Origin of the sequence: Sulfuricurvum sp. (assembly GCF_036279695.1) — a bacterium.
Taxonomy (GTDB): Bacteria; Campylobacterota; Campylobacteria; order Campylobacterales; family Sulfurimonadaceae; genus Sulfuricurvum.
Genome location: NZ_DASUIQ010000010.1, coordinates 1 through 57,671 on the forward strand (window position 1 = coordinate 1; position 57,671 = coordinate 57,671).

Consider the following 57,671-nt stretch of genomic DNA (forward strand, 5'->3'; position numbering starts at 1 on the left):
AGTACCGCACGAAGAAGTATCTCTTTGAGAGCATTCGGGAAAGCATCGGCATCTACGAGGATTTTCATTCTGACCTCTGAAATAAATATGCGATTATACTATGTAGAGCCGTTGTTATCACATATTTATTATATATTTTTATGAATTTTCCCCATGAGACCGAGACGTGACCGATATTATATTAGTATTCTGAATTACTATTCACTCTCATAGATACACAAGGATACGCATGACAGACACAATCACAATCAAAACCAAACTGACGGCACTGAGTATTTTTGTCATTGCCCTTTTGAGTATACTGAGTACGATTTCTCTTTTTGATCTCAAAAACGAGCTCATGAATTCCAAAAAAATCATGCTAAAAACGCAAATCGATACGGCATCGACACTCATGGGACATTATGAAAAAGAGGCCATCGAGGGGAGAATGACCCAAGAAACGGCACAAGATGCCGCCAAAAATGCGATCAAAAATCTCCGGTATAACGGTGAAGAGTATTTCTTTATTCTCGATACCGATATTCGCGGTGTTATGCACCCGATCAAACCGAAACTGGACAATACCGATTTGTCCGACATCAAAGATCCAAACGGTAAAAAACTTTTCGTTGAGTTCGCACGTGTTGCTAAAGAATCGGGTGAAGGGTATGTGGATTATATGTGGGCAAAGCCGAACAGCGATACTCCGTTGCCTAAACTCTCCTACGTCCGTCATTTCAAACAATGGGGCTGGATCATCGGAACCGGCGTGTATATCGATGATGTCGAAGAAGAGTTTACCTCTATAGCGATGCGTACGGCAGGAACGGCATTGGCCTTTTTAATACTACTTACTTTCTTTATCATGGCTCTTCGCAATTCCATCGTTTCAAAACTTTCAACCATGCAAACAATGGCGCACGAACTCTCAAGCGGAGATGGGGATTTGACCAAAAGGCTTCTCATTGCAGGAGAGGACGAAACCGCACAAACGGCAACCTCTATCAATGCATTTATCGCAGCAACACAGACTATGGTTCAAAGTGCCAAACGTTCATCCGATGAAAATGCGTCGGTAGCTACCGAACTTTCCCATACATCGCTCAGTATCGGTCATCGAATGGAAGATGAATCCAAACTTATCCATGAGATACATACCAGTGCCCAACAACTCATAACCCATTTGAATGCTACAAAAACATACAACGAAGAGACCCGTGGCGATATTATCTCAGCGAACGAAACCCTTGGAGCATCTCAACGCGAGCTTGATAGTATGATCTCTATGATACGAAGCAGTGTCGAAGTCGAAACCGTTTTTGCACGTGAGCTCCATGAACTAACCAATAATGCCCGACAAATTCGAGAGGTACTCTCTGTTATCGGAGAAATTGCCGATCAGACCAACCTTCTGGCTCTCAACGCGGCGATTGAAGCGGCGCGCGCCGGAGAACATGGTAGAGGTTTTGCCGTTGTAGCCGATGAAGTCCGTAAATTGGCAGAGCGGACGCAGGGGAGTTTGTCTCAAACCGATGCGACCATCACGACCATTGTCAACGCTATCGAAGATGCGACAACGCAGATGGAAAAAAATGCACAGCAAATTCAACAGCTTGAGAAAAAATCGCAAGCGGTCGGTGATCAAATCACGCAAACCGTCCATGTTGTCGAACGAACAACCGAAGCGATTAAGAAAATGGTCATTGAAGTGGATAAAAATACCCACGAAGTTGAAGAAATTTCTGCGCACTTAGCAGACATTAATAACCTCTCGCATACCAATGCCAGAAGTGTTGAAGAGATTGCCAAAACCGCAGAACATCTTCATAATGTAGCGGATGAGCTTAACGGGTATTTGGGAAAATTCCGCGCTTAATATCCAGCGGCGGGGTATATACTCATTTTTTGAGTATGTATCCCATCCCGTAAATATTTTCAATCGATAATACGTCTGCTTTGTTTCGGATACGATTGATCAACTCCCGTATCGTCGAATCACCGATAGTTTTGTCTCCCCAGATCGCTTGGCGAAGTTCTTCCAATGTGATAGGGGTATCGGGATGATTCAAAAAAAGGTTTACGGCAGAGGTCTCGTTTTTACTGAGTTCAATCACTTGATTACGCCAATAAAGACAGTGTTTTTCCGTATCCAGCCGAAAATCAGAGTTCTCTTTTTTCCCTTCGTCGCATTTTTCGCTCTCCTGATGCTCTCTTCGGACTCTCTCGACCGCCATCAGCAAGACGGCGATAAGATCATTTTCTCTAAAAGGTTTTACTAAAAAGCCATAGGGCATCGTCCCTGCCGCTTCCTGTAGTGTCTGTGAATCGCTGTATGCGCTGATATAGATGACAGCTACATTATCCTCCAAGACACTGCGTGCAAGTTGAATACCGTCTTCCGCACCTTGAATATTAATATCCATAATGACAATATCAATCGTCTGCTGTGCCAAAATTTTTCGAGCGTCTACCGCACTTTTAGCACTCCCTGCGACAAGGTACCCTTGATCTTCAATAATCTCCTGAATAAAACGGGAGGTTATCGGTTCATCTTCAACGATTAGGAATGTTGGATTCATTCAAAAACTCCAATTTAAAATAGGTGCCGTACCATTTTTTATACACGATTTGCACCTCCGGCAACTTTTCCGCCAAAGCTTGTATCAACATAATCCCGATATTCTTTTTATTCTGGGAGAATCCTTCAAAGCCTATCCCGTTGTCTTTAAACCGAAGGGTAATTTTATTGCCGTTTTGAGCACACTTTACCATCAAGCGATTACCGGTATCGGTTGGTTTAAATGCGTGCTTAAAGACATTGCTCAAAACTTCATTGCAAATCATTCCAACGGTCACAGCCGTATCCATAGTGATTTGAATAGGTTGAAATTCAGAGACAATTTTAACCTCTGTCCCCGACATATTCCGCTGATAAAGATTAATCAGAGAACGTAAATATTCCTGCAAGCTTACCATCGCAATATCATCGCTTTGGTAGAGCATTTCATGTATCATTGCCATACTTTGCAATCTCGCGGTACTGTCATCGATAAGTATCCGAACCTCTTCGTTGGGCGTACGCCGCCGCTGAAGCCACATCATCGAAATAATCACCTGCAAATTGTTTTTTACTCTATGATGCACCTCTTTGATGAGGGCTTCTTTCGTGGAAATAGTTTTATGAAGTTGCTGATTGGTTTCATAAAGTTCCACCGTCCTCTCTTTTACCTCTAATTCAAGTTCATCTTTTGATCTTCGCAATATCTCGGTCAACGCTTTGGCTTTTTGTGCCGCTTCATATTGAAATCGCTCTTTTTGGAGGCGAATAACATTAATACGATCCGCCAAACCGAATGAGAGTAACAACAATTCAAAAAATACTCCGATTTGTGTCCCCCAAATCGTCAAAAAGTTGATCGGTAATAACCCGATATTTTTTAGCCCCGTCAACGTAGCACCGATAAGCAAAAGAACCCAAGCAAGCATATAAAATTTGGAGGCTCGAACGTTATATCTAAAATAGGCGATCAACCCCACCGATCCTAAACTAAAGGTCGTTATAAAAAGAACCCCCGTTGCTAACATGACCCCCCAATGATAGTCAAGAACAAGGGTTAAGAAGAGTGTAGGGATTGAGAAGAGCAAAACTCCATATAACCCCTTATCGAGTTTCGGCAACACCGTTTTTGTATCCAAATAGGTACGACTGAAGATAACAGCAAGAACATGAAGCAATACAATCAAAAAAGGGATAATGTAATTATTGAGTTCAGGAACCGATGGCCATAAATATCGGAAAGCGATACCGCTGAGGGCAAGAAGAGTTATCACATTAGAAATCTGAAAAATGACATAATAGAGATAACTCCGTTCACGGATAGAGAGAAAGAGGAAAAAATTATAGAGAATCATAATAATCGCTCCCCCGTAAAAAATCCCCAAAATTGCCATTTTCGTGATTTCCGAAACATAGTATTCTTCATCATTCAATAAAGAGACCCGCAGATCCATCGAACTCTTTGATCGGATATGCACATAGAAGGTCTCTTTGGAGTCAGGCTGCATCACGATAGGGAAAATGATATTCTCATCTTTTTTTTCATGCAGTTCGAGAGGGATAGAATCACCGCTGACTTTTGAGCTATAGGTTCCGTCTGCTTTGATTTGGTAAAAAGTAACGTGATCTAAAAGGGGGTATTCAAACTTCAATAACCGCTTCAAAGGATATTTTTGAGGGTTTTTGAGGGATATTTTTATCCAGAAATCGGAGCGTGTCAGCCCAAATCCGGCAGAGCGACCATTGAGCGGATGAAACTTTTTTTGTACCTTCTCATCAAGAAGAGCATCCAGCGTTAAAGTCGCATTTTGATCTTCCAGATAGAGATATTGTTGCTCAATAGCACTATTTTTTAGTACGGAGACATCGATAAAATTTTCGGCGCGAAGAAGTACACTCAATAAGATCAAAACACTGATAATACGCATTTTTGCTCTTCGTCCTATAATCACATTTTAAAAAGTATCTATTATAAGAACAAATACTCTAACAATTGTATATCTTATTCTAACGAAAGCACATTATACAGCATAAAAATTTTTATAATACTCTTCAAAATGGGTATTTTTCATCGGCTTGGCAAAATGGTACCCTTGCACCTCATCACATCCGTACGCATCGATTACCGAAAGTACATGTAGATCTTCGACCCCTTCGGCTATCGTTTTGAGATTGAGATTTTTCGCCATTTGGATGATCGTTTTAACAATCGTTGCATCTTCTTTGTCTTGAAGAATATCACGGACAAACGACTGATCGATTTTGAGTTTATCTACGGAAAAACGTTTGAGATACGCAAGACTCGAATACCCTGTTCCGAAATCATCAATCGAGAGTTGCACTCCCAACGCCTTTAGATTACGAACCGATGCGAGGGTATTGTCCGCGTCGTGCATAATGATCGATTCGGTGAGCTCAAGTTCGAGGTATTTCGGGTTTATTTTAGAGGTTGAGAGAGCGTTGCTTACAACCTCTTCAAGATTTCCCCGTTTAAACTGTACTGCGGAAATATTCACCGCAACAGTAAGCTCTATCCCCATTTCCTGCCAAAGGGCAGCTTGGCGACACGCCTCATCGATGACCCACTGACCGATTTTGGCAATCAACCCGTTACTCTCGGCGATCGGGATAAAGCTCATCGGTGGGATCATCCCCAGTTGCGGGTGGTTCCAGCGTATCAGTGCTTCGACCCCGATAATACGATTACTCGATAAATCGATCTGCGGTTGGTAGTGGAGAAGAAACTGATCTTGTAACAATGCACTTTTAAGATCATTTTGGATTTTGAACTGACCGATAAGATTATGATTCATCTGCTGACTGTAGAAACAATACGCATTTCGCCCTGATTCTTTGGCTTTGTACATAGCGGTATCGGCACTTTGGAGCAGTGTTTCAAACGTTTCTCCGTGGTCAGGATAGAGAGCGATGCCGATAGAACCCGATGCGGATAGAGTATGGGTAGCAACTTCAAACGATTTTTCCAGTTCTTTGAGGATCTTTTCTGCGGTTAGCGCCGTAGCATTCGGATCTTTGACATCAGAGAGAATCAGTAAAAACTCATCACCCCCCTGACGACTGATCGTATCACTCTCTCTGACACACTCTTTTAGACGTAATGCGATGGTTTTTAGCATTGCGTCCCCTGCGGAGTGTCCCAGCGTATCATTGATCCCTTTGAACCCGTCCAAATCTATAAATAAAAATGCCGCTTTTGTCCCTGAACGTTTCGCGTGAGCCATTATCTGTTCGGCTCTCTCTTTGACCAAAATACGGTTCGGCAATCCGGTGAGAGCATCGTGGTGCGCCAAATACTCGATTTTAGTATCAATCGCTTTTCGTTCGGAAATATCCCGTCCGATCCCTAGTACTCCCATAAATTCATCATTATTGAGGACAGGGATTTTTCGGGTCTCTATCGTTAAACATTGACCACTACTTGCAAAAATCACCTCCTCTTCGTTAATGGATATAGTCCCTGTCTCTATCGCTTTAATATCATTTTGACGACAAACATCCGCCTGCTCTTGCGACATGAAATCAAAATCGGTTTTACCGATAATCTCCTCGGCAGGTACACCGAAAAAATGTTCCAATGCAGGATTGCACATCAGATACACCCCGTTTGCATCTTTTACCCATATCATATCGGGAATGGTTGAGATGACGGCGGCCAGTTTGGCCTGTGTCTTGCGTAAATGATCTTCTTGCTCTTTTTGCTCGGTAATATCTCTGGCGATACCGGCAATACGGTATATCCGTCCATGCTCATCCCGAATCGGAGTGAGACTAGAGTAATAAATCCTTTTTCCGCCGGGAAGATTATATTCACCGATGAAATTGATTTTTTCTCCTATAGTGAGACATGAGGTATATTTTTGAATCAGGGTACGGCGAAGTTCTGCATCGCTAAACGTATCAACGTAATGAGAGAGGATACTCTCTTTGGAAAGACCGGTAATCTCTGTGAATGTGGAATTAAGATCGATATGGATAAACCGCCTCTCTGGGGTTACTTCGACAAGATAGATAATATCGGTGCAGTTATCAAAAATAGCATGATAGTAGTGGCTCAGTTTTGCATCGTTCGAATGAGATTCTCGTCTTGACATCACCCTACCCCTACATTAACATTTCTGTTATGAAATAATACCTATTAAAGGTCATGTAACGGTCATGTGAAGGGGCAGTAAAAATGACTTAAATCATTAAATTGTCTTTGTCTCTACCACCTCTTTTGCGATTCCGAGTATCCCTAACAAACTTCCGTCTGCTCCATAAACTGCCGATTTACGAGTTTCGAGTAAAACAGACTTTCCGGTCGAATGATAAATAACCTCTTCATAATTAATGCTAACCATCCCATTTTCAATGGCTTCAGTATCTTTTTGACGGAAAAAATCGGCTAATTCTTTCTCAACATAATCGTAATCGGTTTTACCGACAATATCAGCTTCCCTTGCTCCGAAAAACTGCTCGAACGCATGATTGCACATCAGATATACACCATCAGGATTTTTCATCCAAATGAGATCGGGAATCGTATCAAAAAGAGCTCTAAGCTGAGTGGCCGTTTTCTGGAGTCTTTGTTCGACCGTTTTATACGGGGTAATGTCGCGACCGATCACCATAATGCCGCTGACATTACCCTCATAATCAAACTCGGGGATAATACGCTGATGCCCCCAGCGCGTCTCTCCCCACGGTGTAGTATAGGTTGATTCTTGCTCAATCTCGGTTCGTTTCCGAACCGCTTTTTCAAACAATTGCTCAAATCTATCTATATCAGGCAAAGGGGAGAACTCACGCGGAGTTTTGCCGATAATCTCCTCCATCGGTTTTCCCAATAACCACCGCATCATCGGGTTGACATAGATACGACGTCCCTGCAAATCGTAACGGCTGATAACGTCCGGCGAATGCTCAACCATGGCACGAAATGCGGCTTCACTGCTTGCCAATGCATTTTCTGCGATTTTCCGTTCACTCAAATCCCAGATATTCGCAATGATGTAAATATCATTATCGGCACTGTCTTTAACCCAAAACACTTCGATATTGACAGGGAACATACTCCCATCCCTGCGGCGATGCAAAGCCTCTGTAAAAAGATAGCCTTGCGTGTCGTATTGTTGTTTTAAACGAACAAAATTTTCCCGTTCCGAAGGGGCGAACAAATCAATAATACCTAAATTCTTGAGTTCTCGATCCGTATAGCCGTAAAGCTGTTTAAAAGACATATTGCTTTTGATGAAAGCGGTGCTTTCGGCTTTATAGATAACAATCCCCCAATGGGCATGTTCAAAAATTTCAGCCCAACGACGCAACTCATGTTCGTTCTGTTCGAGTTCAAGCACTTTGTTCGTCAATCGGCGCATCTCCTCCATCGTCTTTTTCTCTTCGTGGGATGAGGCCATTGGACGAGTGGCGTATGCACTATAGGGAAGCGTAATCGTTACACAAGCCCCTTCATTTCGATTTTCAACAGAAATCTCTCCTCCGAAACGGTTAACGATCTCCCGAACCATGTAAAGCCCTAGCCCTGAACCGTTAGGTTTGGAGGTGATATAGCGTTCGAAAACCGATTCGATCGGATCGATTTTGATCCCTCCCGCATTATCTGAAACACTAATACGACACGTTTCATCCCCTCCAACCACATGGATGTCGATGACAGGGGATGAGGGGTTGGTACGTTCTAGCGCATCTTTGGCATTCAGGACAAGATTGAGCAAAACATGGATGAACTCATTCGCATCACCTTGAATCGTCGGGTCAGATTCGAGAGAGACCCGCAGTGTTATGTTGCTGTTTTGAAATGTGTATTCGGTCAGCTTTTGGATTTTTTCCACCTCTTCGGAGAGGATGAAACTCTTTTGAGAGCGATGGTGTTGCGCCAAAAACCCGTAAAATGTATCAATAGTCTCCGCCAAATGACGCAATAGACCGAAGCTCGTATTGAGCGAATCGAGGAGGTTCTCTTTGGATATTCCCCCCTCGTACAACAGCGATGCTTTAATGCCGTTTTGGATGTTTCCGATGGCGTTAAGCGGCTGTTTCCATTGATGAGCGATGTCGGCGATCATCTCCCCCATCGAAGCATTGCGTGATTGTAAAAACAGGGTATGGGCATCGATGGTGTTTTGAAGGATCGCTTTCTCTTTCTCCTCTTGAAGCGACCTGATTTTACGCGAGATGAGAAGCGCCAAAGATGCCATGTTCCATATTGCGCCTATAAAAACAATTTGCGACATATCATCGACCGATGGGAGTGGAGTATTGACATCCGCTGCGTACAAAAATGCGGCAAGAAACAGAGGAAAGAGCGCCAAAAAGTAACCGTACGACGAAAGAGAACGGTGCCATAGAGTAAATAACGTAATCCCCAACGAGAGAAAAAAAGCAACCATCGCGAACAATGAAGTAGCTGAAACTCCCGATTCGCCTCTGAGTAAAAAGGCAATCCCTAAGAATACAACCAAAGCCACCCCTAGCGAAAAACGATAAAGTGCCGGAAAGCGTACTTTTGTTTCATTGATATGAAGGGTAAAAAGGATCAGAGCCACATGAAAAAATTGCAAAAACAGCGTTTCTACGGGAAAAGAGAGAAAATTGTTATGCCCCATCGATTTCGTATCATCGATAATACTGAGGACTCCCACATAAAGCGATGCGGCATAAAGCGAAAAATAGAGATAACTCTTCTCACGGGTATAATAAAACAGACTCATATGGTGGGAAAATATCCCGAGAAAATATCCGCTAAATACGAAAATAACGACCATAATTATTCGGTATCATCCGATCGGAAAGCTCTTTGAGTATCAAGCCGATACCCGATCCCACGAACCGCAACGATGAGATCCTCATCCAGCTTTTTACGCAGACGGAGAATCGTGTTCTTCAGTGCCGATTCACAGATCGGATCGAGGGGCCAAAGAGCATGTGCGATTTCCTCTTTGCTCACGGTACGATGCGTATTGTCGAGTAAAAGTTCCAAAAGCTCTTGTTCTTTAATCCCCAAGACAACATTTTGTCCCTTACTGTAAAGTTCTTTGGTCGCGGTATTGTAGTAACTATCCGGACTTAACCTTAAAAGCCCAACATTTTTATATATCCGTTTCATTGCACGGTTCAATGCCGATGTGAGCTGATCCAATTCGACCGGTTTGACCAAATAGCCGTCAATCGACAAATTAGCCGCATTGATCACCAAATCCCGCTCATCATAGCTCGTCATAAGGATAATAGGAAGGGTATAGTTATTTTGACGGATTCGACGAATCAACGTTAGACCGTCACACTTTGGCATTTTAATATCGGTAATGAGAATATCGGGAGATTCATCTTCGTAGAGGCTATACGCCTCTTCACCGTCAGAAGCGACATACACCTGATCGAACAACATATTTAAAATCCTGCTCATCTGAGTACGGGAAATGGTATCGTCTTCGGCATAAAGCGCTTTTTTCGTTTTCAAAAACAGAAGATTCTGCATGGACTCATCTTTAATATGAAAATTTTATAAAATTTTCTGCATGATTTAAAACATTTAAGCAGTATACAATTTTTTAAATCATATTTTTCTCATTTTATTCAATAAACCATATTAATGTACTCCAAATCTTATTCTGAAACACACCGAACATAGGCACTTTCCGTTTTGTTCACCGTTGCAACGGAACCGAGCTTAAACCCGACACCGTATGCTTCATGAGCGTTTAAACTATCACTGCTCCAGTAGTAGCGATGCATCATCGCCCCGAAATAGTGCATATCGACACTCGGTCGATAATAGCTATAATCAACGATGCCGTAGAGTTCATCGGTTGTCGGCAGACGCCATGAACGCCCCCCTAACGTCAGATTTTCACATGCCTCTTTCGCTTTTTCATAGGTGAATTTAGCCCGTTTATCCGTCGCTTCGAGTGAATGCCACAGCAATAGTGAATCTTTATCTTCTACCCCCTCCGGTGTTATTCGGTAGTGGTGTTCTGATCTCGCTTCAGGGGTATTGATACACGCTGCGGCAATTTTTTTGGTCGGAGGAGAGAGGGAAATATTGCGCTCTTTAGGATAAAAACTGTATCCGACCATCGCGATAATCCCGCCATCTCCCTCACTTCCCGTCCCTATTTCGGTATTATCAGAAGGTCCTTTGTTGGATGACCAATAGCTGAATCCCTCGTTAAAAGGGGTCGTTTTGGGGAGAGCAAACAGCTCTTTGATCGACATCATCCGCCATGAATCGCCAAGATAGCGACAATACTCTTTGGCTTGCTCTTGGGTATAGTGTTCGCTTGGAGACAAGTGGATCTCCCCCCACGCTAGCGAGGAGATGAGCGGAAGAATAAGACTAAATCGTCGCACAATAGTCGGCTAATAACCCGCCGCAAAGTCTTTCATAGGTTTCATTTCCCGATAGTTTTTTCACAATCGCCAACGCAAAGCAAATTGCCGTCCCCGGTCCGCGTGATGTCATCACATTGCCGCTTTCGACAACAGCGTGTTTATCGCCGACAAATCCGCCGATAGTGAGTTCATCTTCGATACCGGGATAGCAGGTATACCCCTCTTTGAGCACCCCTGCGGCTTCGAGAGCATACGGCGCGGCACAGATGGCACCGATCGCTTTTCCTGCACTATCCATCGTTTTAAGGAGGTTTTGAACGTTACTATCAGCGGCAAGGGCTTTCGTACCACGCCATCCTCCGGGGAGAACGATCATATCGAGTTCATCAACGCGCAATCCCTTGATCGGACGATCGGCATGCACAGTGATCCCGTGCGCCCCTGTGACCATTAGATGTTCGTTCAAACTTCCCATGATCACTTCGATGTCGGCACGGCGCAAAACATCGATGATACTGATTGCTTCGATCTCTTCAAAACCCTCTGCAATAGGGACTAAAACACACGGCATGGGTTTTCCTTTTATAAATATTTTTTGCCCATTTTTTCAAGGGTAATTTCAAACTGGATAAAATCATCTTCCAACGTATCCCAAAGAACTCTATCATCCAAACCAAAATAATGGTGAGTCAATACATCCCTCATTTTCGCAATTTCGCTCCATGGAACCGTATTGAATTCATCTTGAATCTCTTTCGGAATTTGTTTGACCGCTTCACCTATATTTTCAAACGCTTTTGCCGTTGCATAGACCTTTTCGGTATTCTCTGTAAACTCTTCAAAAGTGACGTTAGCTGTAAATTTTCGTATATTTTGACATTCGGTGATAATATCGCGAAGATACAGCTTCCATTCTCTAGACATAAATTAAATCTTTATAAATATAGGGTTTTATATCAGCTTTTATCGTTTCGGCTCTGACTAAATCGACTTTGTGATTCAGTGATTTTTCGAGATCACCGAGATATTTGAGATATTTAAACATAGAGAATTTTTGATCTTTTTCGATTTCATAAATGATGTCAATATCGCTGTCGCTTTGTTCTTCACCGCGTGAGAAACTGCCAAATAATCCGATGAGAATAAGTCCGTCTTTTTGGTATTGCGGTTTAAGTGCTTTGAGCGTTTGGAGTATTTCGGTTTTTGTCATCTCGTTATTCGGTTTTTGTTGATTTTTATAGTGTTATTGTACACTGAATTAAGAAAATATGAGGGAATGTGGATTGTATGGGTGGTTTTAATTAAGATTTTTGAACTATACATATTGAAGATAGATTCCGTGTCGGTGCACGGAATGACGGAGATGCTACCCTTCGACAAGCTCAGGGCGAACGGGGAAAAGGAAAAGTGAATTACTTCACTTTCTCCATGTATTCACCCTCAACGGTGTTAACGCGGATAATATCACCCTCTAACACGTGGTAAGGAACTTGAACGACTGCACCCGTCTCAAGAGTTGCCGGCTTTTTACCCGCACTTGAGGTATCCCCTTTGAAGTTCGGCGGAGTATCAACGATTTTAAGTTCCATAATCTCAGGAGCATCAACGCTGATCGCTTCGTTGTTGTGGAAAATCATTTGAACGCTGGTACCGTCTTTGATCCACTTCATCGCCTCTTCGCATTGATCGTAGGTAAGACCGAGTTGCTCATAGCTCTCGTTGTCCATGAACTGAAGCATGTCACCGTCATCATACAAAAACTGCATCGTTTTATGCGCCATGTTCGGCACTTCGAATTTATCACCCGCATGGATCGTTTTTTCGATCACTTTTCCGTTTTTGAAGTTTTTAACTTTACAACGGACGAACGCCGCCCCTTTGCCGGGTTTAACGTGTTGAAACTCGACGACTCTGAACGGGTTACCGTCGATCTCAAGACGTACACCCTTTTTAATATCACCCATACCGATTGTTGCCATTAGGAAACCTTTTGTACTTTTGTTTGGGCGAATTTTACCCGAAAGTGAAACGAATTTCAAACTAAGTGTAACTTATAGTATTAGCTTAGCCGTTTAGACGATTTGATTTTTAGGGTTTTTAGCTCTATTAAATCCGTTAAAGGGTATAATAAACCTTATACGATTGATTATAATCTCAAATACATCCTAAGGAAATCTGTTTATGACAACCCTTTCACGTATTTTTAGTGCATCACTCCTCATCGGATCATGCCAGCTCATGGGAGCGGGTTTATCGCTCCCTGCCGCACTCGAAATTTTAGAAACCAACAACCTCGAAATCAAAACGGCTACGCTAGATCTCCAAAGTGCCCAAAGCGATACCTCTATCGCCAAAGGGTACAACTACGGTTCCCTCGATTTGACCCAAAGCGCCATGCGGTCCAATGAAGCCGGAAACGTATTCGGATTTAAACTCAGCTCACGCCAAGCCGATTTCGGTGATTTTGGATTCAGTGATTTTTTAGCGTGTCAAAGCGGTACCCCACCCGCATACTGTTCTAACGTATTAGGAAAACAACCGACAGACCTAAACTATCCGGGTTACCAAAACTATTTTCAAACCAAACTGACCTATACGGTTCCCCTCTTTGTGGGTGGAAAGTTAAGCGCGTACAGCGATATTGCGCAAAAGATGGAGCAGATCAAAAAACTCGATGCCGATCAGATGAAAACCGAAAAACGGTACGAATTGCGTAAAAGCTATTACGATATGGCTCTCTTGCAAAGCTCGATCGATCACATGAAAACCATCCACACCAATATCACAACTTTAGAGCGTACTACTCAGATGATGGTGCAAGAAGGGTATGCCAAGAAAGTCGATTTTCTCGAAGTGGAAGCTCGAAAGGCAAACGTCGAACGAAGTCTCACCGAAATGGAAGCCAATAAAAAACTTCTCTACCACTATTTGAGTTTTTTGCTCAACACCCCCGTAACCGAGATCGAACTCCCCTCCCATGATTATCCCTCATCCGCCATCAGCGAAAATGATGTGTTAGCAAACAATACCGATCTTAAAAAAGCCGCCCAAGGGTTAGAAATTCGTGATCGCATGGTGGATGTTGCGTATGCACCGTTTCTCCCGCAAGTGGGAGCATTTGCCGAAGCCTCCAGCGCCGATGATACCTTTTTGGGTAATTTCAACGAGCATAAAGCCTACACCGTCGGTGCAAAACTCTCATGGAACCTCTTCAACGGAGGAATCGACAAAAATACACTCGAAAAAGCCCGTATCGAGAAACTGAAAACGACGACCCAAGTGGAGTTGGCGAAAAAAGGGATCACCCTCCAATACGATAAAATTCGTACCGAAATCGAAAGTTTAAATGCCCAAGTCAACAGTCTCGAAAAAGAGCTTGCCCTCTCAGATGAGATCTATAAAAATTACGAAGGGCGTTATCATGAGCACCTTGCATCGATGAGCGACGTCATCATCAAACAATCGCAACAGATCGAAAAAGTCCTCAACCTTCAAATGGTTAAAAATCAACGAAACGAGCGCATTTTTGCCCTCGAAAAACTTAGCAACGGAGTTAAATAATGAAATTTTGGATCACGACACTCGCACTATCGGCTTCTCTCAGTGCCGCAGGAATTAGCCTCTCAGGAAGCGTTATCAGCGATAACCAAAAAATGATCACGAGCCGTAACATGGGCTTTGTCACCAGTGTCAACGTTTCCGAGGGATCGCGCGTCTCTAAAGGACAGCTTTTATATACCATCGATTCAAAAGAGATCGATTCGGCTAAAAACCAAGTCGAACTCGGAATCGCTCAGGCTGAGCTTTCGCTTCAAATGTATCAAAACCAATACGCGAACTTGGAGTTGAACCTAGAACGTAACAAACGTCTTTTAGCCCAAGATATGGTCTCAAAATTTGAAGTGGAAAACCTCGAACTCTCCAAAAAGAATCTCCAAAATATGATCGCGATCGGAGAGCGTCAGGTCAACCAAGCCAAAGCACGCCTCCAAGAGGTCAACAACCAATATAACTATCTCCGTATCACCGCACCTAACAGCGGTGTCGTTATCGCTAAAAATATCAAAGTGGGTGAGATGGCGATGCCGGGGATGCCAGCCATCGTCCTTTCCGATCTTAATGCACTTAAAATCGAAGTTGAAGTGGCGGAGAACAATCTCAAACTTGTCCCTGTAGGGAAAAAAGTAAAAATTTCTGTCCCTTCCGTCGGTTATATCGGAATCGGCAAAGTAAGTGCGATTGTCCCGAGTTCCAATCCGATGACTCACACCTTTAAAATCAAAGTCTCATTCAGCGCCAAACAAACCGTTTATCCCGGAATGTACGCAACCATTGAAATCGAATAGGAGCATAAATGCACGCACCCCATTCCTACCAGCCTAAAGACTCCGCAGGAAAGCTTGCAAAGGGTTTTTTACGTAATCCTCTTACTCCGATTTTAGGAGTTTTCCTCCTTGTAATCGGCTATATGGCTCTTATGCTCATGCCGCGTGAAGAGAACCCTCAAATGGTGGTCAGCGGTTCTACCGTCATCATCGCCCTCCCCGGAGCTACTGCCAGCGAAGTCGAAAATGTCATCGTTAAACCGCTGGAACGTAAGCTCAAAGAGGTCAAAGGGATCGAACATATCCACGGCATGGCGATGGATAATGTTGCTGTCATTAATGCCGCTTTTTTCATCGGTGAAGCCAAAGAGGACTCGAACCTCAAAATCTACGACAAAATCATGCAAAACATGAGTATCCTCCCTAAGGGAGCTATGCAGCCGATCATCAAACCGCTCGACATCGATGTCGATATTCCGATCGTCTCCGTTGCATTTTATTCCAATAACCCCGCAATGAACCCAACCGTTCTTTATGATCACGTCAAAGAGATACAGCACCACATCAACGGGCTTCCGAACGTCGCCGTTACCGACATTAAAGGGGCTAAAAAGCATCAATACAACGTCCTCGTTGATATGAACCGCCTCAGCGGCTACAACCTCTCTTTGGGACAAATCGTTCAAGCGACCCAGTCACTCGCCTATAACGTCCCTGAGATTAAAGGGAAAACCGAGGATAATAAAATCGTTATGATCGGGGTACGCAATGCCATCGAGAGTATCGAAGATGTGGGCAATATCATCGTTGCCCAATACGGCGGATCGGCGATCTATCTGCGTGATGTTGCTACTATCAGTGCAGGAAGCGATATTCAGAACTTCAAATCAGCGCTTGTAAGTGTGAAGAAAGAAGATGGAAAATTCTCACCGCTCAAAGATCAAGTCACCCTGACCGTTTCCAAACTTCAAGGGACAAATGCCGTCAATATCGCCGATGCCGTGAAAGAAGAGCTCGAAAAATACAAAGAGCAGATGGCTGCCGAGGGGATCAATTATGTTATAACCCGCAACGACGGAGAACGGGCGAACGAAGCGGTTAACGAACTCGTGTTTCACCTCCTCCTCTCGATCGTTATTATCGCTATTTTGCTCATCTTCGTATTAGGTTGGCGCGAGTCTCTGATCGTGACGTTCACCGTTCCTGCGATCTTGGCGATTACCCTCTTTATCGCCTACATTACGGGACAAACGGTCAATCGTATCACCCTCTTTGCCTTCCTCCTGAGTCTAGGGTTGCTCGTCGATGCGGCGATCATCGTTATCGAAAACATTCACCGTCACTTCCATGCTCCCGGAGCGCACGAGAGAGATGCCGATGAACTCATGATCGAAGCAACCGATGAGATCGGGGCACCGACCAATATCGCGACCTTAGCGATCATTCTCACGATGGTACCGATGGCGTTTGTCGGTCAAATGATGGGACAGTTCATGAAACCGATCCCTGCTAACGTTCCCGTCGCCCTCGTCGCTTCGCTGTTTGTTGCCTATATCTTTACTCCTTATTTGGCAATACGGCTTCTTAAAAAACCCGCCCCCCACGGAGAATCGCACTGATGTATAAAAAATTCGAAAACTATTTACTCGATCTTTTGGATTCACCTTCCAAAAAAAAGAAAGTATTATGGGGAACATTAATCGCATTTGTTTTTGCCGTTGCCCTCATCCCGACCAAACTGGTACTCGCCAAAATGTTACCGGGGAAAAATAACGATACCTACAGTGTCTATATCGATTTAGCCAACGGCAGTTCAATCGAGCAAACGCGTCAAGTCAGCGACTGTGTTATCGGGGTATTACAGCATGAGCCCGAAATGCTCGATGCCGAAGTTTTTTTAGGAACCGGTTCACCTCTTGATTTTGCCGGATTGATCAAAGGATCTCACTTTAAAAACAACGAAAATGTTGCCGAAGTGGTCGTGAATCTGACTAAAAAACATCATCGCGACGAACCTTCCTATATGATGGTGCAACGCCTTCGCCCCGTTATCATCAAACAGTGTGGAAATATCTACCCTCAAACCAATATAAAATTTGTCGAACCTCCTGCGGGTCCTCCGACCATGGCAGCCGTTGTCGCTGAAATATACGGCAACAAAGCAGACGGAATTCGGCACCTCAGTACCCGTGTCGAAGGGGTATTTAAACAGACAAGCGGTCTCGTCGATATTGACATCATGCAAGATGAAATCTATGACAAATTTGAAGTACGCGTGAATACCGACAAAATTACAAAATCGGGATTGGACGTGAAACACGTCAATGATATTTTATATCTCGCTTTTGAGGGGATGGGAGTTGCGGTTAAAAATTCTCAAAATGCCACCGATCAAATCCCTATATTTTTGACCTTGACGCCGGAGGGGAAAAAGTTTGCCTCACGAGATAAAAATGCCATCGAGATGAAGCTCTCATCTTTGACCCTGTTAAATCAAATGGGGATGATGGTTCCGGTGACCGAAGTGGTCGATATTGTTCCGGTTAAATCCAATCCGATGATTATGTCGAAAGATCTTCACCAAATGACCAACGTCCTTGCCGAAACCGATATGGTTTCCCAAGTGTACCCGCTGATGGCGGCGCGCAATGTGATCCTCGATACCTTCGGTGACGAATACGAGATTACCAAAACAGGATTGTTCAATCTTCAGCTCGTGGATAAAAAAACCAAAGATATATATGAGCTTAAATGGGACGGAGAGATGAAAGTGACCCTAGACACCTTCGTTGATCTTGGAGGCGCATTTATCGCCGCTCTTATCTTGATCTTCTTATTGATGGTCATTTACTACAAAAGCTTTGTCCTTAGCGGTATCGTATTATTGGGAAGTTTTCTCTCTATCATCGGAGTGATCGTCGGACACGGTATCGTCGATCTCTTCACCGCCGATACGTTCTTTTTGACGGCTACCTCTTTGATCGGGTTTATCGCCCTCATCGGAATCAGTTCGCGCAACTCATTGCTGTTGATCGACTTTACTAAATCGCTGATGCTTGACAAAGGGATGCACAAAAATGAAGCTATATCGTATGCAGCCGCTACCCGTGCAAAACCGATTTTCCTCACTGCAGCCGCAATTATCCTCGCTTCAACCCTACTAGCCAGTGATGCCGTTTTCGGAGGGCTTGGCGTTTCACTTATTTTTGGTACAATAGCGGCTGTCATCGCGTCGCTCGTGGTTGTCCCCGTTCTTCTTCATAATTCTGATTTGGAACATCATTTCAATTTCCATGAGCGAAAAGCCGTCTCAATTATGGAGCCATAACAATAGATGTCCACGTTCATCCCGACTACTATCCTCTCTACCAATGTGATGCAAGATTTAAAAAATGCATCACTAGCCCAAAGGGTGCCTATAGACAGCCTTGATTTCGATCTTCTCTCGTATGAGACATCGTTTAAAGGGAGTGTAGACGAGGAGTGGGAAATCCTCCAAGGGGATGATCTTCTAACCCAAACAACGGAAAATGAGATTCGCTCACCCCATTTTTTACTTCAACAAGAATACCAAATTCATATCCGTCTCGCAAAACCTCACCCCTATCTGGATTTACAGTTCACGATTGCAACCGATAAAACAAAAAGCAAAGTGATCGCCGTTATCGAACCTACTTCTACCATCCCTCTCAAAAAAGGGGTACAAGAGTGGATCAAAGAGGCTATTATCCGAAAACAGCTTCGTCATGGTCTGATGATCGGGCTTTACGATCAAGGAGTTGATCGCGAGATCAATCGGCTCATCGGAAGAATTCAAAAAGAGGGACCGCTTAGTGCTCCGTATCGGCTCTCTATCGGGGAATTTTTTCTGCCGACAATGCCGATCAATGATAAAATTATTCTCCACTACAAAGAGGCTAATGATAGTAAAAGTCTGATTGAGGGGGTCAATCCCGGAGATCTGATCCTCGAATACATCCTCCCAAAACCGGGACGTGACGGACGAGCCTGCACGGGAGCGCATATTGCCGTTCCCGAACCAATCATCAAATTTGCCCCCTACGCTACAGTAGATCCCGAAACGGTTTCCACTGAAGAAGATGAAGAGAGCGTCCGTTACTATGCAAGTGTTTCCGGCTATGTAGAGCGCAAAAACGGGATATTTTACATCTCGCAAGAGCTTCAAATCGAAAGTGCCAGTTTCAAAAAGACCGGTTCAATTGAAACCGGCATCGATAAAGATGTATCCCTCAAAATCAAAAAGAAAGTCTCCAGTGAAGACGCTGTCGGTATGGGTGTCAATATCGACGTTCAAAAACTCGATGTCAGCGGTACGGTCGGAGGAAATGCCAAGATTCAGGCGTGCGAAGTCAATATCGGTGCACAAACGCATAAGAAATCGCAAATCAATGTCTCCGAAACCGCCAATGTCCATCTCCATCGAGGGGATTTAAAAGCCAAAGAAGCGAATATCAATATTTTAGAAGTGGGTAAAGTCGAAGCGGATGTAATCCGTATCAAAAAAATGGTGGGGGGTGAGATCATCGGGCGTGAGATTTACATTGATACCCTTTATTCCAATGCCCGTATCACCGCGCTCGAATCAATTACAATCGAAAATATTGAAGGGGACGGCAATAACCTTATTATTGACCCTCATGCTATAGAGCGCTATCACCAAAAGATTGTTGATTTAGAAGCCCAAATCAAAGAGAAAAATACCCAGCTGCAAACTGAGACCAAAAATTTATCGATGCGTCAGAGCCTGTTTAATGATAAAAACAGCCGGATAAAAGATATTCAAGCACGTGTTCTCATCAGACAAAAGAACGGTGAAACCCCTATGAAAGCTGATTTGGTTCGCCTTCAACAATACAAACTCGAGCGGGAAGCACTTCAAGAAGCTACCGAAACCATTAACACCACAGAATTAGCGCTTCAAGCCATGCAAGAGACATTAGATAAACTCTATGAAGCGGATCTACATGCCGTCATAACCCACCACGGTATCTACAACGGTCATACCCGAATCCTCTTTATCGACCCGAAAACTCGCCGTGAGTATAGTATCTCTCCTGAGGGGCATGTGACTCATGTACGGTTGCAAAAAGTAGAAGACGATAAAAAATTTCGCTTTGAATCCAAATAGAAATTAACGCTATCCTCTCCCTTCATGTTTATTATATAATCAATAATTTAGCAAAATAATAGTTATTACTCAAAAGTACTATTTCATGATTAAATTTTAAGCATGAGTTAGGGCTCATTCTCTCAATTGCTTCCTATACTGTCATCAAAACACTATGACATACAGGATCTATAATGCAGCGCAATCACCTCATCAACTATATGCCTGACGTTCAAAATTTTGAAAAAAACATGAGTACCTTATCGAGTAAGTGGGACTTATTAACGTTATTAGGATCTATGTCCAATATCGGGATGGATACCAGCGAAACCCGCAAAGCATTTGAAGAGTTGCTCGATGTTCCTCTAAAACGGCTTATCGAAGAAACGTTTAACAAAAGTGTCAATGAACTTGAGTCCAAAGCACAAACCGCGATCGATATTTTGATCCGAAACCTTTTTGAGCGTACTGCCGATATTGGCTTCCTTGCTACCGATGATGATATTCGAGATTATCTTCTCTTTTTAAAGTCAACCGATATGTCGGCATCTGAAGAGATGCGCGAAATTAAAATCCATAAAAAAAATACCCTGAGCGCCCGTTTTAAAGAGTACGTTTTGAAATACAGCGTTTACGAAAACATCATTCTCCTCGATACCAAAGGAAAAGTTCTCATACAGCTTGACCAAACCAATCCGATCACCTATTCAAAAGATCCTCTCATCCAAGAATCTCTCTACACGTATGAAGGGTATGTCGAAACCTTTTCTTCCAGCGATCTCAATCATCACAAGCCCTCCCTCATCTACTCTTTCCGTGTCTGCGATCCGCAGAGTGAAGAGCCGCTGGGGGTTCTATGTCTTATATTTCGTTTCGAAAATGAACTTCAAAGTATTTTTCGAAAATTAACACGCGAAAATCCCTATATCGCGCTGGAACTTCTAGATTCCGACGGTGAGGTTATCGCGTCATCTTCAGCGCATCATGTACCGGTCGGATCGTTCTTATCACCTCGTAACAACGCCGATCACCAAACCTACTATGCAGGGTTCGAATATCTCTTCAAAGCGGTCAAAACAACAGGCTATCAAGGATACAACGGCTCCGGATGGATTGGACACGCCATGGTACCGCTTCATCTCGCGTTTCGTTCATCGTCACGTACCTCATTCGCCACCAATGAGCTCTTTGACTCCGTGAGCAATGCTCAGGCTTACTATCCGCAAGAGCTACAGGATATTTTGGAAAAAGCAAACAAAATCCAACGTGAACTCGATATTACGGTCTGGAATGGAAATGTTCAAATCGCCAATACCGTCGGGCATGAAAATCCTTTTACCAAAGCACTCCTCAGCGAGATTTCCAAAACAGGCGAAGAGACCAAACGAATTTTCGATCATACCGTTGCAGGTCTCAATCGAGCCATGATGATTCAACATCTTGAAGATCTGAAATTTCAATCCTCTCTCGCTATCGACATCATGGATCGTAACCTTTACGAGCGGGCAAACGATTGCCGATGGTGGGCACTGACAACAACGTTTCGCGAGTCTTTGGCTCACATTACGATCAGTGAAGAGCATCGAGAAAAAATAACTTCGATATTGAAATACATCAATAGCCTCTATACCGTTTACCACAGTATGTTCATCTATGATCGGGAGGGGACGATTATCGCTGTTTCCAACGAATCGGAAAATGCGATTCTCGGGAAAAAAGTGGGGTATTCATGGGCAATGGAGACACTGGATCTTAAAACAGCACAAGAGTACGTCGTATCAACGTTCGAACCAACCCCGTATTATGCCAACCGTTCTACATATATTTACAATGCCTGTATCCGTAACCTAAATAACGAAAACGTCGGCGGAATCGGAATCGTATTTGACGCCGAATCACAATTCGAAGCAATGCTGCACGATACACTTCCCAAAGATGAGAACCATTTTGTTGAGCAAGGGATGTTTGCCCTCTTTATCGACCGTAACGGCACCGTAGTCTCCTCTACAACCGCTGAAATCTCTATTGGAGAGACACTCCCGCTTCCGATCGCTATCCTCGAACTCTCACCCGGACAAAGCGATGCGCAGATTCTCCCCTATAACGGGCTGTATTACGCCGTCGGTGCGACCTGTTCCAACGGGTATCGCGAATACAAACAAAGCGACGGATACGATAACGATATTATCGCCCTCCTCTATCGCCCAATCGGTGAAGTTCAAGCCGTAGAAAAAGAGACTCCGACCCAACGGCTCTATACCTATCCAAAACAAAACGGTACGGAAGAGACAACGGAAATCTCCACCTTTTTCGTCGGCGGTTCGCTTTTTGCGGTCGAATCCAAAAATGTCGTCTGTTCACTCGCCCATCAAGAGCTTACCTCGATACTCCATGCCAGCGAATACAATCTGGGGGTCATCAGCTATGAAAAACGGATGGTGAGCGTTATTTCGTTAGCCAAACTGCTCGGAATGGAGAAAAAATACGATAAAGAGAGCGATACCATCATTCTCGTCAAAGCAGTCATCGAAAAACAGGTAGTCTATCTCGGACTTGCCGTCGATGCGATCTACAGCAGTCCTGAAATCCCTTTGCGTTCGATCAGCCAGTACAGTAACGTGTTGAAAAATGAAAATTCACTGACCAAAGCGGTTATTATCCCCGATAATCCCGAAGATTTTGCCAACGAGATGATCTCGATCCTCGATATGCCGAAAATCTACGCCCAGCTTATCCAACCCTACGCCCGCCCCATGCAAAAAGTGATGGCGTGATGGGGAAAGTTACGCTTCACTACTCTCGGTGTAACTAAGCTTCAACCCCTCTTGGCTCATCACAAATCCGTGGATGGCAATTTTCCCCTCATGCACCAGCCTATGGTGCTTTGAACACAGAGGGATCAAGTTATATCTATGGTTCATCCCAAAATGACCGATAGAGCCGCCATCATCGGCATTCGCCTGCGGAATGATATGGTGCACTTCATCGACCGCTTCATCGCACAACGCACATTTGGTCAAAAAGAGCTTGTTGTTGTAGCGGCTCTTTTTCTCCCGCTTCAGCATCGACGCTTCATGGGTTTTGTCGGTGATGCGCCCTCTGATTTCGTACGCCTTTTTCAAAAAGGTCTCATCCATGTGGAGCGATTTGGCAAATTCCAGTCCGTACAGTGTCGATCCGCTCCCACTTTTGAGTTTTCGATCATACACGAGCCGATCGCTCGCTTCATCGTAATAGACCCCCAAATGGAGCAGTACGATCTCTTTAGCTTTCTCAATCTCAGCGAGAGAGGAGAGCTGATGGAGATGGGTAGCAAAGATAAACATACTGCCGATCTCTCGAAGCTTGAGAATCGCGCTTGCCACGATGGCGAGAGCCGATTCGGTCTCCGTACCGTGGCTGATCTCGTCTCCGAGGATGAGGGTATTCTCCGTCGCACGGTTGAAGATGTTTCGCAACTCCAGCATCTCCACCGCAAAGGTAGAGAGCCCTTTGTAGAGGTTATCTTTGGAGACGATGCGGGTGAGGAGTTTATCGACGGGAGAGAACCGCATCATGGCACACGGAACGAAAAAGCCCCCCTGCGCCATCACAACGGAGAGCCCGATACTCTTCATGAGTGAGGATTTCCCGCTGGAGTTGATCCCATAGAGAAGTACCCCTTTGACATCCTCGCCGTTTTCAATCGTCGGATGTTCCTCATAGCTATGCTGATCGACTGCACCTAAAAAAAGATCGTTCGGGACAAAAATACCGTTCTCTTCACGCGATTCGATGAGAGGATGGCGTAATCCCACCGTCTCGATAAAGGCTTTTTGGGAGGGAACGATACTCGGTCGTACATAACGGTACTGCTTGGCACACTTCGCACCGCTCAGGGAAACATCCACCACGGCGAGAAACGAGATCAGATGCTCTATCGCATGGGAGAAGCGCCGCTCGATTACTTCGAGCTGTTCGCGGTAACGCTCTTTGACCTGCGCGATCATCCGCGATTTCGCCCCCGCATTTTCGATGGAGAGTTCATCCAGCAACGTCGAAGAGAGTTTGACCGCCGTTTTGAGTTTGCGTACCTGAAAATCGCGGAAAAAATGGTGTGTCCCATCAAGGGTAAAAAAGCTGTTATGCAGCGCCTCTTCGACGCTCACGTAGCGGTTACGGGTCATCAGGAGATGATACCCCTCGCTCTCCAACCAACCGATAGAGGCATACGATCCCCCCGATTCGAAAAACGTGTCGATATGCTCAATGATAGCATTCAGTTTCGAGAGGTTGTTGTTTTGGAGCGCTTCGAGCGCATCGATAGAGGGATCAATCCCCTCGTTAAAGAGGTTCTCATCCACCTGATCGCGTCTGAACTTCGCACACGCTTCGATGTTGAAGATTCGACGCAGTTCCGAAGCACACTGCATACACTCCGTCGCACTGGCTTTATCATAGCTGATTTTTAACCGATCCGCATCCGCAAACAGTGACTCTGCCGCACTGAGCGACGCATAAAAGTAGGAGAGCTCGAACGGGTGCAATTTAGAGAGTTTCAAACGGCGCAGTATCCGCTCCAAATCGTACACCTCTTTGAGTTTCGTCTCCAACGGCGCGATATGATCCGCCATTTTGTCGATCAAATCGTACCGCTCTTCGAGAAGCTTCACATCACAGATCGGATTGAGCAACCGTTCGCGCAACAGCCGTTTTCCCATTGCCGTAGAGGTTTTATCGATGAGCTTGAGGAGGGTCATCTCATCCGAATCGCGTGAGATGATCCCCAACTGCTCCGCCGCGTTGTTCCCCAGATACATATAGCGATTGGTTCCCAAAAACGTCGGACGATTCATCTTCTCGATGATTCCCGCATCATGATCGATAATGACGTTTATGAGGATACAGAGCGACTCAGAGGCGTAAGGGAACCGCTCCAAATCGAGATACTCGATAGGGCTGAGGAGGGAGCGTATCTGATAAATCCGTTCAAACAGTTCGTTTTGGTAATCGATCCGCAGGCGTTTCTCATTCATCGAAGTGCGATGATGGTTCTTGATCTCCAGATAGCGGTTCACTTCGTCTCGGTCGATGTCTCCCGCACAAAACGTTACCACCACCTCGGAGGTTTGGTAGCTCTGCAACAGTGTAAACACTTCATCGAGGGCATAGGTTTTATCCTCGCGGGTTCCGTGGATTTCGTTGATGAGTGTTTTGCCCGTCCCCACGTCGATAGCGGAATAGCCGATGGAGTAAACGCCGTTATTTTGATCGATTAGAAGCGAAGCGATATAGTTCTCGCTCGCTTCGGCGATGTAGTCGAAATTCGTCCCCGGAGAGATGATATTGGAGATATAGCGGCGGATATGGGGGACTTCACCCTGCTGACGGACGAGAACGATGGTGTATTTTTTTGACTGCACCAAACGGCTGAGATACCGCTCGATAGAGACGGTCGGAACCCCTGCAAGGAGAGGGTTTTGGATCGAGTTTTCGAGGATTGTTTTGTTTTTACGGGTGAGTTGGATGTTGAGGAATTCGGCGACTTCTTTCGCCTTGCCGACGTTTAAATGTTCATTATTTACTTGGTAGACCTCGAAAAATGACCCTACTTCGATGAGTACAACCGTATCAGGTCCGTATTTTTTTTCACATTCTATTTGAAGTTCAAAATAGATTTCGGAAAGAAGCTTCTTTTTGTCATTTAGTATAGCCCCTAATTCTTCCGTATTCATCGAATCTCCACACCATTTTTTCATTCCAAAAGTTATAAAATTTATTATACTAAAAGGAGTCTATATTACAGGTTAGAAACTAAGCAAGGCAATTTTCTTTCCCGAATTTCATAAAGTTTATATGTGCATTGGATCGGAAAATAGAAACTCAGCATATAAAAACTATTGCAGAATTTCATATCAAAAAAAAAATTATGTAGCTTTTTATGTAGCTCGATCCGAATTTTTGCCTTTTTTGCAGTTTTTTGCTTATTATTATCATAATTTTTAATTACAGTAATGCATTTTTTGGTAATTTTTTTGTAAATTATAATTTCTAATAAATTGAGCATCAAAAATGAAATAGTTTCGTAATCTGGAATCAACCTATTGAAATTTTTTACTGAATTTCTATTTTTATGTAGTTCAAATCCATAAAGTATTATTTTTATTAATAATATAGACTATTTAAATTACACAGAACAAGGCATTGAAAAATCAATGATATTGGTCGAAAAAATCTTAAAAATCTTTGGTGAATTTGCTACATAGCATCGTTTTTTTTATGCTGTTTTTTATGTAGTTCAATTTATTTTTTAGCTTATTGCTAAGCATTATTCCTTACATAAGACCATATTCCCATGCTTTGCATCAATAACTTTCTAGCCAACATCTGAACATTATAAACATCATATGGAGAAATATATTTTGACTTTTCATTAAACCTATGTGCTGCAACAAAATTCCTTAGGTATGAAGCAAATTGGATAGCTTCAATGATATGTAATTCTCTATCTCTTACAATATTTTCATCATTATAATTAGCTAATACCCCAAAATCATCAGTAAATTCTTTATGAATTGGTGTGTCATCACCTCTGAATATCCAAACAAACTTTTCATCTACAGCAATCCCTTTTTTTTCAAGTCTGTTAATAGTTTCATCCCAAACTTCAGGATTCCATTTTCCTTTAATAAACCGTGGGTTTTTTTCACTTGCTCTAATTTCACATCCAATCTCTTCTATAACAGAGTATGCCAAAATTACTGATGTTAATTGTTTGACATGAGTTGAATGCATTGAAGATTCATTCTCAAATATTTGCCCATATTTTGGATGTCCAGAATGAGGAGTGATACTATCTTGTTCAAGGCTGAGTTTATATTTTTCTAAAGCATATATTCGTTGAGTGTCATCTTTTGCTGCTTTGTATGTGAATAAACCAATATCAATCTTATCGTCATATATAAACTGACTCCAAAAAGGTTGTGTATTGCATACATTAATTGAGCTTTTAGTGACTTCAATAGGAAATGGAAGTCCATGCTCTTGTAATAATTCTGGGTATCCCAGATACATACCAGCTTTTATTATTGATAAAATATTAAAAGCCTCTTCTGATGACTTTGCAGAAATTTGCAATTCATAACATAAGACCATATTGTCAATATTAAATATATAATCTTCTCTCGTTTCAAATGATGTTTGATAACTCATAGCCACACCATCAGAACTTGCCCAAAAACGCTTTGTAGGATCTGGAGCTATTGATATTTCGCCTTCTAACAGTTGTAAAGCTTTCTCAACCTCATTAGGCTTAAGAATTAGTCCAGTATGAAAAAAAGGCAATTACTTTTCCTCTCCAATTAATGTTATAAATCATATATTCAACTTAATAGCTGTTTTAATGTGATTATATCAAAAGAAAAAATTTAGATGTCATTCCTATGATAGTATCTATAACAAGAAATTTTTGCCAAAAATCGGTCTAGATTTGGAGAATAGATATAGGTGCAATGAGTATAATTACTTTCAATCATAAAGGAGTGAGATATGATAAAGAGATTTCCTCTTAGGTGCGATACATGTCATCAAGGTATCATTTTAAGAATTGGCATGGGTATGCAAAAGTTTCAAACCATATCAATTCAATGTCCTGAATGTCACCAAAAGATATCATTTGAAATAGAAGTAGAAAAAGAAAATAATAGAGTTATAAATACAAGTATTAACAAACCTATCAATTTCACTTTCACTCAAGAAGGTGAGGATTTTATTGCAATAAATCTCCATACTGAAATGGTCTATCCGAAACAGTATATACATGAAAAGACTTTAATACCTTCCGTCTTTATAACACAATCTATGTTGAAACATGGTATTTCAAAAGGCTTCTTAAATATTGATAAAGCGAAAAGAGCAGATGGTCCATTTGGAATGCCAGGATTATTTGCTTTTGATGGATTAGGAGGAGATTCAAATTTACTAGAAGATTGGCAAATCATAGAAAAAGCTTACTCCTTATTCAATAGTGGTAGATCAGATTTGATGAATGAAGAATTGAAAAAATATTCCAATGTTGAATCTATGTATAGATTTACTACAATTCTACATTCTACGATCTATGATTTTTTGCTCAGATTAATCACTCCAAATACCCTATTGTTTAATGACATAAAAAAACATTTTAGTAAAGCAAAACAAAAATCAAATCATTTTAAAGCTTTTAAAAATTATTACAAGAATGAATTACAAACAATGCATTGGAAAAATTATATTGATATATTTAGTGAATATTTCAAAAATTTTAGTGAGTTTAATAGATTGTTGTTAAACACGAAAATTGAATTACACCCTGAAGATGGAATAGAAAGTATATTTTGCCCTAGTAATTTTGATGATGTCAAAATGTTTTATGGAAATGCATATGAATACATCACAACACATTTAACTATTTTTGCATGTGTAAATAATATTAATCAAAACAGAAATTATGATACGTTTCAATCTATGACTTTAAAAAAATATAATGAGCTCAATAAAGACAGTAAATTAGGACCACTCCAAACGGATCCAATTTTTCAAGCTTTTACTCTAGAACTCAACAGCACTATACGCAATGCTTCTCATCATAAATGGTTTTATATAGATAATAACAACCCAGGATTTTTATTATATAGAAGTGGTGGAACTGGAGCAATCAATTCTATGTCGTATATTGACTACGTCTATAAATCAAATTTATTAATTATTAAATTGGCTATTTTAGCAATGATAGAAATTAAATTTCTTTATAAATAATATTTTTCTGAGCATACTAAAGGCTTATCATTTACTTAATGTATCAACAATATTTTTTATAGTATCTTTGCTCAAATAATTATAATTAATGCTTAACCATTTTTCTAATTGTCTAATTTTTTTAGCACTTTCATTTTGCTTTTTTATTACATCAAAGTCTTTGTTATCTATGCTATCTATGATTTCGGTATATGGCTTGGATTTTATCGCTAAAATAAATTCTTCATCAATTTTACGAGCACATTTAATTACTATTGTTATTAAAGTCGTTACGTCTTTTAAGGTAAATTTATTATGATTAAAATTTTCTAATGCAATTGATACACTAAAGTGGTGATAATTATCGTATATTTGTTTTTCTTTGCTTCTTAAATATTGTTGTGAAGCCTTTGATATACTTGCATTAGATGAACCAGCATGAACAACTCTATTTCTCCAATGACATAAAAGTTCTACCAATATAATCCATTCCTGCTGCAATGTTGGTATATCTTTTAATAATCTAACAGTTCTTTCTGCCTTAGATAATTGCTTACCATTAGTATCAGTAAAAGCTTTTTTAGACTTTAACCAAGATGGATCCTTACTTACTTTTGTTAAATACTCATAAAAACTTTCAATGGAATACACGATTGATGATTTTATTGCAAACCTTCTAGAATTTATACTTGATTTTTCAATATTATTTGATTCCCATGATATATTAAGTTTATCAGGAACTTTAGTATCTTCTTCAAGATGAGACAAAGCAACTGCAATAGTATTCATACAATGAACGCTATGTCCAACTTCATTCAAAAAATTGTTTAAATATGTTGTTTGATGCATTGATATCCTTGTGTGGTGGCACTGTTAGGACTCGAACCTACATTTTTGGAATTAATTAAAACCTTTTAGTATCCAATGTCTTAACCAGTTAGACGATAGTGCCATAAGAAGCATTTAACAAGAAGAAAAAATATTATAACTTAAATCTTTAAAAAAAGTAATATAGTTAGTAATGCTGCATAACATTAACACCAAATATCAATACAATTTCAACTTTCAAAAAAATTGAAATATACGAACCAACAAAAATGCCTTGCCAAAATTCATTCTGGAATAGGATTTAAAAAACTCTTGCTGAGTTTCTAATGGGGGGTACGACTTATGTAGCTTTTTATGTAGTTGTTAATGAGATTCTATGTAGTTTAATGCACCTTGCTGAATTTATTAGATTCTTCAAAAGTGCCTATTTTGGGGCTTTTTGCGATATTCAGGAAGCCAAATTATGAAGTAGGTAATTATCTTTCGCCTTACCGATCTTCATCTCTTCGTTGTTGACCTCGTAAACCTCGAAGAATGATCCCACTTCGATGATGACGAGGGTATCGGGACCGTATTTAGCCTCACACGCGGCTTGAAGTTCGAAATAGATTTCGGAGAGGAGCTTGCTTTTATCGCTTAGTAGTGCCCCGATCTCTTCCGTACTCATCCATACTCCACATTTTAAAAAAGTAAATGATTATAACTTAGGGGGGCTAAAACAAGACTATAAAAGCAGTTTCCCCTAAGGGGAAAATTAGATTCTAGCGTAGCTAACACTGATACAAGCGTTAAGGGCAGAGAGTTCTTTGAGAGTTTTATCGCTAACGGCTGAATCAACCATGATAACCGCCAATGCTTCACTGCTTTTATTGCGTCCGAGACGGAAATCGGCGATGTTGACGTTATGCGCACCAAGCATCGTTCCGACTTGTCCGATAACACCCGGTACATCGGTATTTTTGAAAAGGATCATATTCCCTTTCGGTTCAATGTCGACACCGAAGCCGTTGATGTCTACGATACGTTGAACATCATCACCGAACATCGTTGCACTGATCTCGATAACGTCTTTGTCTGTTGTCAAACGAACCGTTACGAGGTTTTTATAAACAGGGCTCCCCGGAAGTGATTCGGTCTCTACTTTAATCCCGCGCTCAGAAGCGACGAAATCAGCATTCACGTAGTTGATCGTATCCCCTGAAATATCAGCAAGAGCACCGACCGTTACGAACGTTGCCAAAGAAGTGACATACTCGGCAATATCGCCGCGTCCGCTGACTTTGATCGAAACGATAGGGGCTTTGTTGATTTGAGATGCCAAAAAGCCGATTTTTTGTCCCATTTCCAAGAACGGTTTAACAAATGCAGGGATTTTGGTCTCATCGATAGGCAAATTCATCGCATGAGGATAAGCGATCCCTTTTGCCGCTTCGATGGCTTGTTGTGCCGCTTCAAGAGCGATACCGAGCTGAGATTCAAACGTATTTGCACCCAAGTGTGGAGAGACACAGATATTATCCAACTCAAGCAATTTATGATCTGTTGCCGGTTCTTTGTTAAACACGTCGATACCCGCGAAACGGATTTTTCCTGATTTAAGACCGTCATAAAGAGCGTCTTCATCGTACAAACCGCCGCGTGCACAGTTGATGAGGACAACACCGTCTTTCATTTTTGCGATTTCATCCGCACCGATCATGCCCACCGTCTCTTTATTTTTCGGAGTATGGATCGTGATGATGTCACATGATAAAATATCGTCGAAATTCGTCGTGTATTTTACCCCGACATCGGTCGCTTTAGATGGATGGATATACGGGTCATACGCGATAACATCCATCTCAAATGCTTTAGAGCGGATACCGACACGGCTCCCGATGTTACCGAAACCGATGACACCGAGTTTTTTCCCTTTTAGCTCATAACCGTACCATTTTTCACGTTTCCAGATACGTTGGTTTTTCAAATGGTCGTGAGAGTACGGGAACATACGCATACATGAAAGCATATGAGTCATCGTGAGTTCAACCGCAGCAATGGTATTGGCGGTAGGAACGTTCATAACGATGATCCCCTCTTTCGAACATCCCGGAATATCGACGTTATCAACACCGACACCGGCACGGACGATCGCTTTCATTTTCCCTTTTACCGCATTGATAAATTTATCATCGACATCGGTAGAACTACGGGTAATCGCTACATCAGCATCTTTAATTACATCTAAAAGCGCTGTTTTATCCATATCAGCGGCAAAAATCATATCGACTTGATCATCACGGCGGAGGAGATTTAAACCCTCTTCATGGATATGATCACATACGACAATTTTAAATTTTTCCATTATTTTTCCTCTGTGTATGGCGACACCGTCGCCGAGATTTGGTAGGTTTTTAGTTTTGTTACAAGAGATTGCAGTTGAGCTCGGTCTGTTGAATCAACCGTAAGGATTTTAGTATCCTCTTCATTTTGCATTACGTATGGGAGATCGGTTTTTTTCAACTCTTCTTTGCACGCTAAAAGCTCGTCCGAACTCTTAGGCTTAATAGTGAGTCGATATAACTCTAACGCGTTATTCTTATCTCCCATATCAAGTTTCAACGTCACTTCATTAACGGGATAAAAATAATCATCTTCTCCGCTTTTGGCAAAATGGCTTATCCAGCTTCCTAACTGTCCTTTAAGACCTTCAGACGAAACAGATTCAGCCGCATTTTCATTCAAATCAACTCTAGGAGCCGAAGGATTGATTTGTACCAAAAATAAAACAATAAACACTGCTACCGCAAAGGCTATTAAGGGAACCAGCCAATAAGCAGCACGTCGCATTGAATTTATTTCAATTGATCTTTAATCAAATCACCAAGGCTATGCGCATCGTTATCATTGATCTCATCTAACATTTTTTGATCGTTAAGACGCTCTAATTTTTTTACCGAAAGACGGATACGATCACGTTTTGCATCGATAACCAAAATAGCCGCTTCAATCGTTTGACCGATTTCAAGCTCTTCTGCGATTAACGGATAAAGGTCTTCATTACGGATAAGAGCATCTACGCCCCCTTCCAATGAAACGAATACACCGAAATCTTTAACATCACGAACGGTTGCTTTTACCACTTCGTTCATTTTGTGATTCGCAGCGAATTGATCGATCGGAGACTCTTCAAGCGATTTACGGTTCAATGAGATTTTTTCATCATCACCATTGATTTTCGCAATTTTCACTTCGATCTCTTCACCTACTTTGAGGGTATCTTTACATTTAACGTTTTTGTCCCATGAAAGATCTTGATTGTGCAACAATCCCTCTACTCCGCCGACTTTGACGAATGCACCGAAATCGGTCAAAGAGGTAACAGTACCGGTAACGATATCACCCTCTTTGCATTTTTTGGTGAACTCTTCAAACGGTTTCGGTTGAAGACGTTTGTATGACACACGCAATTTGTGTGTTTTAGAGTTGATTTCGATAACTTCAACGTCGATCTCTTGACCGACAGTGAGGTAATCTTTAGGGTGTTTGATATTTTTATCCCATGTGATTTCAGAGATGTGAAGGAACCCTTCGATGTCATTTCCGAGATCAACAAAAATACCGTACGGTTCGATGTTGCTGACGGTAACAGTGATAGTATCACCCTCTTCCAACGCCTCTTCAACCTCTTGCCACGGATCGGATTGTACCGCTTTGATCGAGAGAGACAGATGACGTTTGTCTTTGTCGTACGCGATCGCTTTTACGTTGACAACATCACCCTCTTTGTAAAGTTTTGATGGATTAACCGGCCCTTTGTAGCTGATTTCATTGTAATGAACCAACCCGTCAATTCCGCCGACATCAACAAACATACCGTAGCTGGTGATTTTTTTGACGGTACCTTGGATAACTTTATCCTCTTCCATCAATGCATCGATCACCTCTTTTTTGCGTTTACGCTCATCGTTGAATAACTTACGGCGAGATACGACGATTGACGCTTCCGCCGGATCCACTTTAACCACTTGTGCTTTGATCGTTTTACCGACGACTTGATCGGTCTCTTTGAACGCTGCAAGTGAACGAGGGAGGAAGAAATGGACATCGTCCGCTTCCAAGAGGTAGCCCCCTTTGTTTTTCTTCGTAACCAATGCTTCGATCACAACCGACTCGAAATCGTCTTTGTGTGCGTTGATAAATGCGAGCGTTTTCTCTTGCTCAAGCACTTTTTTGTACGAAATTTTTGGGCGCTCATTGTAGTGACCCATTACCATTACCATAATTTTATCGCCGACGTTAAAAAGAAGATTCCCCTGAGCGTCACGGATTTCATCCAGTGAAAGGATCCCTTCGAGTTTTTCACCGACGCCTACCAATGCGCGATTATCACTCTCTTGGATCTCTACTACTTCACCTTCTGTAATGCGTGTAGATTCTTGCTCTTTGAAAGATGCCTCTAACATCTCAGCAAAATTTTCTTCTTCGAACGATTCGTTATCGAAAGCCATGCCTATTCCCTTGTAACTAAAAATTGGCTGATTATAGCGAAAAAATGCTTTTATTTTGTTTTATTTATGTAGATTATCAGATTAGAATGGATCAAAAAACAAATCCGCAGGCTATGTCAATTCAAGCGTACAATCGTCCTCATGTTCCTCTTTGAGGGTAGCGGCATAGAGTTTATATTTCATATCTTCCGTCACAATATGGTCAATAAGTGCTTTTTTGATAATAAATTTGAGTTTGGTTCGAATCATCGCCAACGTCGGTGAATTAGTCACCGACGTATTCACAAACTCAATAATCTCACGGTGAAGATTTCGATGATGCTCATATTCAGGGAAACCGATCCGATGCATATAGACTTCTTCATCGTTAAAATGTTCATTCATATAACGGCTCAGTTCCACTAAAATCGCTTTAAGTTCCTCTTTGGTCGAAGTGAGTGCATCAAGATTAGCGATCTGAGCAACTATCTCAAAAAGATGTATATGTTGCTGATCTATTTTACCGATCCCTAAGCGATATTTTTCACTCCATTCCAAATCGTTAGCCATCTTTGTCCTTAGCAACTCATCGTTTCAATCGCCGCAACAACATCATCAATAATCCAATCAGGCGTTGAAGCCCCTGCGCTGATCCCGCAAAAGTGTTTGCCGCTAAACCATCCGGCATCCAAATCATCCTGACTCTCGATATGATAACTATCGGGGCAGTACTCTTTGGCGATGGAGTGAAGCTGTTTGGTATTCGAGGAATTTTTACCGCCGATAACGATCATCACATCAGCTTGTTGTGCCAAATCGCGTACCGCATCTTGATTATCGAACGTTGCGTTGCAGATAGTATTAAAAACACGCACCTCTTTGTGCTTTGCCATCAGCTTTCCGACGATTTGCTGATATTCTTCGATCTTTCGGGTGGTTTGGGCGACAGTGGCTACTCGTTCACGCAACCGTAAACCCTCGATCTCATCGGGGCTGTTTACGACAAAAACATTTCCGATAGCATAGCTTTTTACACCCTTGATTTCAGGATGAGCTTCATCCCCGAATATGACAATATCATACCCCTGAGCCGACATCTCTTCGCATATTTGCTGCGGTTTGGTCACATAAGGACACGTTGCGTCTACCACATTGACATGACGTTCATTGAGGGTGGAGAGTTCTTGCTTGGGGATACCGTGGGTACGGATTACTGCCGTATCGCCTGCTCTAAAGGAGTTAAGATTCTCACTCAACGCAACGTTAAAGTCGTTTTTGAGTCGATCGATCTCATTGGCATTATGGATCAAAGGGCCGTAAGTCGCGGAGTTTCGGTTCTCTTCGGCGATCTTGATCGCACGCTTAACCCCAAAACAAAAGCCGTAGCTCTCCGCAAGGACGATTTTCATTTCTCGACCTTTGTACACATCCCCAAAAGTTCAAAGAAATTCGGAAACGAGGTGTTGATACACTCGACATCTTCCACTTCCATACCACATCTAAGACCCGCGATCAAAAAGCTCATTGCGATACGATGGTCGCCGTAACTATTGACGAGAGCCGATTTCAATTCTCCTCCGACAACCGCGTACCCATCAGGATACTCTTCGGTTGCAATCCCACAAAGGTTCAGATTATCGACAACTGTTTTAATACGGTCGGATTCTTTGACCCGTAACTCTTCGGCATTTTTGATAATGCTTTTCCCCTCAGCACACGCCATGGCAATAGAGAGAGCAGGCAATTCATCAATCAGCCATGCGATGTTCTCTTCTACCGTTACGGCATGAAGCGGGGCATGTTCCACTCGAATCGTCCCGATCGGCTCATAACGCTCATCGGTGAGGGTATAGGTGATTTTCGCCCCCATCCGTTCCAACACTTTGAACGCTTCGATACGGGTAGGATTGAGGGTTACCCCTTCAATCGTTGCGGAAGAATTTGGCGTAATCGCTGCGGCTACCGCAAAGAAAAAAGCACTGGAGGGATCGGCGGGGACACGAATATCAAGAGGCTTAAGAGGCTTCTCTAGCGGCCAGATTTTCGTCTCAAGAGCATTGATCTCGACTCGTGCACCCATACCGCGAAGCATACGCTCCGTGTGGTCACGGCTCAGTTCCGGTTCACGGAACGTACATACACCATCGGAACGAAGAGCCGCAAGCATCATCGCACTTTTAACCTGTGCCGAAGCAATCGGAGAGACATAATCGAACGCTTTAAGCGACGCACCGCGAATCGATAGCGGTGCGAGATCACCGTTATTGCGTCCATCGAGCTTGGCTCCGATAGAACGTAACGGCTGTGTCACCCGCTTCATCGGACGACGTTTGAGATACTCATCTCCCGTGAGGACAAAATGTCCCTCAGCGGAACTCAAAAGACCGCAAAACAGTCTCATCCCCGTCCCAGAGTTACCGCAATCGAGGATTTCATCTGTCTCTTTGATCCCGTTAGACGAAATAGTAATCGTTTTCCCGTCATCATGGATTTCAGCACCCAAATGCCCTACGATTTTGAGGGTGTTAAGGGTATCTTCCGCACGGAGAAAATTCTCGATTTTACTTTCACCCTCCGCTAAAAGTGCAAACATCGCACAGCGGTGAGAGATCGATTTATCGGGTGCAATCGCATCACTTTTAAAGATAAAAGGGTGTGCGGGTGAAACCTTGGCAGACATCATCTCAAACCTGCCCCAAGTTCATCGCGCAATCCGCTGAGGATCCACTCCATCGCGGCGTTAATATCCTCTTCTTCGAGTGTTTTTTCATCCGATTGGAGGACAAAACGGAGACTCAAACTCATTTGATCCCCTAAACTCTCAGATACATAACGATCTACCGGATAGAAACGGCGGATTTGAGGCGATGCGTGTTTTTCGATCACCGATTTGATCGTCTCATAGGTCACCTCTTTGGAGACGAGGACACTGAGATCGCGATACGATGCTTGGTATTTTGAATACGGTTGCGCTTCGATAAGAGCGTACGGCAATGCATCGACGTTAAGCTCACACATAAACGTCTGAGCAAGGTCGAACTCCTCTTCCACCTGCGGATGAACTCTGAAAAGCTCCCCTGCATTTACACCGTTGATAAGAACTTTGGCGCATACATACGGATGAGCCAATGAGTGACTCGGAGTATGGGATACCAACTCGAACGATCCCGCGACATCGGCAATCAATTTGGTAAATGTCGCAAAATCGATCACGGCAGGTTTGCCTGCATTGGCTATTTTATCGCTCTCCAATGCACCTGAAATGATAAATCCGATACGTTTACTCTCTTGGCGATTGGAATCAAAAACCATCCCAGATTCAAACAAAGCGATCTTTTTTTGATTTACTTTTACGTTTGCGGATGCGGAGTTGAGCAGTCCTACCAACAGTGTCGGGCGCAACGTATCAAACGTCGCCGTGATCGGATTGAGAAGCTCTTTGTCCGCATCGGTACAGACAAACCCGTATTTTTCGACTTGTGCGCGCTCGTTAAAGACGAAATGAACCGACTCGTAAAAGCCGCTTTGAGCTGCGCGGTGGCGATAGAGACGTGTTTTTTTGTATTCTGCCAAATCGTTGCTCATTTGGTTCGCTTCGGCAAAAACAAGAGGCTTAGAAGGGATATTATCGATTCCGACGATACGGACGATCTCTTCAATAATATCTTGTTTATTCACAATATCATGGCGAAATTTCGGAACCGAAATCGCGAATGTCGAACCCTTCGGTTTGCCGATGTCAAGCCCCAAGTTTTTGAAAATTTGGGTAATACGGGTTTTATCGATTTTAAGACCGATAAACGATTCAAACTCCTCTTCCACCATACTGATCAGACGAGGTTCATACGTCGTAGTCAACTCGATATTTCCCCCATAAACTTGAGAGGTCGAGAATTTTTCAAATAACTCGGCCGCATATCGGATACCGATACTGATCGTCGGTTCACTTCCGCGAGAGGTACGATAATAGTGCGGACAGCTTGGGACTTTTTTCTCCCCCATTTTTTTAGAAATGACTTCAGGAGCAATATAGCTCGCTTCAATCACCGCCAACCCCTCTTGTGCGATAAAATGAGCCTCTTTTTCTTGAGAAACACCGATAACGGCAACTTTCTCTTTCCCGTACAACGCCGCATAACCGTTTTCGTCACTTTGAAGGGTAATTACCCCTTTATTCTCAGCATCGCCGAATTTTTCAAACGGATAGGCTCGTAAAATAACCCCTGTACTGTGAGTGGCATAGAGCAAAACAGCATCAACGGCTGTCGTATACACCCCTTCGATAATCGCTAAACGAAGCGCGATGATAAAAGGGACGCTAAGTTCTTTAACCTCTACCGCACCGAATAACAGATCGGAATTAAACGTTTCGGTGTGGTGAAGCTGCAAAATACGTCCGATTCCCAAACGGTTTTCTTGGGTCTCTTTGGTATTTCTCTCTCTCAGCGGACGGGAGAGTGCCGCACGTAAATCACGCGCAATACCGTGAATACTGAGACAATCCCCGCGATTCGCGGTGAGCTCGATTTCGATCACATCGTCGTTAAATACACCGTATTCGTTCAGATTTTTTCCGAGTACCAATTCACCGATACTCGCATCAAGGATCATAATCCCCTCGCCCATGCTCGGCAAGCCGATCTCTTTGGCAGAACAGATCATCCCGTGCGAATCGACACCGCGAAGTTTTGCCTCTTTGATTTTAAGACCGCCGGGGAGTTCCGCACCGACCGTCGCCAATGCGATATGAATCCCCTCACGGACATTCGACGCACCGCATACGATTTGACGTACTTCATTTCCGACGTTTACCTGACACACGTTAAGCTTATCGGCATCGGGATGTTTTTCACATTTCTCGACAAATCCGACAACTACACCGTCCGCAACACGGATCGTTTCATGGGCATCGACTTCTAAACCGATCGCATTAAACGTTTTACACAACTCTTCCGCACTGATACCGTCCAGATCGATCCACTCATTTAACCAATTTTTTGTAACGATCATCTAAACTGCTCCAATAATCTCGTATCTCCCTCAAACAATGAGCGTAAATCACCGATCCGGTGAATCAACATCGCAAAACGCTCGACCCCAAGACCGAACGCATACCCGCTGACATTCTCATAACCGACCGCTTTAAAGACGTTCGGATCGACGATACCGCATCCGAGGACTTCGAGCCAACCGGTTTTAGAACATACTCGGCACCCTTCTCCGCCGCAGAAAATACAGCTGATGTCCACTTCGGCCGAAGGCTCTGTAAACGGGAAAAAGCTCGGTCGGAAACGGACATTGACATCGCCGAACATCGTTTTGAGGAAGTCTTCGAGGATAAATTTGAGGTTTGCAAAAGAGACTTTCCCCGCTTCCTCAACGACAAGACCTTCAACCTGATGAAACATAGGCGTATGGGTAATATCATAATCTCGACGGAACACAGCCCCCGGAGCAATCATCCGAATCGGCGGCTTTTGACTCAGCATCGTACGGATTTGTACCGGAGAGGTATGGGTACGAAGAAGCATCGAGTCTTTGAAATAAAAGGTATCCTGCATATCGCGTGCCGGATGGTATTTCGGGAGGTTAAGCGCTTCGAAATTGTGAAAATCGTCTTCCACCATCGGTCCCGTTTTGACCGAAAAATTCATCGCCACAAAATGCTCAACGATACGGTCCATCGTCTCCATAACAGGGTGCAATGAACCGCGCTCACTTGTAGCAGAATAAAGACTGACGTCAATCGCTTCTGCCTTCATGGTTGCCTGCAAATGCTCCATCGCCAAAAAGAGTTTACGATCTACCAACAAAGCGTTCAATCCCTCTTTGTGGATATTCAACTCTTTGGCAAAATTCCCTTTTTCAGCATCGGGAATATCTTTCATGCGGGCGAACTCAGCGTTCATTATCCCTTTTTTTCCGAAAATAGCGATTCGGATCTCTTCGATTTTATCGATCGTATCGGCCGATTTTATAGCGTCATACCACTCTTGCAAAATAGAGTCTCCATTGTGATTTTCTGAAAGCTTTAAATATATATCTTTACACTTTTATGAAAGGGCTTTCAATTTAGGGGATATTGTAGTCAAATCTCTTTTATAAATAGCTTCAAGCGATCATCCATGTGCTACAATAGCATAAAAAAAGAGGTTTAAAATGTGCATTTTTTGCAAAATTATCAAGAAAGAAATCCCCTCCAATGCCGTTGCCGAAAACGAAGAATTTTATGCGTTTCATGATATCAATCCCAAAGCTCCCGTTCACGTTTTAGCAATTCCGAAAGAGCATTATCAAAGTTTCAACGATATTCCGGGAGATGTGATGGGGCGAATGGCGACATTTATGCAAGAAGTTGCCAAAGCGTGCGGTATTGATGAGAGCGGTTATCGTATCATCAGCAATATAGGGGAAAACGGAGGACAAGAGGTTGGACATCTCCACTTCCATATCCTCGGTGGAGCGAAGCTCAAATGGGGTCATTTTGCGGATGCCGATCCTAAAGACTTTTTTTAATCCTCTCGTCATTCCGTGCTCGACACGGAATCTAAACTCCAAAATAGATCCTGAATCAAGTTCAGGATGACGAAAGCTACGCGTTGCACCCTTGCAACGCACCGAAATCGACAGAGCTTCCGCCACCGCTAATCATTGTTTCATTTTCTCGAATCACATTGCCGTTATGGATGATTGTATAAGTAATTGCCGTCGTATCTCGGATCGTATTGATCGTTGAACAATAGGTTTCCAAACTTGCCATGACCCAACGTGCCGCGAGTGTATCATCCGCATTCGAATTAAAACGGTATTCAAGATGCAAAGAATTAAATTTTTTGGGAGCCGATTCGTTACGGACTACTTCACCACTTACTTCTAGGTTTGTAACATCAAATCCTTGCTGCTTTGGAAGCATCACTACATCGGTCGCACTGCACGTGATAATACCGCTTAAAAAATACTCAATCGGAGAGATTTGAGGACAATCGATAATGAAGCTGCTCTTTTCGGTTTTTGCTTCAAAGCGCATCGCATCCTGATGTGAGACGACTATTTTCATTTGACATCCTTCAGATAATGGTCAAAATAGATGATTTGCTCCAAAGTACGCACTTCCGCCGTTCCCCCTTGGGATACACGAGCATTCATAGAGTGTTCAATCGCCAAAAAGCCAAGGACATCTTCTTTAATACGGCTATCAATGGCATGAAGTTCAGAATATTCAATATCACTCAAATCAATCCCCAAAACTTCGGCACGAGCAACAGCTCGTCCCGTGATGTGGTGTGCTTCACGAAACGGAACGTCGCAATGTTCTACCAAATAGTCCGCCAAATCAGTCGCACTCAGATGCCCGAGTTTGCAGGCACGTGCCATGTTTTGAGGCTTGATCGTCATCGTTTTAAGGGCTTCACGGAGAATTTCGAGAGAGATTTCAGCGGTTTCCACACTGTCAAATACCCCCTCTTTGTCCTCTTGGGTGTCTTTGTTGTAGGCTAACGGTAACCCTTTCATGACGGTCAAAAGCCCCATCAGATTACCGAAAACACGCCCCGTTTTACCGCGAAGAAGCTCAGGGACATCGGGATTTTTCTTTTGCGGCATAATCGATGAACCGGTTGAATACTGATCGGAAAGTTCCACAAAACGGAACTCATAGCTCGACCAGAGGATAATCTCTTCGGCCAAACGGGAGATATGCATCATTAGCGTCGAAATATTAAACAAAATTTCCAAAGCAAAATCGCGATCACTCACCGTGTCGAGACAGTTGATACTCACCGAATCAAAACCAAGCTCTTTCGCCGTCATTTCGCGGTTGATATTGTGCGGAGTACCCGCCAGTGCGGCGCATCCGATCGGTGAGATGTTGTTACGCACCGCAGAGCTCTCAAAACGCTCGCAATCGCGTTTAAACATAGAGGCATAGGCAAGGAGATGGAATGCAAAGTTAATCGGCTGTGCATGCTGCAAATGGGTCATCCCCGGAAGAAGCGTTGTCGTATGATCACGAGATATATCGACGATAGCACTCATAAGTGCTTTAATTTGATCGACTATTTCACGGTTTTTTCGGAGTACATATCGGCGGAAATCAAGGGCAACCTGATCGTTACGGCTGCGCGCCGTATGGAGTTTTTTACCTGCTTCACCGATAATGTGAGTTAGCCGTTTTTCAATCGCCATATGAAGATCTTCATCTCCGATTTTCCACTCAAATACACCCGACTCGATTTCGCTCAAAACCTGAGCCATCCCCGATTCGATTAATTGTGCCTCTTCATGGGTTAGAATCCCTTGATGCGCCAACATTTTGGCATGTGCAACGGAACCTTCAATATCTTCACGATAGAGTTTCTGATCAAACATGATTGATGCGTTAAATTTTTCCAATAAGGTTGACGCATCCTGTGTGAAACGTCCCGACCACATCTTTTCCATGGTATCTCCGAATATTAATTAGTTGGGGGATTTTAGCGAAGTTTGGTTTAGAAGAAAATCATCCCCTCAGGGGTGAGAAAGAAAGTTTAATTACAGGCAGGTACGTTACCGCTATCGGATGCATATTCCACCAAAAAATCTTCCAAATGTCTTGCACCTTTTGTGAAGCTACGGTCTTTGAAGTAATTCCATGATGCTTCCGCTTTTTTCGAGTTTAAATGGATTTGAGCCAGCTTTTCACCGTTATTATCCATCAATTTTTCCCAAGCACGCTGTTTTTTAGCGCCGGCTAATGCTTGCCCACCGCCATGACACTCTTTACAAGTCTCAATATAAATTTTTTGCCCTTTGTACGTTGCCGCATTAAGGAGTGTTGAACCGGCTAAAAGTGTTATCGCTACGGTAGCATAAAAGGTGCGCATCGGATTTTATTCCCTATTTTATCTAATTGATTAATACTACATTAGTAATTATAATAAATTGCTTAATGCTACTTACCCAAAAAGAGGGAAAATAACACTCTATAGTTGATACTTTTTTTCTAACTTTGGATCTAAATCCCATAAATCTAAAGATTTAAGCTTCTCTACGACTGAAGGGGTACACTCTACATCCCCCGGCCACTCACGTTCAAATCCGTCCAACGACGTTTTGGTAGTACCGTCGATCGCTACGATCGATTCAGAGCGGTAAATATCTCGGGCGGCATCGATATTGTTCGTAACACGCCATACCAGCATGTAAGGGTTATGAATATCATTTTTTTCTTCATCGACGAAAATAACGATTCGTAAAAATGAGCTTAATGCTTCCAATGCACTAAACTTCTTTTTCAACGCACCCGTTTTCTTAACACTGATAACGGTTATCGGGTTGGCAGTATGACGCATATATTGTGTTGCGCCCGTAATGTCCGGTATTAGCGCACGCAATTGCTCTAATAAAACCGAACTATCAATAGATGCAGGGGCGATAGGGGAATACGACGCGGTAAAATCGATCCCCAGTTTTCCTCCTACCAAGCTTTCAGGACTTGAGTGATCCAGCGCGTCGGTAATTCCCTCGGAGATAAAAAGACATTTCGGTAAAAAGCGGTTAAGCGCATAAGTCACCAATGCCTCATAGTTGTTGAGTTTCGGAGCATCTTCGCCGAAAAAGAGGGCATGTTTGACAAAACTCATCTGTCCCGAACCCCAAAAAATATGCATGAACTGTTTGGCATGCCCTTTGTAGAGAGGCTTCATTTTGGCTAAAATCAGATTATGAAAAACGCCGTTTTCCGGCATATGATAATCGATCAAATCGGCGGCGTTGGTTTTGAGTAACGGCAAAAATATCCGTTCAGTCGCCCATCCCATATATTTGTCTTCCAACGGCGGTTTTCCGACAACCGTTGCCAAATAGTAGGGATCTTTACGGTGGGTAATCGCGCTTACTTCAAGTTCCGGATAGAACTCTTTAAGGGTGTAATACCCCGTATGATCTCCAAACGGTCCCTCTTCACGCAATTTTGCGGTATCTACCCACCCCTCGATGACAAAATCGACATCTTCAGGGATATAAAGCGGTGTAGTGAGAGACTCGACGAGTTTCGGAGACTCTTTTTTAATCAAACCGTACAACAATAATTCATTCACCCCATAAGGAAGCGGAGCCGTAGCACACCACGTGTAGAGAGGATCACCGCCGATCGCGATGGTGACGGGCATTTTTTTCCCTTCTCGTTGGTACTGATCAAAAAAGTGGGAAGAGTCTTTATGAATCTGCCAGTGCATCCCCAGATGATTCTTGTCATATACCTGTAGACGGTACATCCCAAGATTGACCACTTCCCCATTCAAACTTTGGGTATAAACCTGCCCCATCGTGATAAACGGTCCGCCGTCCTCTTCCCACGTCGTCAAAATCGGCAAATCATACAGATTTACCTCGTCGCCTTGTTTAACGATCTCTTGACAACTTCCCCGTTTCGGAATTTTTTTAGGGAAAATATCTTTCATTGCAAACAGATCGCCGAGCATTCCGATTTTCTCTTTGAACCCTTGCGGCGGTTTCATGTGGAGAAGTTTTTCGATTTCACTCGCCACCCCTTCGACTTCTCGACCGAAAAGAAGCTCCGTACGGCGGTATGAACCAAACAGGTTCATAACAACAGGCATATCGAATTTTTTACCGCTCTCTTTATCTACCGGATGGGTAAACAAGAGCGCTTTTCCCCCATCGTGTTTTTTGACTTCGGCATACGCTAAATGGGGAATTTCGAGTTTAATATCCAGTGGGGTTTCGATAATGCGAAGCTCCCCTTTGCTTTGGAGTAAATCAATCGTTTTTTGCAATGTCACAGCTTAACCCTTATTTGCCATAGCTTCGGCACGTTGTAACAACTCCATCGCACCTTTTTCAATCAAACGTGCAGCCATCGCTTCACCGACACCTTCGGTCTGATCTTTTGAGACGATAACTGTCTCTCCCATCACTTCGCTTCCATCAGGCATCCCCAGAGTTGATCGAACGACCACTTCCCCATTATCTTGAACACGGGCACTCACACCGATAGGAACTTGACATCCCCCTTGCAGCGTATCAACAAACCCGCGTTCAATCGAGGTTTCAATGCGGCTATTTTCATCTTCTAAAAACTTGGCGATTTCCAATACCCACGGCTCATTCACCGTCTCGATTCCCAAAGCCCCCTGCCCCATAGCGGGGAGCATCTCATCCAAAGAGATCGGATAAAAATATTCTACCAAATCACGGAAGCCCAAACGGTTGATTCCGGCTGCTGCAAGGATAATCGCGTCAAACTCCCCCTCTTTGAGTTTTCGAATTCGGGTATCGACATTACCTCGCAAATCTTTGATCACCAAATCGGGGCGCTCTTTTACCAGCTGCATACGACGGCGAAGCGACGAGGTTCCCACAACCGCACCCTGAGGAAGGGACTTAATATCGGGATATTTTTCACTCAACATTGCATCTCGGACATCTTCGCGTAACGTGATTGCTGAGAGCAACAGCCCCTCAGGCATAACGGTCGGAACATCTTTGAGGGAGTGAACCGCCATCTGCGCTTCACCGCGAAGCATCGATTCCTCAATCTCTTTTAGAAACAACCCTTTCCCCCCGATTTTAGCCAATGGAACGTCCAAAATCTTGTCACCCGAAGTGATAATAATTTTGAGTTCCACTTCAACATCGCTAAAATTCGATTCAATAACCGATTTGATATGATTGGATTGCCAAAGGGCGAGTTTGCTTCCGCGTGTTGCAATGGTGAGTTTTTTCATGGATTACTTAACCTTGATCTCTTTATATTTATTTTTTGACGCATCTTTTTGACCGTTGAAAAAGACCGTAGGTGTACCGGCTACCATCATTGAACTTGCCACTTTTTGGTCAAAGTCAAACTGTTTCACCACAGAAGAGCGTCGGATGTCATCTTTATCAATCTTCGTTCCGAATGTTTTGTTAAACGCATTCAGAATTTTTTGTTCATCTCGTTCACTCGCATTAATATCCACTTTGTAGAGACTTAAAATAGTGTTATTGGTGCCGTTTTGCTCGGCTGCAATCGCCGCTTTCGTCAAAGTTACCGCCGCAGGGTGCAGTCCCGCAAGTGGAAGATGATAATAATAGACGGCAAATGTTTTAGGGTATTTCGCCATATACGATAATGCTTCAGGGACATAACGACGACAGAACGGACAGAGCGGATCGGAGAAAATCGCTACTTTGTGGAGAGCATTCGCTTCTCCGCTGATCAGATTATTTTTGGTATAAAACGCATTGTTAAAATCAGGTGCAACCGTATCGTTATAGCGCTCACCGGTTTTTACGTTGATGAGTTCAGGGGCGATTACGTTACCGTTGACAAAATACGTTCCGTTTTGATTAATGTGACGGCTATCATTTCCCTGTTTGACATCGGCTTCAATACTCATAAAATAGGCTTGCCATCCACTCATAGCGGGGAGATTTTTTTTCCCGTTCACTTCAACACGCAAATTCGAGATATTCGGATTACCTCCGATCCCTTTTTTTAAAAAAGAAACTACTTCCGCATCAGTTGCCGCCATAAGGCTAGCGGAGAGAGCGAGTATCGTCGATAATTTCGGCATCAATAACATGGTCATCCTTTCGTGTGGTGTAAGTGTGATTATTTTCAGTAGGATATTTTCTCGTAAAACGGTTAATGATCAGTGTTACCAGAAGTGAAAACTGCATCAAGATTCCGATAATGTCACATAAAAATCCGGGGAGAATCAGGAGGATAGCCCCCAACAGTCCCGAAATATTACGATTTGAAAACCCCTGCATATCGATTTGGCGCGTACGGAGGGCATCAAGGTTCTCACTCAGCGCATGGCGAAAATTCATCAGAATAAAGATACCCAAAAAAGCACTTCCGACAATCTCCAAAAAGGTAGCTAATCCTCCGATTTTAGAAGCAATCTCTATGGTTAGAGTCACTTCCAAAAAAAGATAGATCAGAAAATAGATCATTTGATCAGTCCCTTGATAGTATTCAACACTTCGGATGGTGCGACCGTAATCATATCACCGGATGAGCGCACCATGATTTGAACCGAACCGTTATCGAGTTCTTTCCCGACGATAACCGTGTACGGGAATCCGATCAATTCTGCATCCGACATTTTAAATCCGAAACGCTCTTTACGATCATCCAACATCGCTTCGATCCCACTCTTTTGCAAAGAGGTATAAAGCTCTTCGGCATACGCCATGTGGCTCTCTTCTTTGATGTTAGAGACCATGACATTGACCATATACGGAGCCGTTGTAGGAGTCCAGATACACCCTTTTTCATCGTGGTGCTGTTCGATCACGGCGGCAACCAAACGGCTCACCCCCATCCCGTACGTCCCCATGATAAACGGCTGGCTTCGACCGTTTTCATCCAAAAACTCCGCTTTGAGCGGTGCGGAATAGACCGTTCCGAGTTTGAAGATATGCCCGACTTCGATCCCTTTGGTATGGAGGATTTTACCGCCGCAATGAGGGCATCCGTCCCCCTCTTGAACGCTGACGAGATCGGCGAAATGCTCTTCGTTCATCACCGAGAGATCGACACCGACGAAATGGTAGTCAGCTTCGTTCGCGCCGCAAATCATAGACGTTGCACCCTTCGTATCGTTATCCATCACGATACGGATTTTGTCTTGATCCAACGGCCCGATAAATCCCGGAACAAGACCGATTTCGATCAACTCCGCTTCCGTCGCATCGACTAAATCGATCGCTCCGATACTGTTGCGCGCTTTAACCTCTTGGAGCTCATCGCATCCTCGGATAAAGAAGCAGACCAATTCGCTCCCCTCGATATAGACCGCACGCTGAACGACCGCTTTGAGGGTATAGTACGGATCGACATGGAAGAAATTGCTCAAATCTTCGATAGATTTAATGTTTGGTGTTTTAAAACGGGCAAAATCGGCTTCAGGGGCGGCAGGAATTTCACTGCGCGGTGCACGACGCGCCGCTTCGACATTCGCACCGTATTCGCACGTATCACATACCGCGAGGGTATCTTCACCGCTTCCGGCAAGAACCATCAGCTCTTTTGAACCCGTACCGCCGATCGCACCGCTGTCAGCTTCAACGATACGAAACTCCAGACCCAAACGCTCCAAAATCCGTTTATACGCCGCTTCCATCGCATCGAATTCACGATCCAAATCTTCGGTGCTGGAGTGAAAGCTGTAACCGTCTTTCATGACAAACTCGCGTCCGCGCATCAAACCGAAACGGGGACGCGCTTCATCACGAAACTTGGTTTTGATCTGATAGAGATTAATCGGGAGCTGTTTATAGCTCGTAACACGGTTACGGACGATGTTTACCATCATCTCTTCATGGGTCGGTCCGAGGACGAAAAGATTATCTTTGCGGTCTCGAAAACGGAGAAGCTCTTTACCGAATTTCTCGATCCGTCCGCTCTCTTGCCACAGCTCCGCAGGGGTTACGAAACTAAGATCAACCTCTTGAGCACCGCTGTTTTCCATCTCTTCATTGATAATGTTTTCAATTTTACGCAATACCCGTTTGCCCAACGGTAAAAAGTTATACAATCCTGCCGCTACCTGCGTCACAAATCCTGCACGAGAAAGATAGATATGGCTCGGAAGCTGAGCATCTTTCGGAGCTTCTTTGGTGGTTGGGATATAGGCTTTACTAAAACGCATTATTGTCCTTTAGGGTAATAGATACACGAATTTTGAGAGAGATCAGACCCCTCCTCTTCGTTCATTAAAAAACTCATCGATTCGATCAGAGCATCCACACGCATCGGATCGGAACCGTCTCGCATCCGCTCGGCAAACGGGTGTAAAAACCGCTTGATCGCCTGAAGGGTAGCTTTATGGACCGCTTCTTCATACTCTTTGGAGATATAGCCGTTATGGATAACACGTGACGCCTCTTGATAAGCCGCATCGGAAGCTCTGAGGTACATATTTTTGATCAACGGCTCAACCGAGAGGGTTTTGAGCCATTCGAAAAAGAGGGTGACATGTCGGCGAATAATCACATACGAGAGTTTCGCTTCATCTTCACGCAGTGCGATGTTTTCCGAAACGATCTCTTTGAGATCATCGACATAAAACAATTTAATCGACCAGAGAGCCGCATCGCATTCGATGTCTCGGGGAACCGCCATATCAAACCAATATCGATCATAGGTCGTCGGTTTGATCATATCATCGGTGATGATCGGGCTTAAAGAACCTGTTGCGGTAAAAAGGAGCTCGTTTTCGTTGATCGCATAGGCGATCTCTTCGAATGAACGTACCCGTGCGTTACACTCACGCGCTATCGCTTCAGCTTTCTCAAACGTTCGGTTCATCACCGTAACATCGACCCCTTGGGCAGTGAGATGCTTGCAGGTAATCACCGACATCTCCCCCGAACCGATTACGAGCGCTTTTTTACCACTGACATCTCCTACCGACTCTTTGACCTTCGCTATCGCTACACTCGCAACCGATACGGGTTTAGAGGAGATATTGGTTGCGTTACGTACCTCGGCGGCACATTTAAACGCGTAGTTCATAGCACGGGCAATTTTTTGCGCCGAATAGCCATTCTCTTGGGAGAGTTTGAACGCGTCTTTAAGCTGTCCTGAAATCTGCGTCTCCCCGACTACCATTGAATCGAGCGAACTAGCAACACTAAAGAGGTGATGTATTCCCCCCTCATCATCGAAAATATCGGCACGGGAATAGAGTTCCGTATGACTTAGCCCCGAATGTCTTGTCAGAAGAAAAAACAGCTCTTCTTTCGCCGATTCGGTATCACTGCAACTGCAAAAAACTTCGACACGGTTACAGGTAGAGAGGATCATCGATTCGCTGATACACGGTGAGGCGTTTAAATGTTTCATGGCGTTGAGCTGTGCCGTCTCATCCACGAATGCGAGCTTCTCGCGTATCCCCAGCGTCGAGTTTTTGTGTGAAAAGCTGACAATCAGATAATGCATCAGTGACTTCTTTTGATCACAGATTCGACGATGGAGCGTAACGCGGCATCATCGCCGATCGCACCGATCGCTTCATCGCACAGCGCTCTGGCATGAGAGTAGGAGTGTTCGATAATATTGAACGCATCCATTTGTGAACGGATCCATTGCTTCTCATCCTCATCCAACACCTGCGCATGGAATTTTACCAAACGCTCTTTGAGGGGTTCATCCAATCGATCATACAGATCGATATACGGCAATGTCACTTTCCCCTCCGAAAAATCGTTCAAAGAGGGTTTGCCCAGTGTCGCTTCATCGGCGGTGATGTCGAGAATGTCATCTACGATCTGGAACGCCAATCCCAGATTTTTGCCGTACGTCGCGTAAGCTTGTTCGTCTTTCCCCGCCAAAATCGCGGCACTGTAGGCACACGCTTCGATCAGGGTCGCGGTTTTGAGATAGAGCATTTTGAGGTACAGATCACGATCCGTATTGAAACTCTCCGCCATCCCTACATCCATCATCTCCCCGACCGAGAGGCGAGTGACCGATTCGGCGACGGAGCGGGCGATTCGCGGATCAAAAGAGGTAAGTTCGCTAAACGCTTTGGAGTAGAGAATATCGCCGAGCATGATTGCGATTTTAGAACCCTCGGTCGCATTGACGGACGGAACGCCGCGACGCAACTGCGCTTCGTCGATCACGTCATCATGGAGCAAGCTCGCCGCGTGGATCAACTCGACAATCGCTCCCAATAGCGGTGCGGTAGGCTCATTCGGGGCAATCGTCAAAACCAGACGGGCGCGGAGCCGTTTGCCGCCGGAGAGTTTTTTAAAAAGTTCTGCGGCATGAGGATAATCGACCTCATCGATCAGTTTTGCAATAAGAGTTTCTACAGTTTCCAACATACCTATCATCACTTCTTCGTTAAATAATCCAACACAATCCGATTCTCTTTATCGATCAAGAAAAAATCCATTTGCGCTGTTTTGTTGCCATCATCAAATTTTTTAAAAACCACCAAGGCGTACGGGACATCTTTTTGGCTTCGATCCGCGCTCAAGAGGACTTTACGAAAACTTTGATTCGTATGCCCGACAACCAAAACATGCTGTCCGACAAACCGATCAAAACTCTCATGCACCACCAAAGCCTTATCCGTATAAAGGGTCCATCGAAAATTGAGCAGACGTTCTTGCCCCTCGCTTTTAACGAGGATTTTGACGATCTCATCTTTTTTGAGGACAAAGCTTTTCGATTCTCTCCATGCCGCCGCATCCAAAAGGGTGAACACCCCAACGAGTAGAAATATGAAAATACGACTCATACAAACTCATTTCTAAAGATTTTGGAACGTATGGCTTCTTAAATGAGCGATTATACACTGACTCTGCATAGGATCATTTTAAGTCGGAGATTATACCACCACAATTCTTAGGGGAGTAAAAAAGGTCTGATCAAAAAAATGATATTAAAGTATAAAGATGAATATAGAGTGAACTTAACTATTAGAAGAGCGTATCCAACACTTGGTTTTTATATTTCAATGACTCAACTTTTGCTTTGATGAGGCGGTTTTCTTCCAAAAGGGCATCATGCTCATGGCTGAGGGTTGAGATGTCGCGGCTTTTAAAATAGATTTGGGTATTGATAAAGATTTTGGGGAATACGACGACGAGCACCAAAAAGATCCCGACAAAAACATTGCGCAAAAAGAGGGGACCCATCGAGTCATCAGGGCTGATGATATGCTGTGTCTCTTCTAAAATATCGAGTTTATCGCTCATAGGGTATCAATCTCTTCGTATCTCAAATATTCGTAATTTCGCACTTCGGCTTCGTGAGTTGGCACGAAGTTCATCATCTTGGGCAATCAGCGGTTTTTTGGTAATCACCTTGCCGATTGCATTGTCATTTCCGCAGGTACAGCGCATCGCATCATCGGGACAAATACAGTTTTTGCCCCATTTGGAAAAGCGGTTTTTTACAATCCGATCTTCGAGGGAGTGAAACGTGATAATCGCAACCCGAAGCTTTTTGAGCGTAGAGTTCTCGATCGCATCGAGAAGGCGTGTCAACTCACCCAGTTCATCGTTTACTTCGATCCGAATCGCCTGCATCACCAGTGTCGAGGGGTGGATCTTTTTCCCCTTCGGCATCAGATGAAAAATGGCGTTGGAAAGCTCTTTTGCCGACGCGAACGGGCGACGTTGTACCATCGTCTCCGCCACTTTGCGAGCATTGGTCACTTCGCCGTATTCTCGTAAAATGCTCTCTAGAGCACTCTGTGAGTACTCATTGACCACCTCGTACGCACTCAGCGGTGCATCGGGATTCATCCTCATATCGAGGGTATCGCTCTCGTATGAAAATCCCCTCTCACGCTGATCGAGTTGCAGTGATGACACCCCTATATCGGCTAAAATGCCGCATATTTTATCCCCGTATTCACAAAGCGCTTCGTTAGCCACCTCTGAAAAACGTCCGCGACGGATTTCGACACGCTTTCCGAACGGCTCTAACCGTTTAGTCGAAAAAGCGATGGCGGTAGGGTCTTGATCGATTCCGATAAGCGATAACGCTGTGTTATTTTCCAACAAAAGGGAAGAGTGCCCGCCGTATCCCATCGTACAATCGATAACGATCCCCTCTTGACACGGAGAAAACGCTTCGATCACTTCTCGGTACAAAACGGGGATATGGGGAGTTTCTTGCACGTACGTACCTTTGAGTTTAATAGCCCTTATGATAGCCTAAGCGCACTAATAACACCTTTAAATACTTTTTAATGCCGACATAATCGCATCAAAAACTTTTGTAAGTTCCTCGGGGGTAATCACATAGGGGGTCATCACATAAATGACGCTTCCCAGAGGGCGAATTAAAACCCCTTGCGTCATACAGTGCTGATGGATTTTCAGCCCGATCCGATCCGTCGGCTCAAACCCTTCCAGCTCGATTGCCGCGATCATCCCGCATTGACGTACCTCTTTGACCCTCGGCACTGACTCAAAACGTTTTAGTTCTTGGGCGATGAGGGAAATGGTTTTGCGGTTATTCTCAATGGTGTTTTCCGATTCGAAAATATCGAGCGTCGCGTTTGCCGCCGCACAGGCAAGCGCATTGCCCGTATAACTGTGTGAGTGCAAAAAAGAGCGGATAGGATTATAATCGCAATAAAATGACCCGTACACCTTCTCGGTTGTTAGTACGACGGAGAGCGGCAAATAGCCGCCCGTAAGCCCTTTGGAAAGAACCAAAAAGTCAGGTGTTATATTTGCCTGCTCACATGCAAACATACTACCCGTCCGACCGAACCCGACCAAAATTTCATCGGCGATAAAATGAACTCCGTACTCTTCGCACAACCGTTTAGCTTCGCTCAAAAAGCGAGGATGATACATTCGCATCCCCCCTGCCCCTTGCACCAACGGTTCCACGATCAACGCCGCAATCTCATCACTGCGTTCTTGGAGTAATGTTTCAAATAAGTGTGCCGCTTCCAATGCCGCCTCCACACTTTGATCACGAGGAGAGGGAGTTTGGATCGATCGAATCAAAAGCGGCTCATAGGTCTCTTTATAGAGTGCCACATCACCCACCGAAAGCGCCCCCAGTGTTTCACCGTGATAACTCTCGCTCAAAGAGACAAACAGCCCCTTCTCTTTTCCGCTGTTTTTATGTGAGTGATACGACATTTTCAGTGTCACTTCTATCGCACTGGAGCCGTTATCGGCATAAAAACAGCGTGTTAGCCCCTGTGGTGCAAGTGCCACTAACCGCTCGGAGAGTCTCACGATCCCCTCATGGGTAAATCCTGCCAAAATAACATGTTCCAGCGTCTCTAATTGCTCTTTGATCTTTTGGTTGATATAGGGGTTGCAATGCCCGAAAAGATTGACCCACCAACTGCTGATCGCATCAATCGTCCGATTCCCCTCAAAATCTTCCAAATAGACCCCTTCGGCTTTGGCGATGGGGATAAGAGGTATCGTCTCATGATCTTTCATTTGGGTGCACGGATGCCACAAAACATTCAAATCTCTCGTTGCCATCTCTAAATTGTTCATGAAATACCTCTAAATTTGCATTATTTTATGATAACATCTGTTAGTCGTGATCTATTTTCATCGAAGTTTAATGCTAATGTGAATAGAATATCTGAATTTTACAACAGGATCGTTTAATATGATTACTTGGATGCAGCGCCATCGGAAATACTTGGTCATCACAATCTGGATCTCCACCATCGCTTTTATCGGAGCCGGATTCGTCGGATGGGGACAATATAACTATGGAGACAAAGCGGGAGCCGTCGCTAAAGTAGGAAGTATCTCGATCACTTCCGCCGAACTGCAAAAAAGCTACTCTAACCTTTTTAACCAATACAATCAGCTTTTCCAAGGAAAATTTGACGAGAAACAAGCACAGCAATTCGGACTGCAACGCCAAGCGCTTCGCCAACTCGTCAATCAAGCTTTGGTTTTGAACCTCGCCAACAGCTACGGAATGATCATTACCGATGAAGAGTTATGGAACGTCATCAAATCACAACCTGCTTTTGCCAAAGATGGAACCTTTGATAAAACTATCTACGCTGAAACATTGAAACAAAGTCACCTCAGCATCAAAGAGTATGAAGAGTCGATGAAAAAAGAGCTCTTGATCCAAAAAACCCTTTTTCTCTTGTCATCAGGGGCTAAACCGATTGAAGAAAAAGCCATGCTCAATGCTTTAGGGGTAGCCGACAAGATCAGCTATAAAATTCTCTCCCCGAGTATGATTTCACTCACCCCGACTGAAACCGAGCTCAAAGCACTCTGGGAAAAGAACCAACAAAAATTCAAAACCTCTCCAAGCTATGAGGTGAGCTATGTGAGCCAAAAACCTCTTAGCACAACACCTTCAGCCAAAGAGATTAGCGACTATTACGATACCAATCGTCAAATGCTCAAAGACGCAAGCGGAAAAGTGTTAAGTCTAAATGATGCACAAGGCACAATCCTTGCGGCACTGAATGACAAAGCAACCGAAAAAGAATCGCTTCGCCTCTACATCGACTATAAAAAAGGAGCTCTCAAATCAGGAGTGACCGCGCAAAAAGCGACCGTTACGGCGGAAGCTTCTCCATTTGAACCTGAGCTTACCAAAGAGATCATGAGTCTGAACGATCAAAAACCGTTCCTAAAACCTCGTAAAGTCGGAAATGATTACATCATCGTAAAATTAGACAAAATGAGCCCTGCACGTGCCAAAACCTACGAAGAAGCTAAAACAGATGTTATCGCCCTTTATATGAGCGAAGCCAAAAAAACCAAACTTCAAGAGTTAGCCCAAAACAGTTATAAAACATTCAGCGGCACGGCTACCGACTTTTTAACCCGCAAAGATAATGCCAAAATAGCGGGTTTGAGTGCTCCTGAGGGGGCAGAGTTTTTAAGCAAATTGTTTGCCTCCAAACAAAAACAAGGTTTTATCACTTTAGAGAGCGGAAATGTTATTATGTATAACGTTTTGGAACAAAAGTTGCTTCAAGATAAAACATTAGCGGATGGAAATGCCGTGCTGAAGCTCAAAGGGAATCTGTTGGATCAAGGGTTGATTAAAACACTTGAGAGCAAATATCCGGTTGAAATCTATGTAGAGGGGATTTGATTTGAAACGAACCGTTTTAGCCATTGATATCGGCTCAACCAAAGTTTGTGCGCTCATCGCGGAAATCGATGATGACAACAACGCACAAATAATCGGAGCCGGTATCTCAAAAGCACAAGGGCTTCGCAAAGGGAGCATCACCAACATAGAGCTTGCATCCAAATCGATCAAAAGTGCTCTTAACGATGCCAAGCGGGTTGCAGGAACCGAACTTCGAAGTGCTATCGTCACTATCTCCGGCGCATACACCAAAAGTCTAAATTCTAGCGGTATCGTTAACATACCGAACAAAGAGATTACCCTCAATGAGATTCAGCGTGTTATGCATACCTCTTTGTATAACGCGAATATTCCGAATGAATTTGAAGTACTCCATGCCCTTCCGTATAACTTCAAAGTGGACGATCAGGATTTCATCGAAGATCCCCTCGGAATGAATGCGTCTCGCCTCGAAGTCGAAACGCACATCATCACGACCCAAAAAAGCAATCTCAACAATCTTCGCAAAGCGGTCAAAGCGGCCGGCGTTGAAGTCGAAAGTGTTGTGCTCAGCGGTTATGCTTCCGCTATCGCCGTTCTTAATGCCGACGAAAAAGAGCTCGGAGCCGCCGTTGTCGATATGGGGGGGAACACAAGTAACATCGTTATCCACTCCGGACATGCGATCCGTTACAACGATTTCCTCGGTGTCGGCTCAAACCACATCACCAACGATCTCTCTATGGCATTGCACACACCGCTTCATACGGCGGACAATGTCAAAATCAACTACGGTTCACTCTATGCACCGAGCAATGATTTGATCGAACTTCCGGTTATCGGAGACGAAACATCAACCCACGAAGTCTCTCTCGAAGTGGTTCACAACGTTATCTATGCACGTGTCGAAGAGACATTGATGATTATCGCCCAATCGATTGAGAAAAGCGGTCTCAAAGAGCACATGGGTGCGGGTGTCGTCCTCACAGGCGGATTTACCAAAATCGAAGGACTTCGCGAACTCGCCGTTGCTATTTTAGACAACATGCCGGTTCGCCTTGCCAAGCCGACCGATGTGGGCGGACTTTTCGATACCCTAAGAGATCCTTCGTACTCCGGTGCTGTCGGATTGATCAAATATATGGCGGATGGTTATACCCCATACGAAATCGATGTCAACCGCCGTATGCGCCATGCGAGCGAAGATTCTGCCGTAGCACATCATACGGGAGCCCTTAGCGAAGAAGCCCCGAAATTTGACCCTATAGCAGCACCGAGCATCCCTACTTCTACTCCTACCCCGACGGCTCCAACGCCTCCGGCAAAGGAAGAGAAGATAACGGAAACAGCCAAAATGGTCAATATTGGCTCCAATAAGTCAGTCCAAAGCGATCAACCAAACCCGATTTCCAAGTTTTGGAATTGGGCAACTCAACTATTTTAATCACGTCAAGGAGCAAGCATGGAACCATTTTCAATTGAAGAATCAACAACTCTATCAGGAGCACGTATCGTAGCAGTCGGAGTCGGCGGCGGCGGCGGTAACATGATCGGATATATGCTCAAAGAGCAAATCCCGGGTATTGAACTCATCATCGCAAATACCGATGCTCAAGTATTGGAGCAAGGCTCAGCCGCGACCAAAATCCAACTCGGTGCAAAACTCACCAAAGGGTTGGGTGCAGGGATGAAACCTGAAGTAGGTAAAGAGTCTGCTATTGAGAGC

48 protein-coding genes and 1 tRNA gene (1 of these 49 running past the window's edge) are annotated in these 57,671 nt (G+C 43.7%); 12 read left to right on the forward strand and 37 right to left on the reverse strand.

Features of this window, described 5'->3' with window-relative positions:
- The first annotated feature begins 229 nt into the window (after positions 1-229).
- Positions 230-1,858, forward strand: coding sequence for a methyl-accepting chemotaxis protein (locus VFW36_RS01040; RefSeq protein ID WP_329656965.1), 1,629 nt, complete (start codon positions 230-232; stop codon positions 1,856-1,858).
- A 22-nt stretch (positions 1,859-1,880) separates the two neighbouring features.
- Here VFW36_RS01040 and VFW36_RS01045 read toward each other — a convergent pair whose 3' ends face one another.
- From VFW36_RS01045 to efp, 10 genes are all read right to left on the reverse strand, one after another.
- Complete coding sequence (locus VFW36_RS01045; RefSeq protein ID WP_329656966.1) at positions 1,881-2,561, reverse strand: response regulator; 681 nt, start codon at positions 2,559-2,561, stop codon at positions 1,881-1,883.
- Entirely contained in the window at positions 2,536-4,467 is a 1,932-nt protein-coding gene (locus VFW36_RS01050) for a 7TM diverse intracellular signaling domain-containing protein (protein ID WP_329656967.1), read from the reverse strand. Before VFW36_RS01050 ends, VFW36_RS01045 begins: the two co-directional genes overlap by 26 nt.
- A gap of 93 nt (positions 4,468-4,560) precedes the next feature.
- A complete protein-coding gene (locus tag VFW36_RS01055) occupies positions 4,561-6,651 on the reverse strand; it encodes a sensor domain-containing protein (protein ID WP_329656968.1) in 2,091 nt (696 codons plus the stop codon).
- 96 nt (positions 6,652-6,747) lie between these two features.
- Positions 6,748-9,324, reverse strand: coding sequence for a PAS domain S-box protein (locus VFW36_RS01060; protein WP_329656969.1), 2,577 nt, complete (start codon positions 9,322-9,324; stop codon positions 6,748-6,750).
- A gap of 2 nt (positions 9,325-9,326) precedes the next feature.
- On the reverse strand, positions 9,327-10,037 hold the full coding sequence (locus VFW36_RS01065) for a response regulator transcription factor (RefSeq protein WP_329656970.1): 711 nt from the start codon (positions 10,035-10,037) through the stop codon (positions 9,327-9,329).
- Between the two features lie 128 nt (positions 10,038-10,165).
- Positions 10,166-10,849, reverse strand: coding sequence for a DUF1566 domain-containing protein (locus VFW36_RS01070; RefSeq protein ID WP_329656971.1), 684 nt, complete (start codon positions 10,847-10,849; stop codon positions 10,166-10,168).
- 46 nt (positions 10,850-10,895) lie between these two features.
- Positions 10,896-11,462: a DJ-1 family glyoxalase III gene (locus VFW36_RS01075; protein ID WP_329656972.1), complete on the reverse strand. Its 567-nt coding sequence runs from the start codon at positions 11,460-11,462 to the stop codon at positions 10,896-10,898.
- Between the two features lie 11 nt (positions 11,463-11,473).
- A complete protein-coding gene (locus VFW36_RS01080; RefSeq protein ID WP_329656973.1) occupies positions 11,474-11,815 on the reverse strand; it encodes a DUF86 domain-containing protein in 342 nt (113 codons plus the stop codon).
- Positions 11,808-12,101, reverse strand: a complete 294-nt coding sequence (locus tag VFW36_RS01085; RefSeq protein ID WP_329656974.1) for a nucleotidyltransferase family protein — start codon at positions 12,099-12,101, stop codon at positions 11,808-11,810. Before VFW36_RS01085 ends, VFW36_RS01080 begins: the two co-directional genes overlap by 8 nt.
- Positions 12,102-12,303: 202 nt before the next feature.
- Positions 12,304-12,870 (reverse strand): elongation factor P, encoded by a 567-nt coding sequence (gene efp / locus VFW36_RS01090; protein WP_329656975.1) that lies wholly within the window; start codon positions 12,868-12,870, stop codon positions 12,304-12,306.
- A 202-nt stretch (positions 12,871-13,072) separates the two neighbouring features.
- On the opposite strand from efp, the gene VFW36_RS01095 reads away from it, so the two are divergent.
- The 6 genes from VFW36_RS01095 to VFW36_RS01120 all read left to right on the forward strand — a co-directional run bounded on the left by VFW36_RS01095 (position 13,073) and on the right by VFW36_RS01120 (position 23,118).
- The gene (locus tag VFW36_RS01095) at positions 13,073-14,452 is read left to right on the forward strand and encodes a TolC family protein (protein WP_329656976.1); all 1,380 of its coding nucleotides are present in this window, start codon (positions 13,073-13,075) and stop codon (positions 14,450-14,452) included.
- The gene (locus tag VFW36_RS01100) at positions 14,452-15,237 is read left to right on the forward strand and encodes an efflux RND transporter periplasmic adaptor subunit (RefSeq protein WP_329656977.1); all 786 of its coding nucleotides are present in this window, start codon (positions 14,452-14,454) and stop codon (positions 15,235-15,237) included. Before VFW36_RS01095 ends, VFW36_RS01100 begins: the two co-directional genes overlap by 1 nt.
- An 8-nt stretch (positions 15,238-15,245) precedes the next feature.
- Complete coding sequence (locus VFW36_RS01105) at positions 15,246-16,835, forward strand: efflux RND transporter permease subunit (protein WP_329656978.1); 1,590 nt, start codon at positions 15,246-15,248, stop codon at positions 16,833-16,835.
- On the forward strand, positions 16,835-18,544 hold the full coding sequence (locus VFW36_RS01110) for an efflux RND transporter permease subunit (RefSeq protein WP_329656979.1): 1,710 nt from the start codon (positions 16,835-16,837) through the stop codon (positions 18,542-18,544). Before VFW36_RS01105 ends, VFW36_RS01110 begins: the two co-directional genes overlap by 1 nt.
- A gap of 6 nt (positions 18,545-18,550) precedes the next feature.
- Positions 18,551-20,365 carry a flagellar assembly protein A gene (locus VFW36_RS01115; protein ID WP_329656980.1) on the forward strand — a complete coding sequence of 605 codons (1,815 nt, stop codon included), beginning with the start codon at positions 18,551-18,553 and terminating at the stop codon, positions 20,363-20,365.
- A 173-nt stretch (positions 20,366-20,538) separates the two neighbouring features.
- A complete protein-coding gene (locus VFW36_RS01120) occupies positions 20,539-23,118 on the forward strand; it encodes a chemotaxis protein CheW (RefSeq protein WP_329656981.1) in 2,580 nt (859 codons plus the stop codon).
- Between the two features lie 9 nt (positions 23,119-23,127).
- Here the strand turns inward: VFW36_RS01120 and VFW36_RS01125 are convergent, their stop codons facing one another.
- Together VFW36_RS01125 and VFW36_RS01130 are read right to left on the reverse strand one after the other, a co-directional pair.
- On the reverse strand, positions 23,128-26,058 hold the full coding sequence (locus VFW36_RS01125; protein WP_329656982.1) for a MutS-related protein: 2,931 nt from the start codon (positions 26,056-26,058) through the stop codon (positions 23,128-23,130).
- 586 nt (positions 26,059-26,644) lie between these two features.
- Positions 26,645-27,667, reverse strand: coding sequence for a hypothetical protein (locus tag VFW36_RS01130; RefSeq protein ID WP_329656983.1), 1,023 nt, complete (start codon positions 27,665-27,667; stop codon positions 26,645-26,647).
- A gap of 204 nt (positions 27,668-27,871) precedes the next feature.
- On the opposite strand from VFW36_RS01130, the gene VFW36_RS01135 reads away from it, so the two are divergent.
- Positions 27,872-29,119, forward strand: a complete 1,248-nt coding sequence (locus VFW36_RS01135) for a hypothetical protein (protein WP_329656984.1) — start codon at positions 27,872-27,874, stop codon at positions 29,117-29,119.
- A 27-nt stretch (positions 29,120-29,146) separates the two neighbouring features.
- Here VFW36_RS01135 and VFW36_RS01140 read toward each other — a convergent pair whose 3' ends face one another.
- The 11 genes from VFW36_RS01140 to pheS form a co-directional block, all read right to left on the reverse strand.
- Positions 29,147-29,947: a hypothetical protein gene (locus VFW36_RS01140; protein ID WP_329656985.1), complete on the reverse strand. Its 801-nt coding sequence runs from the start codon at positions 29,945-29,947 to the stop codon at positions 29,147-29,149.
- Between the two features lie 13 nt (positions 29,948-29,960).
- A tRNA-OTHER gene (locus VFW36_RS01145) sits at positions 29,961-30,050 on the reverse strand.
- A gap of 324 nt (positions 30,051-30,374) precedes the next feature.
- Positions 30,375-30,593, reverse strand: coding sequence for a hypothetical protein (locus tag VFW36_RS01150; RefSeq protein ID WP_329656986.1), 219 nt, complete (start codon positions 30,591-30,593; stop codon positions 30,375-30,377).
- Positions 30,594-30,680: 87 nt separating this feature from the next.
- Positions 30,681-32,270 (reverse strand): phosphoglycerate dehydrogenase, encoded by a 1,590-nt coding sequence (gene serA / locus VFW36_RS01155; protein WP_329656987.1) that lies wholly within the window; start codon positions 32,268-32,270, stop codon positions 30,681-30,683.
- Entirely contained in the window at positions 32,270-32,755 is a 486-nt protein-coding gene (locus tag VFW36_RS01160; protein WP_329656988.1) for a hypothetical protein, read from the reverse strand. The genes serA and VFW36_RS01160 overlap by 1 nt, the downstream gene beginning before the upstream one ends.
- A 5-nt stretch (positions 32,756-32,760) precedes the next feature.
- Positions 32,761-34,416, reverse strand: a complete 1,656-nt coding sequence (locus VFW36_RS01165; protein WP_329656989.1) for a 30S ribosomal protein S1 — start codon at positions 34,414-34,416, stop codon at positions 32,761-32,763.
- A gap of 111 nt (positions 34,417-34,527) precedes the next feature.
- A complete protein-coding gene (locus VFW36_RS01170) occupies positions 34,528-34,965 on the reverse strand; it encodes a bacteriohemerythrin (protein WP_329656990.1) in 438 nt (145 codons plus the stop codon).
- 8 nt (positions 34,966-34,973) lie between these two features.
- Complete coding sequence (locus VFW36_RS01175; protein ID WP_329656991.1) at positions 34,974-35,804, reverse strand: 4-hydroxy-3-methylbut-2-enyl diphosphate reductase; 831 nt, start codon at positions 35,802-35,804, stop codon at positions 34,974-34,976.
- Positions 35,801-37,078, reverse strand: coding sequence for a 3-phosphoshikimate 1-carboxyvinyltransferase (gene aroA, locus VFW36_RS01180; protein WP_329656992.1), 1,278 nt, complete (start codon positions 37,076-37,078; stop codon positions 35,801-35,803). Before aroA ends, VFW36_RS01175 begins: the two co-directional genes overlap by 4 nt.
- A complete protein-coding gene (pheT, locus tag VFW36_RS01185; protein WP_329656993.1) occupies positions 37,075-39,405 on the reverse strand; it encodes a phenylalanine--tRNA ligase subunit beta in 2,331 nt (776 codons plus the stop codon). Before pheT ends, aroA begins: the two co-directional genes overlap by 4 nt.
- Positions 39,402-40,394 (reverse strand): phenylalanine--tRNA ligase subunit alpha, encoded by a 993-nt coding sequence (gene pheS, locus VFW36_RS01190; RefSeq protein ID WP_329656994.1) that lies wholly within the window; start codon positions 40,392-40,394, stop codon positions 39,402-39,404. The genes pheT and pheS overlap by 4 nt, the downstream gene beginning before the upstream one ends.
- Positions 40,395-40,554: 160 nt before the next feature.
- Between pheS and VFW36_RS01195 the strand changes: the two genes are divergently transcribed.
- Positions 40,555-40,911, forward strand: coding sequence for a histidine triad nucleotide-binding protein (locus VFW36_RS01195; protein WP_329656995.1), 357 nt, complete (start codon positions 40,555-40,557; stop codon positions 40,909-40,911).
- A gap of 76 nt (positions 40,912-40,987) precedes the next feature.
- Here VFW36_RS01195 and VFW36_RS01200 read toward each other — a convergent pair whose 3' ends face one another.
- The 14 genes from VFW36_RS01200 to VFW36_RS01265 form a co-directional block, all read right to left on the reverse strand.
- Positions 40,988-41,452 carry an OsmC family protein gene (locus VFW36_RS01200; protein ID WP_329656996.1) on the reverse strand — a complete coding sequence of 155 codons (465 nt, stop codon included), beginning with the start codon at positions 41,450-41,452 and terminating at the stop codon, positions 40,988-40,990.
- Positions 41,449-42,834: an argininosuccinate lyase gene (gene argH, locus VFW36_RS01205; protein WP_329656997.1), complete on the reverse strand. Its 1,386-nt coding sequence runs from the start codon at positions 42,832-42,834 to the stop codon at positions 41,449-41,451. The genes VFW36_RS01200 and argH overlap by 4 nt, the downstream gene beginning before the upstream one ends.
- Positions 42,835-42,920: 86 nt before the next feature.
- Positions 42,921-43,256 carry a cytochrome C gene (locus tag VFW36_RS01210; RefSeq protein WP_329656998.1) on the reverse strand — a complete coding sequence of 112 codons (336 nt, stop codon included), beginning with the start codon at positions 43,254-43,256 and terminating at the stop codon, positions 42,921-42,923.
- Positions 43,257-43,355: 99 nt separating this feature from the next.
- A complete protein-coding gene (locus tag VFW36_RS01215; RefSeq protein WP_329657055.1) occupies positions 43,356-45,170 on the reverse strand; it encodes a menaquinone biosynthesis decarboxylase in 1,815 nt (604 codons plus the stop codon).
- Positions 45,171-45,179: 9 nt separating this feature from the next.
- Positions 45,180-46,121, reverse strand: a complete 942-nt coding sequence (gene hemC / locus VFW36_RS01220; protein ID WP_329656999.1) for a hydroxymethylbilane synthase — start codon at positions 46,119-46,121, stop codon at positions 45,180-45,182.
- Between the two features lie 3 nt (positions 46,122-46,124).
- The gene (locus tag VFW36_RS01225) at positions 46,125-46,952 is read right to left on the reverse strand and encodes a DsbA family protein (RefSeq protein WP_329657000.1); all 828 of its coding nucleotides are present in this window, start codon (positions 46,950-46,952) and stop codon (positions 46,125-46,127) included.
- Positions 46,915-47,337, reverse strand: a complete 423-nt coding sequence (locus VFW36_RS01230; protein ID WP_329657001.1) for an FxsA family protein — start codon at positions 47,335-47,337, stop codon at positions 46,915-46,917. Before VFW36_RS01230 ends, VFW36_RS01225 begins: the two co-directional genes overlap by 38 nt.
- The gene (locus tag VFW36_RS01235; RefSeq protein ID WP_329657002.1) at positions 47,334-49,037 is read right to left on the reverse strand and encodes a proline--tRNA ligase; all 1,704 of its coding nucleotides are present in this window, start codon (positions 49,035-49,037) and stop codon (positions 47,334-47,336) included. The genes VFW36_RS01230 and VFW36_RS01235 overlap by 4 nt, the downstream gene beginning before the upstream one ends.
- Positions 49,037-50,329 carry a glutamyl-tRNA reductase gene (gene hemA / locus VFW36_RS01240; protein WP_329657003.1) on the reverse strand — a complete coding sequence of 431 codons (1,293 nt, stop codon included), beginning with the start codon at positions 50,327-50,329 and terminating at the stop codon, positions 49,037-49,039. Before hemA ends, VFW36_RS01235 begins: the two co-directional genes overlap by 1 nt.
- Entirely contained in the window at positions 50,329-51,216 is an 888-nt protein-coding gene (locus tag VFW36_RS01245) for a polyprenyl synthetase family protein (protein ID WP_414720212.1), read from the reverse strand. The genes hemA and VFW36_RS01245 overlap by 1 nt, the downstream gene beginning before the upstream one ends.
- A gap of 11 nt (positions 51,217-51,227) precedes the next feature.
- The gene (locus VFW36_RS01250) at positions 51,228-51,638 is read right to left on the reverse strand and encodes a hypothetical protein (RefSeq protein WP_329657005.1); all 411 of its coding nucleotides are present in this window, start codon (positions 51,636-51,638) and stop codon (positions 51,228-51,230) included.
- A gap of 181 nt (positions 51,639-51,819) precedes the next feature.
- On the reverse strand, positions 51,820-52,098 hold the full coding sequence (locus VFW36_RS01255; protein WP_329657006.1) for a hypothetical protein: 279 nt from the start codon (positions 52,096-52,098) through the stop codon (positions 51,820-51,822).
- A 6-nt stretch (positions 52,099-52,104) separates the two neighbouring features.
- Positions 52,105-53,028: a 16S rRNA (cytosine(1402)-N(4))-methyltransferase RsmH gene (gene rsmH / locus VFW36_RS01260; protein ID WP_329657007.1), complete on the reverse strand. Its 924-nt coding sequence runs from the start codon at positions 53,026-53,028 to the stop codon at positions 52,105-52,107.
- Positions 53,029-53,085: 57 nt separating this feature from the next.
- Entirely contained in the window at positions 53,086-54,381 is a 1,296-nt protein-coding gene (locus VFW36_RS01265; RefSeq protein ID WP_329657008.1) for an adenosylmethionine--8-amino-7-oxononanoate transaminase, read from the reverse strand.
- A gap of 118 nt (positions 54,382-54,499) precedes the next feature.
- Between VFW36_RS01265 and VFW36_RS01270 the strand changes: the two genes are divergently transcribed.
- The 3 genes in view from VFW36_RS01270 to ftsZ are tightly spaced (at most 18 nt apart) and all read left to right on the forward strand, a layout consistent with a single transcriptional unit that may run on beyond the window.
- On the forward strand, positions 54,500-55,966 hold the full coding sequence (locus tag VFW36_RS01270; protein ID WP_329657009.1) for a peptidylprolyl isomerase: 1,467 nt from the start codon (positions 54,500-54,502) through the stop codon (positions 55,964-55,966).
- A gap of 1 nt (position 55,967) precedes the next feature.
- On the forward strand, positions 55,968-57,389 hold the full coding sequence (ftsA, locus tag VFW36_RS01275; protein ID WP_329657010.1) for a cell division protein FtsA: 1,422 nt from the start codon (positions 55,968-55,970) through the stop codon (positions 57,387-57,389).
- Positions 57,390-57,407: 18 nt separating this feature from the next.
- Positions 57,408-57,671: the 5' end (the start) of a cell division protein FtsZ gene (gene ftsZ, locus VFW36_RS01280; RefSeq protein WP_329657011.1), read on the forward strand. Its footprint extends 879 nt past the window's final position; the window shows 264 of its 1,143 coding nt (coding positions 1-264); its start codon is at positions 57,408-57,410; its stop codon lies beyond the right edge, outside the window.

Excerpts from the sequence above, each read along its gene's own strand:
- VFW36_RS01040 (WP_329656965.1), top strand. The coding sequence starts at position 230 with ATGACAGACACAATCACAATCAAAACCAAACTGACGGCACTGAGTATT.
- VFW36_RS01045 (WP_329656966.1), bottom strand. The coding sequence starts at position 2,561 with ATGAATCCAACATTCCTAATCGTTGAAGATGAACCGATAACCTCCCGT.
- VFW36_RS01050 (WP_329656967.1), bottom strand. The coding sequence starts at position 4,467 with ATGCGTATTATCAGTGTTTTGATCTTATTGAGTGTACTTCTTCGCGCC.
- VFW36_RS01055 (WP_329656968.1), bottom strand. The coding sequence starts at position 6,651 with ATGTCAAGACGAGAATCTCATTCGAACGATGCAAAACTGAGCCACTAC.
- VFW36_RS01060 (WP_329656969.1), bottom strand. The coding sequence starts at position 9,324 with ATGGTCGTTATTTTCGTATTTAGCGGATATTTTCTCGGGATATTTTCC.
- VFW36_RS01065 (WP_329656970.1), bottom strand. The coding sequence starts at position 10,037 with ATGCAGAATCTTCTGTTTTTGAAAACGAAAAAAGCGCTTTATGCCGAA.
- VFW36_RS01075 (WP_329656972.1), bottom strand. The coding sequence starts at position 11,462 with ATGCCGTGTGTTTTAGTCCCTATTGCAGAGGGTTTTGAAGAGATCGAA.
- VFW36_RS01080 (WP_329656973.1), bottom strand. The coding sequence starts at position 11,815 with ATGTCTAGAGAATGGAAGCTGTATCTTCGCGATATTATCACCGAATGT.
- VFW36_RS01085 (WP_329656974.1), bottom strand. The coding sequence starts at position 12,101 with ATGACAAAAACCGAAATACTCCAAACGCTCAAAGCACTTAAACCGCAA.
- efp (WP_329656975.1), bottom strand. The coding sequence starts at position 12,870 with ATGGCAACAATCGGTATGGGTGATATTAAAAAGGGTGTACGTCTTGAG.
- VFW36_RS01095 (WP_329656976.1), top strand. The coding sequence starts at position 13,073 with ATGACAACCCTTTCACGTATTTTTAGTGCATCACTCCTCATCGGATCA.
- VFW36_RS01100 (WP_329656977.1), top strand. The coding sequence starts at position 14,452 with ATGAAATTTTGGATCACGACACTCGCACTATCGGCTTCTCTCAGTGCC.
- VFW36_RS01105 (WP_329656978.1), top strand. The coding sequence starts at position 15,246 with ATGCACGCACCCCATTCCTACCAGCCTAAAGACTCCGCAGGAAAGCTT.
- VFW36_RS01110 (WP_329656979.1), top strand. The coding sequence starts at position 16,835 with ATGTATAAAAAATTCGAAAACTATTTACTCGATCTTTTGGATTCACCT.
- VFW36_RS01115 (WP_329656980.1), top strand. The coding sequence starts at position 18,551 with ATGTCCACGTTCATCCCGACTACTATCCTCTCTACCAATGTGATGCAA.
- VFW36_RS01120 (WP_329656981.1), top strand. The coding sequence starts at position 20,539 with ATGCAGCGCAATCACCTCATCAACTATATGCCTGACGTTCAAAATTTT.
- VFW36_RS01125 (WP_329656982.1), bottom strand. The coding sequence starts at position 26,058 with ATGAATACGGAAGAATTAGGGGCTATACTAAATGACAAAAAGAAGCTT.
- VFW36_RS01135 (WP_329656984.1), top strand. The coding sequence starts at position 27,872 with ATGATAAAGAGATTTCCTCTTAGGTGCGATACATGTCATCAAGGTATC.
- VFW36_RS01140 (WP_329656985.1), bottom strand. The coding sequence starts at position 29,947 with ATGCATCAAACAACATATTTAAACAATTTTTTGAATGAAGTTGGACAT.
- VFW36_RS01150 (WP_329656986.1), bottom strand. The coding sequence starts at position 30,593 with ATGAGTACGGAAGAGATCGGGGCACTACTAAGCGATAAAAGCAAGCTC.
- serA (WP_329656987.1), bottom strand. The coding sequence starts at position 32,270 with ATGGAAAAATTTAAAATTGTCGTATGTGATCATATCCATGAAGAGGGT.
- VFW36_RS01160 (WP_329656988.1), bottom strand. The coding sequence starts at position 32,755 with ATGCGACGTGCTGCTTATTGGCTGGTTCCCTTAATAGCCTTTGCGGTA.
- VFW36_RS01165 (WP_329656989.1), bottom strand. The coding sequence starts at position 34,416 with ATGGCTTTCGATAACGAATCGTTCGAAGAAGAAAATTTTGCTGAGATG.
- VFW36_RS01170 (WP_329656990.1), bottom strand. The coding sequence starts at position 34,965 with ATGGCTAACGATTTGGAATGGAGTGAAAAATATCGCTTAGGGATCGGT.
- VFW36_RS01175 (WP_329656991.1), bottom strand. The coding sequence starts at position 35,804 with ATGAAAATCGTCCTTGCGGAGAGCTACGGCTTTTGTTTTGGGGTTAAG.
- aroA (WP_329656992.1), bottom strand. The coding sequence starts at position 37,078 with ATGATGTCTGCCAAGGTTTCACCCGCACACCCTTTTATCTTTAAAAGT.
- pheT (WP_329656993.1), bottom strand. The coding sequence starts at position 39,405 with ATGATCGTTACAAAAAATTGGTTAAATGAGTGGATCGATCTGGACGGT.
- VFW36_RS01195 (WP_329656995.1), top strand. The coding sequence starts at position 40,555 with ATGTGCATTTTTTGCAAAATTATCAAGAAAGAAATCCCCTCCAATGCC.
- VFW36_RS01200 (WP_329656996.1), bottom strand. The coding sequence starts at position 41,452 with ATGAAAATAGTCGTCTCACATCAGGATGCGATGCGCTTTGAAGCAAAA.
- argH (WP_329656997.1), bottom strand. The coding sequence starts at position 42,834 with ATGGAAAAGATGTGGTCGGGACGTTTCACACAGGATGCGTCAACCTTA.
- VFW36_RS01210 (WP_329656998.1), bottom strand. The coding sequence starts at position 43,256 with ATGCGCACCTTTTATGCTACCGTAGCGATAACACTTTTAGCCGGTTCA.
- hemC (WP_329656999.1), bottom strand. The coding sequence starts at position 46,121 with ATGAAAAAACTCACCATTGCAACACGCGGAAGCAAACTCGCCCTTTGG.
- VFW36_RS01225 (WP_329657000.1), bottom strand. The coding sequence starts at position 46,952 with ATGCCGAAATTATCGACGATACTCGCTCTCTCCGCTAGCCTTATGGCG.
- VFW36_RS01230 (WP_329657001.1), bottom strand. The coding sequence starts at position 47,337 with ATGATCTATTTTCTGATCTATCTTTTTTTGGAAGTGACTCTAACCATA.
- VFW36_RS01235 (WP_329657002.1), bottom strand. The coding sequence starts at position 49,037 with ATGCGTTTTAGTAAAGCCTATATCCCAACCACCAAAGAAGCTCCGAAA.
- hemA (WP_329657003.1), bottom strand. The coding sequence starts at position 50,329 with ATGCATTATCTGATTGTCAGCTTTTCACACAAAAACTCGACGCTGGGG.
- VFW36_RS01250 (WP_329657005.1), bottom strand. The coding sequence starts at position 51,638 with ATGAGTCGTATTTTCATATTTCTACTCGTTGGGGTGTTCACCCTTTTG.
- VFW36_RS01255 (WP_329657006.1), bottom strand. The coding sequence starts at position 52,098 with ATGAGCGATAAACTCGATATTTTAGAAGAGACACAGCATATCATCAGC.
- VFW36_RS01265 (WP_329657008.1), bottom strand. The coding sequence starts at position 54,381 with ATGAACAATTTAGAGATGGCAACGAGAGATTTGAATGTTTTGTGGCAT.
- VFW36_RS01270 (WP_329657009.1), top strand. The coding sequence starts at position 54,500 with ATGATTACTTGGATGCAGCGCCATCGGAAATACTTGGTCATCACAATC.